Origin of the sequence: Streptomyces sp. NPDC051041 (assembly GCF_044456065.1) — a bacterium.
Lineage (GTDB): Bacteria > Actinomycetota > Actinomycetes > Streptomycetales > Streptomycetaceae > Streptomyces > Streptomyces glaucus.
Window position 1 is genome coordinate 312451 of record NZ_JBITFM010000002.1, and the last position, 56636, is coordinate 369086.

The 56636-nt window shown below is 74.5% G+C and carries 55 protein-coding genes (1 of these 55 running past the window's edge); 36 read left to right on the forward strand and 19 right to left on the reverse strand.

The window, feature by feature from the left end:
* The first annotated feature begins 458 nt into the window (after window positions 1-458).
* Complete coding sequence (sucC, locus tag ACIBAI_RS04700; RefSeq protein WP_344602680.1) at window positions 459-1640, forward strand: ADP-forming succinate--CoA ligase subunit beta; 1182 nt, start codon at window positions 459-461, stop codon at window positions 1638-1640.
* A 21-nt stretch (window positions 1641-1661) separates the two neighbouring features.
* Entirely contained in the window at window positions 1662-2546 is an 885-nt protein-coding gene (sucD, locus tag ACIBAI_RS04705; RefSeq protein WP_344602678.1) for a succinate--CoA ligase subunit alpha, read from the forward strand.
* Between the two features lie 64 nt (window positions 2547-2610).
* On the opposite strand, the gene ACIBAI_RS04710 is transcribed toward sucD, so the two are convergent.
* Window positions 2611-3747 (reverse strand): helix-turn-helix domain-containing protein, encoded by a 1137-nt coding sequence (locus tag ACIBAI_RS04710; RefSeq protein ID WP_399030949.1) that lies wholly within the window; start codon window positions 3745-3747, stop codon window positions 2611-2613.
* A gap of 104 nt (window positions 3748-3851) precedes the next feature.
* On the opposite strand from ACIBAI_RS04710, the gene ACIBAI_RS04715 reads away from it, so the two are divergent.
* Entirely contained in the window at window positions 3852-5474 is a 1623-nt protein-coding gene (locus ACIBAI_RS04715; protein WP_399030950.1) for a DUF6350 family protein, read from the forward strand.
* A gap of 99 nt (window positions 5475-5573) precedes the next feature.
* Here the strand turns inward: ACIBAI_RS04715 and ACIBAI_RS04720 are convergent, their stop codons facing one another.
* Window positions 5574-6362, reverse strand: coding sequence for a hypothetical protein (locus tag ACIBAI_RS04720; protein WP_399030952.1), 789 nt, complete (start codon window positions 6360-6362; stop codon window positions 5574-5576).
* 350 nt (window positions 6363-6712) lie between these two features.
* On the opposite strand from ACIBAI_RS04720, the gene purN reads away from it, so the two are divergent.
* Together purN and purH are read left to right on the forward strand one after the other, a co-directional pair.
* Complete coding sequence (purN, locus tag ACIBAI_RS04725; protein WP_399030953.1) at window positions 6713-7342, forward strand: phosphoribosylglycinamide formyltransferase; 630 nt, start codon at window positions 6713-6715, stop codon at window positions 7340-7342.
* A complete protein-coding gene (gene purH, locus ACIBAI_RS04730; protein ID WP_399030954.1) occupies window positions 7339-8907 on the forward strand; it encodes a bifunctional phosphoribosylaminoimidazolecarboxamide formyltransferase/IMP cyclohydrolase in 1569 nt (522 codons plus the stop codon). Before purN ends, purH begins: the two co-directional genes overlap by 4 nt.
* Before the next feature lie 119 nt (window positions 8908-9026).
* Here the strand turns inward: purH and ACIBAI_RS04735 are convergent, their stop codons facing one another.
* The 3 genes from ACIBAI_RS04735 to ACIBAI_RS04745 all read right to left on the reverse strand — a co-directional run bounded on the left by ACIBAI_RS04735 (window position 9027) and on the right by ACIBAI_RS04745 (window position 12040).
* A complete protein-coding gene (locus ACIBAI_RS04735; RefSeq protein WP_399031369.1) occupies window positions 9027-10574 on the reverse strand; it encodes a protein kinase in 1548 nt (515 codons plus the stop codon).
* The gene (locus ACIBAI_RS04740) at window positions 10571-11317 is read right to left on the reverse strand and encodes an FHA domain-containing protein (protein ID WP_399030956.1); all 747 of its coding nucleotides are present in this window, start codon (window positions 11315-11317) and stop codon (window positions 10571-10573) included. Before ACIBAI_RS04740 ends, ACIBAI_RS04735 begins: the two co-directional genes overlap by 4 nt.
* Window positions 11318-11467: 150 nt before the next feature.
* The gene (locus ACIBAI_RS04745; RefSeq protein ID WP_399030958.1) at window positions 11468-12040 is read right to left on the reverse strand and encodes a hypothetical protein; all 573 of its coding nucleotides are present in this window, start codon (window positions 12038-12040) and stop codon (window positions 11468-11470) included.
* Between the two features lie 272 nt (window positions 12041-12312).
* Here ACIBAI_RS04745 and ACIBAI_RS04750 point away from each other — a divergent pair, with 272 nt between their 5' ends.
* The 9 genes from ACIBAI_RS04750 to ACIBAI_RS04790 all read left to right on the forward strand — a co-directional run bounded on the left by ACIBAI_RS04750 (window position 12313) and on the right by ACIBAI_RS04790 (window position 24242).
* Window positions 12313-13167: a bifunctional methylenetetrahydrofolate dehydrogenase/methenyltetrahydrofolate cyclohydrolase gene (locus ACIBAI_RS04750; protein WP_399030960.1), complete on the forward strand. Its 855-nt coding sequence runs from the start codon at window positions 12313-12315 to the stop codon at window positions 13165-13167.
* Window positions 13157-13633: a DUF3017 domain-containing protein gene (locus ACIBAI_RS04755; protein ID WP_344602662.1), complete on the forward strand. Its 477-nt coding sequence runs from the start codon at window positions 13157-13159 to the stop codon at window positions 13631-13633. The genes ACIBAI_RS04750 and ACIBAI_RS04755 overlap by 11 nt, the downstream gene beginning before the upstream one ends.
* A gap of 560 nt (window positions 13634-14193) precedes the next feature.
* Window positions 14194-15300 (forward strand): DUF2690 domain-containing protein, encoded by a 1107-nt coding sequence (locus ACIBAI_RS04760; RefSeq protein WP_399030962.1) that lies wholly within the window; start codon window positions 14194-14196, stop codon window positions 15298-15300.
* Between the two features lie 404 nt (window positions 15301-15704).
* A complete protein-coding gene (locus ACIBAI_RS04765; RefSeq protein WP_344602659.1) occupies window positions 15705-16694 on the forward strand; it encodes a malate dehydrogenase in 990 nt (329 codons plus the stop codon).
* A gap of 413 nt (window positions 16695-17107) precedes the next feature.
* Window positions 17108-18628, forward strand: a complete 1521-nt coding sequence (locus ACIBAI_RS04770) for an aldehyde dehydrogenase family protein (protein ID WP_399030964.1) — start codon at window positions 17108-17110, stop codon at window positions 18626-18628.
* Between the two features lie 98 nt (window positions 18629-18726).
* Window positions 18727-20259, forward strand: coding sequence for a GMC family oxidoreductase (locus tag ACIBAI_RS04775; RefSeq protein WP_399030966.1), 1533 nt, complete (start codon window positions 18727-18729; stop codon window positions 20257-20259).
* The gene (locus ACIBAI_RS04780) at window positions 20256-21347 is read left to right on the forward strand and encodes a glycine betaine/L-proline ABC transporter ATP-binding protein (protein WP_399030968.1); all 1092 of its coding nucleotides are present in this window, start codon (window positions 20256-20258) and stop codon (window positions 21345-21347) included. Before ACIBAI_RS04775 ends, ACIBAI_RS04780 begins: the two co-directional genes overlap by 4 nt.
* Entirely contained in the window at window positions 21347-23290 is a 1944-nt protein-coding gene (locus ACIBAI_RS04785; RefSeq protein ID WP_399030970.1) for an ABC transporter permease, read from the forward strand. The genes ACIBAI_RS04780 and ACIBAI_RS04785 overlap by 1 nt, the downstream gene beginning before the upstream one ends.
* 1 nt (window position 23291) lies before the next feature.
* A complete protein-coding gene (locus ACIBAI_RS04790) occupies window positions 23292-24242 on the forward strand; it encodes an ABC transporter substrate-binding protein (protein WP_399030971.1) in 951 nt (316 codons plus the stop codon).
* A 6-nt stretch (window positions 24243-24248) separates the two neighbouring features.
* Here the strand turns inward: ACIBAI_RS04790 and ACIBAI_RS04795 are convergent, their stop codons facing one another.
* From ACIBAI_RS04795 to ACIBAI_RS04805, 3 genes are read right to left on the reverse strand one after another with little or no spacing between them, the layout of a single operon-like run.
* Window positions 24249-24968, reverse strand: coding sequence for an isocitrate lyase/phosphoenolpyruvate mutase family protein (locus ACIBAI_RS04795; RefSeq protein WP_399031371.1), 720 nt, complete (start codon window positions 24966-24968; stop codon window positions 24249-24251).
* Window positions 24965-25411: a carboxymuconolactone decarboxylase family protein gene (locus ACIBAI_RS04800; protein WP_399030973.1), complete on the reverse strand. Its 447-nt coding sequence runs from the start codon at window positions 25409-25411 to the stop codon at window positions 24965-24967. Before ACIBAI_RS04800 ends, ACIBAI_RS04795 begins: the two co-directional genes overlap by 4 nt.
* Window positions 25408-25917 (reverse strand): carboxymuconolactone decarboxylase family protein, encoded by a 510-nt coding sequence (locus ACIBAI_RS04805; RefSeq protein WP_399030975.1) that lies wholly within the window; start codon window positions 25915-25917, stop codon window positions 25408-25410. The genes ACIBAI_RS04800 and ACIBAI_RS04805 overlap by 4 nt, the downstream gene beginning before the upstream one ends.
* A 47-nt stretch (window positions 25918-25964) precedes the next feature.
* Between ACIBAI_RS04805 and ACIBAI_RS04810 the strand changes: the two genes are divergently transcribed.
* The 6 genes from ACIBAI_RS04810 to ACIBAI_RS04835 all read left to right on the forward strand — a co-directional run bounded on the left by ACIBAI_RS04810 (window position 25965) and on the right by ACIBAI_RS04835 (window position 32607).
* Window positions 25965-27359: a PLP-dependent aminotransferase family protein gene (locus ACIBAI_RS04810; RefSeq protein ID WP_399030976.1), complete on the forward strand. Its 1395-nt coding sequence runs from the start codon at window positions 25965-25967 to the stop codon at window positions 27357-27359.
* 78 nt (window positions 27360-27437) lie between these two features.
* Window positions 27438-27770: a hypothetical protein gene (locus ACIBAI_RS04815; RefSeq protein ID WP_399030978.1), complete on the forward strand. Its 333-nt coding sequence runs from the start codon at window positions 27438-27440 to the stop codon at window positions 27768-27770.
* 17 nt (window positions 27771-27787) lie between these two features.
* On the forward strand, window positions 27788-28972 hold the full coding sequence (locus ACIBAI_RS04820; protein WP_399030980.1) for a glutathionylspermidine synthase family protein: 1185 nt from the start codon (window positions 27788-27790) through the stop codon (window positions 28970-28972).
* A gap of 257 nt (window positions 28973-29229) precedes the next feature.
* A complete protein-coding gene (locus ACIBAI_RS04825) occupies window positions 29230-30678 on the forward strand; it encodes a glycine hydroxymethyltransferase (RefSeq protein ID WP_399030981.1) in 1449 nt (482 codons plus the stop codon).
* A 166-nt stretch (window positions 30679-30844) separates the two neighbouring features.
* Window positions 30845-31837 (forward strand): tryptophan--tRNA ligase, encoded by a 993-nt coding sequence (gene trpS / locus ACIBAI_RS04830; RefSeq protein WP_399031373.1) that lies wholly within the window; start codon window positions 30845-30847, stop codon window positions 31835-31837.
* 191 nt (window positions 31838-32028) lie between these two features.
* Window positions 32029-32607, forward strand: coding sequence for a 2'-5' RNA ligase family protein (locus ACIBAI_RS04835; RefSeq protein WP_399030983.1), 579 nt, complete (start codon window positions 32029-32031; stop codon window positions 32605-32607).
* Here ACIBAI_RS04835 and ACIBAI_RS04840 read toward each other — a convergent pair whose 3' ends face one another.
* On the reverse strand, window positions 32608-33363 hold the full coding sequence (locus ACIBAI_RS04840) for a decaprenylphospho-beta-D-erythro-pentofuranosid-2-ulose 2-reductase (protein WP_399030984.1): 756 nt from the start codon (window positions 33361-33363) through the stop codon (window positions 32608-32610).
* Between the two features lie 53 nt (window positions 33364-33416).
* Complete coding sequence (locus ACIBAI_RS04845) at window positions 33417-34796, reverse strand: FAD-binding protein (protein ID WP_399030985.1); 1380 nt, start codon at window positions 34794-34796, stop codon at window positions 33417-33419.
* A 133-nt stretch (window positions 34797-34929) separates the two neighbouring features.
* Between ACIBAI_RS04845 and ACIBAI_RS04850 the strand changes: the two genes are divergently transcribed.
* Genes ACIBAI_RS04850 through ACIBAI_RS04865 form a run of 4 tightly spaced genes read left to right on the forward strand, consistent with a single transcriptional unit; the run spans window position 34930 to window position 37742 of the window.
* Window positions 34930-35466, forward strand: a complete 537-nt coding sequence (locus ACIBAI_RS04850; protein ID WP_399030986.1) for a phosphatase PAP2 family protein — start codon at window positions 34930-34932, stop codon at window positions 35464-35466.
* Complete coding sequence (locus ACIBAI_RS04855; protein WP_399030988.1) at window positions 35459-36403, forward strand: decaprenyl-phosphate phosphoribosyltransferase; 945 nt, start codon at window positions 35459-35461, stop codon at window positions 36401-36403. The genes ACIBAI_RS04850 and ACIBAI_RS04855 overlap by 8 nt, the downstream gene beginning before the upstream one ends.
* Window positions 36400-36852 (forward strand): GtrA family protein, encoded by a 453-nt coding sequence (locus tag ACIBAI_RS04860; protein WP_399030989.1) that lies wholly within the window; start codon window positions 36400-36402, stop codon window positions 36850-36852. Before ACIBAI_RS04855 ends, ACIBAI_RS04860 begins: the two co-directional genes overlap by 4 nt.
* Window positions 36840-37742 carry a YihY/virulence factor BrkB family protein gene (locus tag ACIBAI_RS04865; protein ID WP_399030991.1) on the forward strand — a complete coding sequence of 301 codons (903 nt, stop codon included), beginning with the start codon at window positions 36840-36842 and terminating at the stop codon, window positions 37740-37742. Before ACIBAI_RS04860 ends, ACIBAI_RS04865 begins: the two co-directional genes overlap by 13 nt.
* On the opposite strand, the gene ACIBAI_RS04870 is transcribed toward ACIBAI_RS04865, so the two are convergent.
* Window positions 37696-38973, reverse strand: coding sequence for a D-alanyl-D-alanine carboxypeptidase family protein (locus ACIBAI_RS04870; protein ID WP_399030993.1), 1278 nt, complete (start codon window positions 38971-38973; stop codon window positions 37696-37698). The two genes, ACIBAI_RS04865 and ACIBAI_RS04870, sit on opposite strands and share 47 nt — an antisense overlap.
* A gap of 172 nt (window positions 38974-39145) precedes the next feature.
* Between ACIBAI_RS04870 and ACIBAI_RS04875 the strand changes: the two genes are divergently transcribed.
* The 3 genes from ACIBAI_RS04875 to ACIBAI_RS04885 all read left to right on the forward strand — a co-directional run bounded on the left by ACIBAI_RS04875 (window position 39146) and on the right by ACIBAI_RS04885 (window position 41349).
* On the forward strand, window positions 39146-39385 hold the full coding sequence (locus tag ACIBAI_RS04875) for an SCO4848 family membrane protein (RefSeq protein WP_399030995.1): 240 nt from the start codon (window positions 39146-39148) through the stop codon (window positions 39383-39385).
* Window positions 39386-39428: 43 nt separating this feature from the next.
* Window positions 39429-40772, forward strand: a complete 1344-nt coding sequence (locus ACIBAI_RS04880) for a metallophosphoesterase (protein WP_399030997.1) — start codon at window positions 39429-39431, stop codon at window positions 40770-40772.
* A gap of 229 nt (window positions 40773-41001) precedes the next feature.
* Window positions 41002-41349 carry an ATP-binding protein gene (locus ACIBAI_RS04885; RefSeq protein WP_399030998.1) on the forward strand — a complete coding sequence of 116 codons (348 nt, stop codon included), beginning with the start codon at window positions 41002-41004 and terminating at the stop codon, window positions 41347-41349.
* 134 nt (window positions 41350-41483) lie between these two features.
* Here the strand turns inward: ACIBAI_RS04885 and ACIBAI_RS04890 are convergent, their stop codons facing one another.
* The 7 genes from ACIBAI_RS04890 to ACIBAI_RS04920 form a co-directional block, all read right to left on the reverse strand.
* Window positions 41484-42224, reverse strand: a complete 741-nt coding sequence (locus tag ACIBAI_RS04890; protein WP_399031000.1) for a TetR/AcrR family transcriptional regulator — start codon at window positions 42222-42224, stop codon at window positions 41484-41486.
* Window positions 42225-42264: 40 nt separating this feature from the next.
* Window positions 42265-42675, reverse strand: coding sequence for a VOC family protein (locus ACIBAI_RS04895; RefSeq protein ID WP_399031001.1), 411 nt, complete (start codon window positions 42673-42675; stop codon window positions 42265-42267).
* Between the two features lie 319 nt (window positions 42676-42994).
* Complete coding sequence (locus tag ACIBAI_RS04900; RefSeq protein WP_344602608.1) at window positions 42995-43756, reverse strand: succinate dehydrogenase iron-sulfur subunit; 762 nt, start codon at window positions 43754-43756, stop codon at window positions 42995-42997.
* A complete protein-coding gene (gene sdhA / locus ACIBAI_RS04905) occupies window positions 43756-45510 on the reverse strand; it encodes a succinate dehydrogenase flavoprotein subunit (protein WP_399031003.1) in 1755 nt (584 codons plus the stop codon). Before sdhA ends, ACIBAI_RS04900 begins: the two co-directional genes overlap by 1 nt.
* Before the next feature lie 19 nt (window positions 45511-45529).
* Window positions 45530-46012, reverse strand: coding sequence for a succinate dehydrogenase hydrophobic membrane anchor subunit (locus tag ACIBAI_RS04910; protein ID WP_344602604.1), 483 nt, complete (start codon window positions 46010-46012; stop codon window positions 45530-45532).
* A gap of 5 nt (window positions 46013-46017) precedes the next feature.
* Window positions 46018-46398: a succinate dehydrogenase, cytochrome b556 subunit gene (gene sdhC / locus ACIBAI_RS04915; RefSeq protein WP_399031005.1), complete on the reverse strand. Its 381-nt coding sequence runs from the start codon at window positions 46396-46398 to the stop codon at window positions 46018-46020.
* A gap of 192 nt (window positions 46399-46590) precedes the next feature.
* Window positions 46591-47127, reverse strand: coding sequence for a 2-oxo-4-hydroxy-4-carboxy-5-ureidoimidazoline decarboxylase (locus ACIBAI_RS04920; protein ID WP_399031375.1), 537 nt, complete (start codon window positions 47125-47127; stop codon window positions 46591-46593).
* 203 nt (window positions 47128-47330) lie between these two features.
* Between ACIBAI_RS04920 and ACIBAI_RS04925 the strand changes: the two genes are divergently transcribed.
* The 8 genes from ACIBAI_RS04925 to ACIBAI_RS04960 all read left to right on the forward strand — a co-directional run bounded on the left by ACIBAI_RS04925 (window position 47331) and on the right by ACIBAI_RS04960 (window position 54797).
* Window positions 47331-48953, forward strand: a complete 1623-nt coding sequence (locus tag ACIBAI_RS04925) for a glycoside hydrolase family 20 protein (RefSeq protein WP_399031006.1) — start codon at window positions 47331-47333, stop codon at window positions 48951-48953.
* A 105-nt stretch (window positions 48954-49058) separates the two neighbouring features.
* Entirely contained in the window at window positions 49059-49562 is a 504-nt protein-coding gene (locus ACIBAI_RS04930) for a hypothetical protein (protein WP_399031008.1), read from the forward strand.
* 153 nt (window positions 49563-49715) lie between these two features.
* Window positions 49716-50111: a hypothetical protein gene (locus ACIBAI_RS04935; RefSeq protein ID WP_399031009.1), complete on the forward strand. Its 396-nt coding sequence runs from the start codon at window positions 49716-49718 to the stop codon at window positions 50109-50111.
* Between the two features lie 166 nt (window positions 50112-50277).
* On the forward strand, window positions 50278-50727 hold the full coding sequence (locus tag ACIBAI_RS04940) for a hypothetical protein (RefSeq protein WP_399031011.1): 450 nt from the start codon (window positions 50278-50280) through the stop codon (window positions 50725-50727).
* A gap of 163 nt (window positions 50728-50890) precedes the next feature.
* Complete coding sequence (locus tag ACIBAI_RS04945; RefSeq protein ID WP_399031013.1) at window positions 50891-51508, forward strand: RNA polymerase sigma factor; 618 nt, start codon at window positions 50891-50893, stop codon at window positions 51506-51508.
* 87 nt (window positions 51509-51595) lie between these two features.
* Window positions 51596-52489 carry a hypothetical protein gene (locus ACIBAI_RS04950; RefSeq protein WP_399031014.1) on the forward strand — a complete coding sequence of 298 codons (894 nt, stop codon included), beginning with the start codon at window positions 51596-51598 and terminating at the stop codon, window positions 52487-52489.
* A gap of 434 nt (window positions 52490-52923) precedes the next feature.
* Window positions 52924-53586 (forward strand): RNA polymerase sigma factor, encoded by a 663-nt coding sequence (locus ACIBAI_RS04955; RefSeq protein WP_344602589.1) that lies wholly within the window; start codon window positions 52924-52926, stop codon window positions 53584-53586.
* Entirely contained in the window at window positions 53586-54797 is a 1212-nt protein-coding gene (locus ACIBAI_RS04960) for a hypothetical protein (protein ID WP_399031015.1), read from the forward strand. Before ACIBAI_RS04955 ends, ACIBAI_RS04960 begins: the two co-directional genes overlap by 1 nt.
* Window positions 54798-55013: 216 nt before the next feature.
* Here ACIBAI_RS04960 and ACIBAI_RS04965 read toward each other — a convergent pair whose 3' ends face one another.
* Window positions 55014-55838 (reverse strand): L,D-transpeptidase family protein, encoded by an 825-nt coding sequence (locus ACIBAI_RS04965; RefSeq protein ID WP_399031377.1) that lies wholly within the window; start codon window positions 55836-55838, stop codon window positions 55014-55016.
* A 253-nt stretch (window positions 55839-56091) separates the two neighbouring features.
* Between ACIBAI_RS04965 and ACIBAI_RS04970 the strand changes: the two genes are divergently transcribed.
* Window positions 56092-56636, forward strand: partial view of a methylmalonyl-CoA mutase gene (locus ACIBAI_RS04970; protein ID WP_399031016.1) — the 5' end (the start) only. It continues 1036 nt past the right edge of the window; the window shows 545 of its 1581 coding nt (coding positions 1-545); the start codon lies at window positions 56092-56094; its stop codon lies off the right edge, out of view.

Genomic DNA, 56636 nt, shown 5'->3' on the forward strand with positions numbered 1-56636 from the left:
GTGCGGGGGGGGGGGGGGGGGGGGGGGGGGGGGGGGGGGGGGGGGGGGGGGGGGGGGGTGGGGGGGGGGGGGGGGGGGGGGGGGGGGGGGGGGGGCCGGGGGGGGGGGGCCCCCCCCCCCCCCGCGGCCCGGAGAGCGGACGGAGCAGGGCATCACGGCCCTTCCGCCGCCCTCCAGGGCTGTTCCACGGCCTCACCGGGCCAACCCCAACCCGGTGAGGCCCCCCACCCTCGGCACGCCGTGCCGGAGAACCCGGCATCATGTGACAGGTATCACCGCTCACGTGTGAGATGTGATTTAGAGAGCCCCGCCCGGCGGCGATAACCTGCGAGACGGACATGCCGCGCGCTCGGACACCGTGTGCGCCTCCCTTGTGACACATGCGGTCGTCACGTTGCCCTTCGCGGCACGCCCACGCATCCAACGAACCGCTAGATCACTGATAGGGACGGAAGCGCGTGGACCTGTTCGAGTACCAGGCGAGGGACCTCTTCGCCAAGCACGGTGTACCGGTGCTGGCCGGTGAAGTCATCGACACGCCTGAGGCGGCGCGCGAGATCACCGAGCGGCTGGGCGGCAAGTCGGTCGTCAAGGCCCAGGTGAAGGTCGGTGGTCGCGGCAAGGCCGGCGGCGTCAAGCTGGCCGCCACCCCGGACGAGGCCGTCGCCCGCGCGACGGACATCCTCGGCATGGACATCAAGGGCCACACGGTCCACAAGGTCATGATCGCCGAGACGGCTCCGGAGATCGTCGAGGAGTACTACGTCTCCTTCCTCCTCGACCGTGCCAACCGCACCTTCCTCTCCATCGCCTCCGTCGAGGGCGGCATGGAGATCGAGGAGGTCGCGGCCACCCGCCCCGAGGCCGTCGCCAAGATCGCGATCGACGCGATCGACGGTGTGGACGAGGCCAAGGCCCGCGAGATCGTCGAGGCCGCCAAGTTCCCGGCCGAGGTCGCCGACCAGGTCGTGAACGTCCTCGTCAGGTTGTGGGAGGTCTTCGTCGAGGAGGACGCCCTCCTGGTCGAGGTGAACCCGCTGGCCAAGGTCGCCTCCGGTGACGTCATCGCCCTCGACGGCAAGGTGTCCCTGGACGACAACGCCGAGTTCCGCCACCCCGAGTTCGAGGAGCTCCACGACAAGGCCGCGGCCAACCCGCTGGAGGCCGCCGCCAAGGCCAAGGGCCTGAACTACGTGAAGCTGGACGGCGAGGTCGGCATCATCGGCAACGGCGCCGGCCTGGTCATGTCCACCCTGGACGTCGTCGCCTACGCCGGTGAGAAGCACTCCGGCGTCAAGCCCGCCAACTTCCTCGACATCGGCGGCGGCGCTTCCGCCGAGGTCATGGCGAACGGCCTGGAGATCATCCTCGGCGACCCGGACGTCAAGTCCGTCTTCGTCAACGTCTTCGGCGGCATCACCGCCTGCGACGCCGTCGCCAACGGCATCGTGCAGGCCCTGGAGCTCCTGGAGTCCCGGGGCGAAGAGGTCACCAAGCCGCTGGTCGTGCGCCTCGACGGCAACAACGCCGAGCTGGGCCGCAAGATCCTCGACGACCGCAACCACCCGCTCGTGCAGCGCGTGGACACCATGGACGGCGCGGCCGACAAGGCCGCCGAGCTGGCTGCTGCCGCGAAGTAAGGGACGAGGTCACAGAACACCATGGCTATCTTCCTCACCAAGGAATCCAAGGTCATCGTCCAGGGCATGACCGGCTCGGAGGGTCAGAAGCACACCCGCCGCATGCTGGCGTCCGGCACGAACATCGTCGGCGGCGTGAACCCGCGCAAGGCGGGCACCAGCGTCGACTTCGACGGCACCGAGGTACCGGTCTTCGGCACCGTCAAGGAGGCCATCGAGAAGACCGGCGCCGACGTCACGGTCATCTTCGTCCCGGAGAAGTTCACCAAGGACGCGGTCGTCGAGGCCATCGACGCCGAGATCCCGCTCGCGGTCGTCATCACCGAGGGCATCGCGGTGCACGACACGGCGTCCTTCTGGGCGTACGCCGGCAAGAAGGGCAACAAGACCCGCATCATCGGCCCGAACTGCCCCGGCCTGATCACCCCCGGCCAGTCCAACGCCGGCATCATCCCGGCCGACATCACCAAGCCGGGCCGCATCGGCCTGGTGTCGAAGTCCGGCACGCTGACGTACCAGATGATGTACGAGCTGCGCGACATCGGCTTCTCCACCTGCGTCGGCATCGGCGGCGACCCGATCATCGGCACCACCCACATCGACGCGCTGAAGGCGTTCCAGGACGACCCCGACACCGACCTGATCGTCATGATCGGTGAGATCGGCGGCGACGCCGAGGAGCGGGCCGCGGCCTTCATCAAGGAGAACGTGACCAAGCCGGTCGTCGGCTACGTCGCGGGCTTCACCGCGCCCGAGGGCAAGACCATGGGCCACGCCGGCGCCATCGTCTCCGGCTCCTCCGGCACCGCCCAGGCCAAGAAGGAGGCCCTGGAGGCCGCCGGCGTCAAGGTCGGCAAGACGCCGACCGAGACGGCGAAGCTGGCCCGGGAGATCCTGGCCGGCTGAACGGCCTGACGGCACCGGTGGGCCCGCTCCCCGCACGGGGGGCGGGCCCACGGTCCTGTCCGGCCTATCCCGGCCGCGGCGCCAGCCGCTCCGGGCCGTGGGCCGGCTCCTGGCGCAGCTTGGTCCGCAGTTCGAGCTCCTCCTCCGACAGCGGCCCGGGCGCCGTCCGCGGCGGCACCCCCCGTACCGTCGCCCCCGGCGGCACCGGCGGTTCGTAGTGCGTCGGAGCGGTCCGCAGGGTCAGGACCGTGCTGCCGATCAGAGCCGCCGTGAAGGCGATGGCGGCCCGGGTCCAGAAACGCGCCCGGCGTTCGCAGCCCCGGCGCACCGCCCCCGGCTCGGCCGCGCGCAGCCGCTCGGCGACGGCCGGCCCGGCCAGCCGCTCGCGGAGCACGGCCGGGTCGGCCAGCTCGGGCAGCCGCGCGGCCACGGCCTCGCGCGCGTGCAGCAGCCGGTTCGCCGTCGCCGGAGTGCTCGCCTCCGTCTCCGCCGCCGTCTCCGGCAGGCCGAGGCCCACCCCGTCGTACAGCAGCAGCGTGCGGCGGTAGGGCGGTGGCAGGGCCAGCAGGGCGCCCAGCAGCGCGCGGTCCGCCGCGTCACCGGGCGGCGGCTCCGGATGCCGGTACCGCCGGCGGAACCGGTGCCAGGGGGACAGGGCGGCGTCGTACGCCGCCGCCCGCACCCAGCCCGCCGGGTCGCGGTCGCGGGCCACCTCGGGCCAGCGCTCCCAGGCGAGGCGGAAGGCCCGCTCGACCGACTCGCGCGCCAGCTCACGGCGGCCGGTGAGCAGGTAGGCCTGCCGCAGCAGGCCGGGGGCGCAGGAGGCGTACAGCGCGTCGAAGGCCTGAGCGGGCGCCGGGCGGGCGGACGGGCGCGAGCCGGAGGGCTGCTCCTCGGGGCGTACGGCGGTGCCGGCGTCGGCGGCCGCGGCGGGGGCCGGGGCCGTGCGGGCCGCCGCCTTCCGCCGGGGCGAAGTCCTCCCGCGGCGCGGCCGCGTCTCCGCCGCGAAGCCGGCGAGCAGTTCCGCGTACGCCTCCCGCTCCCGGCCGTGCGGAGTCTGCCGGCCGGTCTCCCACGCCCGTACCGTCTCACGGCTGACGCCCATCCGCTCCGCGAGCTGATCCCGTGTCAGCGAGGCCCGCTCGCGCAGGCGCCGGCGCTTCCCGGGGGGCGGGAGAGGGGTGGCAGGGCGCTGCGTCACGAGAAGCCCCTTCGTACGAAAAAGCACATAACCGTATATTGATCGACACAACGGCGCTTCTCCTGTTACGACGGAAAAGCGCGTGTCGTTGGGAGCATGGCGGCGTGACCGAGACACCCGCCCGCCGACCCCCGTCATCGCCTCCGCTCACGCGCCTGCGGGGCCGGTCGCCCGGCCTGGCCACCGGACTGCTGGACGGCGCGGTCGCGGCGGCGCTGGGGCTCGGCGCGTTTGCCGCGCTCGCGGTGACGCTGTGGATCAGTTCGCCGTACCCCGACAGCGGGCCGGACGGCGCGCTGCACGTCGCGGCGGCGCTGTGGCTGCTGGCGCACGGGGCCGAGCTGGTCCGCACGGACACGCTGTCCGGCGTCCCCGCGCCCGTGGGCGTCACCCCGCTGCTGCCGCTCGCGCTGCCGTTGTGGCTGGTGCACCGGGCGGCGCGGGACGCGACGGACGGCGGCGAGGACGGTGCCACGCCGCTCGCCTCCGCCCGCACCGCCTGGACGGGCGTCGTCCTCGGCTACCTCGCGGTGGCCGCCCCCGTCGCGCTGTACGCCGCGGGAGGCGGACTGCGGCCGGCGTGGGGGTGGGCGGGGGCGTGTGTGCCGCTGGTCGCGGCGGTGGGGGCGGGATCGGGGGTGTGGGCGGCGTACGGCCGGCCGGCCGGCCTGGTGGGGCGGGCGCCCGACATGGCGCCGGCCGGGGTGCGGGGGCTGGTCGCCGGTCCCCGCGAGCGGCTGGGGGCCGCGGTGCGGGCCGCGGCCGCGGGGACCGCCGTGCTGACCGGGGGCGGGGCCCTGCTCCTGGCGGTGTCGCTGCTGTGGCACGGCGGAGCGGCGTGGAACTCCCTGCTGGGGCTGACGGAGGGCTGGTCGGGGCGGTTCGCGGTGCTGCTGCTGTGCCTGGCGCTGGTGCCGAACGCGGCGGTGTGGGGGGCCGCGTACGCGCTGGGGCCGGGGTTCGCGCTCGGCGCGGGGCACGCCGTGACGCCGCTCTGGTCGGCGCCGGCGCCGGTGGTGCCGCCGTTTCCGCTGCTGGCGGCCGTGCCGGAGGCCGGGCCCGGGAGCCCGCTGAACTGGGCGGCCCTGGGCGTGCCGATGGCGGCCGGGGCGACGGTGGGGTGGTGGGTCGCGGTGGCCGCGACCGCGGGGGAGCGGGGCGGGGTGTGGTCCGCGGGACGCACCGCCGGCGTCGCCGGGTGGGCGGGTGCGCTGTGCGCGGTGGCGGTCGGCGGGCTGGCCGGGGCGGCGGGGGGACCGCTGGGGACCGGGGTGCTGGAACGGTTCGGGCCGGTGTGGTGGCAGGCGGGGGGCGCGGCGGCGGCATGGGCCGTGGCAGTGGGGGTCCCCGTGGCGCTGGGGGTGCGCGGGTGGAGGTGCCGGGGAGCGCGGGAGGAACCGGAGGCCGGGAGGAGAGCGCCGGGGGAGGGGGGAGGGGACGTCCCGGCAGGGGAGTCCTCGCAGGGCGCGCGGGACGTCCCGGCGGAAATGGTGCCGGAAGGTTCGCGGGACGCCCCGGCAGGGGAGTCCTCGGAAGGCGCCCGCGGCATCCCGGCGTGGAGGATGCCGGAAGGCGCCCGGGACGCCCGGTCGCCGGAGGGGCCGTACGGCCACGGCGGCCCGCGCGGGCCGCGGGGAGGGGGCGGGGACGGGCCGTTCGAGGCCTGCGACCTGCTGCCGGAGCAGCGGGAGGGGCCGGAGGGGTCCGAGGTGACCAGGACGTCCTGAGCCGTGCCCGGCGCCCGGACGGACCCGGGCCGGGCGGACCCGCCCGGCGAGGAGACCCGGGCGCCCGGCGTGCCCGACGGGTGCCGGGGAGCGCCGGCCTCAGCCGTTCGTCCCCAGCACCCCCCGCAGTTCCTTCGGCAGCAGCTGGCCGCAGGACTGCTTCGCCTCGTTCGTGAGGGCGTCGTTCACGCACGTGTAGTAGTCGCGGTAGACCAGCTGGGCCGTGAAGGACACGGCGACCAGGGCGAGCGCCAGGGACGCGGTGACCAGGCCGCTGACCACGGCCGTCGTCTGGGGGCGGGAGCCCGTGTCGGGGGCCGGGGTGCCCGCGGCGGCGTCGGCGCGGGGCTTGGCGCGCAGGGCGCTGACACCCCAGTAGAGGGCCAGCGCGCCGAGCGGCAGGGCCAGGTACGGCCAGCTGAACAGGGCGAAGAAGAAGGCCCACATGCCGCACAGCAGGGAGTAGCGGGCGTGCCGCTGGGCGGGGTCCGTGGGATCCCAGCGCAGGGCCGGGCCGGGGCCGCCCGCTCCCTGGGGCCCGGAGCCGGGGCCGCCGGGGCGCTCGCCGAAGCCGCCGGGGGAACGTCCGGGCTGCCGGTCGCTCCAGCCGCGGCCCCACGGACCGCGCTCACCCTCGTCCGGGGAACCGCCGCCGCTCCGGCCGCCCGAGGGGTGCCGCGGCTGCCAGGGGCGGTCCGGGGCGTCCTCCGGCGGCGGGGCGAACGGGTTGTCCTCCTGGGCCGCGCCGCCCCGCTCGTCGCCGTTCTTCCCGCCCGAGGGCGCGTCGGGCGGCGAGGCGGGGCGCTCCCGCAGCAACACGCCGCTGCGCTCCCCTCCCTGCACCGACTGCTGGGGGAGCGTGAGGAGTCGCAGGCTGCGGTCCGGCATCAAGTGAGCGTCTTCCCCTTGGTGAATACGACGTGCTGAGTACGACGTGCTGAGTGCGGCCGGTCCGGGGCGTCCGGTGGAAGCGCCCGGGGTCCGGCCCCCGTCACCCCGTGAACGTGCGACGCGCGGGAGGCGTTCCCGGACCTTCCCGGTCCGGCTCCTCCCAGACGCTACCTTCCGGCCACGCCCCCGTCCCGAGGGGGCCGTCAGGTGTGCCGGTATCGTTGCTGACGGTCGGCCGCTTCGTAGACTTCCCCGTATCCGGGGGCGCGAAGCATTCGTACGACTGTACAAAGCGGCCGTACGGACCCGGCCGCGCAAGAACGCTTCCCCGAGAAAGGGCCCCCACCGTGGCCGCCAAGCCCGTGGCCAAGCGCCTCGTCGTGCTGGTCTCCGGATCCGGCACCAACCTGCAGGCGCTGCTGGACGCCATCGAGACGACCGGGCCCGAGGCCTACGGCGCCGAGATCGTGGCCGTCGGCGCCGACCGCGAGGGCATCGAAGGGCTCGCGCGGGCCGAGCGGGCCGGACTGCCGACCTTCGTGCGGAAGGTGCGGGACTACGCCGACCGCGAGGAGTGGGACGCCGCGCTCGCCGAGGCCGTCGCCGCCCACGAGCCCGACCTCGTGATCTCGGCCGGGTTCATGAGGATCGTGGGGAAGGCGTTCCTCGCGCGGTTCGGCGGGCGGTTCGTCAACACGCACCCCGCGCTGCTGCCCAGTTTTCCCGGAGCCCACGGCGTGCGGGACGCGCTCGCGTACGGCGCCAAGGTCACCGGCTGCACCGTCCACTTCGTCGACGACGGCGTCGACACCGGGCCGATCATCGCGCAGGGCGTGGTCGAGGTCCGGGACGAGGACGACGAGAGCGCTCTGCACGAGCGCATCAAGGAAGTCGAGCGAAGGCTGCTCGTCGATGTCGTGGGGCGGCTCGCCCGCAACGGCTATCGCATTGAGGGACGAAAGGTAGTTATCCAGTGACCGCCACCGCCGAGAGCAACAAGCGGGCCATCCGCCGCGCGCTCGTCAGCGTCTACGACAAGACCGGGCTCGAGGAGCTCGCGCGCGGGCTGCACGAGGCCGGTGTGGAGCTGGTCTCCACCGGGTCCACGGCCGCGCGGATCGCCGCCGCCGGTGTCCCCGTCACCAAGGTCGAGGAGCTCACCGGCTTCCCCGAGTGCCTGGACGGCCGGGTCAAGACCCTGCACCCGAAGGTGCACGCCGGCATCCTCGCCGACCTGCGCCTGGAGGACCACCGGCGGCAGCTCGCCGAGCTGGGCGTCGAGCCGTTCGACCTCGTCGTCGTCAACCTGTACCCGTTCCGCGAGACCGTCGCCTCGGGCGCGACGCCCGACGAGTGCGTCGAGCAGATCGACATCGGCGGCCCCTCGATGGTGCGCGCCGCCGCCAAGAACCACCCCTCCGTGGCCGTCGTCACCAGCCCGGCCCGCTACGCCGACGTCCTCGCCGCGGTGCGGGACGGCGGCTTCGACCTGGCCGCCCGCAAGCGCCTGGCCGCCGAGGCCTTCCAGCACACGGCCGCGTACGACGTGGCGGTCGCCTCCTGGTTCGCCTCCGAGTACGCCTCCGTCGACGAGTCGGGCCTCCCCGCCTTCCTCGGCGCCACCTGGGAGCGCAAGCACACCCTGCGCTACGGCGAGAACCCGCACCAGCCCGCCGCCCTGTACGTGTCGGGCACGGGCGGCCTCGCCGAGGCCGAGCAGCTGCACGGCAAGGAGATGTCGTACAACAACTACACGGACACGGACGCCGCCCGCCGTGCCGCGTACGACCACGACGAGCCGTGCGTGGCGATCATCAAGCACGCCAACCCGTGCGGCATCGCGATCGGCAAGGACGTCGCCGAGGCGCACCGCAAGGCGCACGCCTGCGACCCGCTGTCCGCGTTCGGCGGCGTGATCGCCGTGAACCGGCCGGTCAGCAAGGAGATGGCCGAGCAGGTCGCGGAGATCTTCACCGAGGTCATCGTGGCGCCCGGCTACGAGGAGGGCGCCCTGGAGGCGCTCACCAAGAAGAAGAACATCCGGGTGCTGCGCTGCCCCGACGCCCCGTCGAACCCCGTCGAGGTCAGGCCGGTCGACGGCGGCGCGCTGCTCCAGGTCACCGACCGCCTCCAGGCCGAGGGCGACGACCCGGCCACCTGGACGCTGGCCAGCGGCGAGGCGCTGTCCGAGGCGGAGCTGGCCGAGCTGGCGTTCGCCTGGAGGGCCTGCCGGGCCGTGAAGTCCAACGCGATCCTGCTCGCCAAGGACGGCGCCTCGGTCGGCGTCGGCATGGGCCAGGTCAACCGCGTCGACTCGTGCAAGCTGGCCGTGGAGCGGGCGGGCGCCGAGCGGGCCCGTGGCTCCTACGCCGCCTCCGACGCGTTCTTCCCGTTCCCGGACGGCCCCGAGATCCTGATCGAGGCCGGGGTCCGCGCCATCGTCCAGCCCGGCGGCTCGATCCGCGACGAGCAGGTCGTCGAGGCCGCGAAGAAGGCCGGCGTCACCATGTACCTCACCGGGACGCGCCACTTCTTCCACTGACGTCCCACCGGTCCGCGGCCCCGGCCCTCCCCCGACGGGGCCGGGGCCGCGGTCGCGCCACGGCGGGCGACTCCGCCCCGACGCCCCGGGAGCGGAGCGGCACCTCGGACCCGCGGGGGTCACGTCCCGCCGGGCGGCGTGTACTCCCGGAGGTAGCGGGCGACGCGGGCGGCGTAGTCACGGCACTCCGAGGGGACCCCGCCCGCGTCGTTCACCTCGTCGTACGACGTCCGGTAGGCGGCGGCGACCAGCACCCGCCGGTCGCCGGGCAGGCCGGTTCCCAGGCGCGGCGCGATCCAGCACAGGTACCGGCCCATCGCCGGGATGGACTCGGCGGGCGGGAAGGGCGGGTCGGGCACGGTCTCCCCGGGCGTGCCGTCCTCGTTCATCCACCAGCGCAGCACGCGCGGCGTCCACCGCGCGATCCCGTACTCGTTCCTCGCGGGGTCGGCGAGGTCCGGGTCGAAGTCGCTCTCCACCTTCAGCATGGCCGCGATCAGCGCGGGGGTGACCTCCGGGCGGGCGCAGTCGTGCGCCGTCTCGACGATCAGCGGGCGGTACGCGGCCGGGACGCCCCGGTCGGTGCGCAGCTCCGCGGCGCCGTAGGAGGCGGCGGAGACGTTCGCGGTCGGGCCGGCGCCCCGTCCGCCGGTGTCCGGACCGCCGTCGGTCCGGACGGCGACGGCGTGGCCCAGCGCGGCCAGGGCGACGGTGGCGGCCACCGCGGCCGGCACGGCCGTCCGGCCGGAGCGGCGGCGCGGCGGCAGCCGCCCGGGCCGGCCGGTGGCGGCGGCCCGTACCCGGCGCAGCAGGTCCTCGGTCCCGATCCGCTCGGCGTGCGTCCGGGTCAGGCAGGCCCGCACGATCTCCCGCCACGCCTCGGGCAGTCCGGGCGACAGCCGCAGCTCGTCGGCGCCGCGGGCGTAGGCGGCGGCCGCGTCCCGGCGGGCCGTCGGGGTGCCGCCGGGCAGCGGGAAGGAGCCGGTGAGGACGAGATGGGCGAGGACGCCGAAGGCCCACACGTCGGCGGAGGGCCGGATGCGGCGGCCCCGCTCGCCGATCTCCGACCACAGCAGCTCGGGCGGGGTGTAGTCCGGGGTGGAGAAGGCCGGCGTGTAGGCGTGGGTGCCCTCCAGCTCCCCGGCCGTGTTGAAGTCGGCGAGCCGGACCGAACCGTCCCCCATCAGCAGCACGTTGGCCGGTTTCAGGTCGCCGTGCACCCAGCCGGCCCGGTGCAGCTGGGCCAGCCCCGCGCAGATCTGCGCGAGCAGGGCCGGGCCGGATCCGGGGCGCGGGGAGGCGGCGAGCAGCGCGGACAGGGAGCCCTCCGCCCGCTCCAGCACGAGGACGGTCGCGCCGTCGAGGCGGGGGTCGGCCGGGTCGTCGACGGTGAGCGTCTCGTACATCCGGATCAGCCGGGGCTGCTTCAGCCGGCGGTGCAACGCGACCTCGCGCTCGACCAGCTCCCGCAGATGGGCGAGTTGGCGGGGGGTGCCGGTGCCGGTGGGCAGGAACTTCAGGGCGGCCGTGCGCGGCAGGTGGCCGCGGTCGTCGGTGCGCCGGGCGGCGTACACGCTGCCGAAGGCGCCCGTCGCGATCGGCTCCCGCACCTCCCACCCGCCCACCCGGTAGCCCCGGGGCACCGGCACGGCGTACGGCTCCCTCACCGGGCCGGCCACCGGGACGGCTCCGCGAGGACCACCAGGTCGTCCTCGCGGACCAGGTCGAAGCGGAGCGCCAGGGAGACCAGGGACTCCTTCTTGCCGTTCAGCCGCGGGCCCGGCTCCGCCGTCTCCGGGCCCGGCTTCAGCCGCAGCTTCACCGCGAGGTAGTCGATGTTCCACTGCACCGAGGCGCGGGAGGCGGCCGGCCAGGTGGGGCGCAGCCGCTCCACGACCTGGTCGACGGTGGGCGGCGGCGCGTGCGGCGCGCCGCGCAGCCGGGGCTCGCACAGGGCGGCCAGCACCGCGAAGTAGCGCTTGGTGCGGTCGACGGAGAAGGCCGGCGCGGTGGTCTCGCCGTCGGGGACGTCCCCGGCGCGGACGTAGTCGTGGCGCGGCGCCCACACCTCGATCGGCAGCAGGTCGCCCGCGGCCGGCAGCACGATCCGCGCGAACTCGAACGGCACGGGCGCGTCCAGCCGGCCCGGGGCCACCTTGACGTGCTCGCCCGCGCCCTCCGGGTTCTCCACCACGTACGTCTGGCGGGCGGAGAGGTTGCTCAGGGTCCAGAAGGCGCCCTGGGCGGTGATCGCACCGGCTCTGCGGGACACCCCGTCGTGCGGGATGCGGAGGTCGTTGCCGTGCGGGGACCGGCCGAAGCCCAGCCGCTCGCCGGGCGCGAGGCGGAGCTGGGCGCGCCGGGGTCCGTCCTCCGTGGTCGGCGGAGGTACCACGATGATGCTGTACAAGGTGCGTCTCCCCGTGCCTGACGGCTGCACAGCCAGAGTAGGGGGACGCGGCAGGGCCGTGTCCCCCTCGAACGGGTGAGACACGGCCCTGCGGCGTGACGGGCGGGAGGCGCCCGGCGGGCGCGGGGCGCCCGGGCGCGCGGGGCGCGGTCAGTAACGCGGCCGGTTGAACCAGGCGGAGCCGTTGGAGTTGCCGACGAACACCGCGACCAGGACGGCGAGCACGGTGTGCACGAGGCCCACCAGGATGAACGGGTAGATGCCGAGGATCGCGGTGATGACCGCGAAGACCAGCGTGGTGATCCGGACGCCGTTGCCGCCGGTGGTGAACTTCAGCGCCAGCACGATCGCGAACACCGCCCAGGCCAGCGCGAACACCACGAGGGCCCACAGCATGCCGGCCGAGTAGTCGGCCAGCTGCTGGAAGGCGTCGTCCTCCTGGAGCGCGGCGTCGTTCTTGGCGGCGTTCACGCCGACGGCGGCGAAGGCGAACAGGGCGACGCCGATGACCTGCAGGCCGACGATGACCCAGAGCATCACGCGCGCGGCGCTCACCGAGCCGGGCATCGTCGTCGGCGCCGGGGCGCCGCCGTACGGGCCGACGGGCGGGGCCTGCGGGTAGCCGTATCCGGGCGCCTGTCCCTGCTGCTGCGGGTAGCCGTAGCCCGGCTGCTGTCCCTGCTGCGGGGCGCCGTAGGGGTTGTTCGGGTCGCCGAAGCTCATGACGGTCTCTTCCTCCGTTGTTCCACGTGCGGGGACGGCGCGCGGCACGCACGGAGGAGAGTTCTTCAGATGCGGTCCGTCCCCCCGTCGAGCTGCCCGCGGCACTGTCCAGCCATCGTTCTTCACCATCGAAAGCTTGTCCAGCGACATGTCCCAGGCGTTGTGCAAGTGCAACATCACCGATCATGGACGGATACGGCGGGACGGGTCCCGCGCCGCCCGGATCGCGGGCGGATTGGAACCGGGGCCGGGTCATCCGCGAGGATGGGGCCATGACCGCCCAGATTCTCGATGGCAAGGCCACCGCAGCCGCGATCAAGTCCGATCTGACCGCCCGCGTGGCGGCGCTGAAGGAGAAGGGCGTCACGCCCGGCCTCGGCACGATCCTGGTCGGGGACGACCCCGGCAGCCAGAAGTACGTCGCCGGCAAGCACCGCGACTGCGCCCAGGTCGGCATCGCCTCCATCCAGCGCGAACTGCCCGCGACGGCGACGCAGGAGGAGATCGAGGCGGTCGTCCGCGAGCTGAACGAGGACCCGGCCTGCACCGGCTACATCGTCCAGCTGCCGCTGCCCCGGGGCATCGACGAGAACCGCATCCTGGAACTGATGGACCCGGCCAAGGACGCCGACGGACTGCACCCGATGAACCTCGGCCGCCTGGTCCTCAACGAGCCCGCCCCGCTGCCCTGCACCCCCAACGGCATCCTCACCCTGCTGCGCCGCTACGGCGTGGAGATCAAGGGCGCGGAGGTCGTGGTCGTCGGCCGCGGCGTGACCATCGGCCGCCCGATGCCGCTGCTGCTGACCCGGCGCAGCGAGAACGCCACCGTGACCCAGTGCCACACCGGCACCCGGGACCTGGCCGCCCACCTGCGGCGGGCCGACATCGTCATCGCCGCGGCCGGCTCCCCGCACCTGGTGCGGCCCGAGGACGTCAAGCCCGGCGCGGCCGTCCTCGACGTCGGCGTCTCCCGCAACGCCGAGGGCAGGATCGTCGGCGATGTCCACCCGGACGTGGCCGAGGTGGCCGGCTTCATCTCCCCCAACCCCGGCGGGGTCGGCCCGATGACCCGCGCGCAGCTGCTCGTCAACGTGGTCGAGGCGGCGGAGCGCAGTGCCGGCTGAGGACGCGACCGGGAGCCCCGAGGAGATCACGGTCCGGGACGCGGTCAGCGCGCCCGACGCCGAGGGCAGGCCGCGGCGCGCCACGCGCCGCTTCCCGCTGTTCACCCGGGACACCGCGCGCCCCGAGGGCGGCGGCCGGGCCGCGCCCGGCGACGCCCCGGCGCCCGCCCGGCAGTGGCCCGTCCTCGCCGTGCTGGCCCTGGTCGGGCTGGGCCTGCTGCTGACCGCGCTGGACGTGTTCCGGTACGGGACGCTGCTGATCGGCGCCGCGCTGCTGACCGGCGCGCTGCTGCGCTGGCTGCTGCCCGACGTCGGCATGCTCGCGGTGCGTTCCCGCTTCACGGACATCGCCACCTACGGCGTGCTGGGCACCGCGATCGTCCTGCTGGCGATGATGGCGCAGCCGCACCCGTGGCTGGAGATCCCGTTCCTGAAGGACACGCTGCACTTCACGGTCAGCGGGTAGCGGATAGCGGTCGGCGCCGGCTTCCGGCGGCGGACTTCCGGGCGGGCGGCGGTCCGTCCCCTCCCCGCCCCGGGACGGGCCGCCGGGCCCGTCCTCCCGCGCCGTGAACGGGCCGTTCGACGCCGTCCGCGCACCGGGGCACGGAAGTGACCGTTCCGCCACAGGGCGCGGGACGGGCGTGACACGCGCGCCGTCCGTGACCGCGCGTGTGCGGTCCGTGTGACGATGTGCCGACAAGTTCTCGGATGTGCGGTCAAGTCGCCCCAGAAGGGGGCTAGCGTGGTCGATCGGGACGGCCCGGGATGTCCCGCGTGCGGCCGGGGCCGGCCCGGCGTGGGGGACGCCGGTGGGACACCGGGCCGCGGCCTCGCGGACGTGCGACGGTGCACGCCCGCGGCCACCAGGGCTCCCGTGCGCCCCCACCCCGGGAACTGAGATCCTGACCGGGCGCGCCCCTGCGGGCGGCCGGGACGGGACTCGGCCAGGGGCGTCACGCGCGGGGGGAACCATCAGCACGAACCGGGGGGAAGAGGGGGGTAGCAATGCCTCGTTGGAGGGCCTTGCCGGATGAACTCGATCCGCAGGTCAAGGAGTTCACCGGGCAGCTGCGGGGGCTCGTGGACCGCAGCGGGCTGAGCATCGCGGCCGTGGCGGACCGCACCGGCTACAGCAAGACGTCCTGGGAGCGTTACCTGAACGGCCGGCTGCTCGCGCCCAAGGGCGCGATCGTGGCCCTGGCCGAGGTCACCGGGACCAATCCCGTCCACCTGACCACCCTGTGGGAGCTGGCCGAGCGGGCCTGGAGCCGCTCGGAGATGCGGCACGACATGACCATGGAGGCCATCCGGATCTCCCAGGCGCGCGCCGCGCTCGGGGAACTCGCGGCGCCGCCCGCGGACACCCGCAGGGCGGCCCGCAAGAGCGGCGGCGCGGCCGCGCCGGGCGCCGCGGGACCGGCCGGAGCGGTGCCGACGGTGCCGGCGCAGCCGACGGCCGCCGAGAGCCCGGACGCGGTCGGCGGCAACTCGTGGCGGATCGCCGGGTACCAGGGGCCCGCGCCGAGCGGCAGACGCCCGGCCGGGGGCGCGCCCGCGGCGCACCCGGACCGGGGCGGTGCCGCCCCGGGCGCGTCCGGTGAGCCGCCGCGCCGGTCCGCGGAATCGCGCCGCGCCCCGGGAGGCGGCCGGCGGGCGGCGATGTTCGTCGCGGGCGCGGTCGGCGCCGTGGGCGTGATCGCCGGGGCGTTCCTCCTGCTCGGCGGCGGCGACCGGGGCGACGAGGGCGCGGACGCCCCGCCCTCGCCGTCCGCCGGCGCGTCCACCGCTCTGCCCGCCGGGGTGAAGTGCGGCGGAGCCGCCTGCACCGGCAAGGACGCGGAGGTCATGGGGTGCAGCGGCGACCTGGTGACCACCGCGCGGAGCGCGACCGTCGGCACGACCGTCGTCGAGGTCCGCTACAGCAGGACCTGCGGCGCCGCCTGGGGCCGGATCACCGGGGCCGCGCAGGGCGACGAGGTGGAGGTGTCCGCGGGCCGGACGAAACAGACCGGCGCGGTCACCGCCGCCGGCGACACGATCGCGTACACCCCGATGGTGGCGGTCGCGGGCGCGGACGACGCGACGGCCTGCGTGACGCTGGCGTCCGGGCAGAGGGGCTGCACGCGGTAGGGACGGCCGGGGCCGGCGACCGTGCCGGGGAGACCGGGAGAACAATCCGCGCCGGCAGGAATGGCGGCCCGGAACGAGGGCACGCGAACAGTACCCCCACGGGAGTCCGGCAACGGTACCCCCCCTCACGGCGGCCGCCTCGGTCCCCCCTCTCCCGGACCGGCGGCCGCCGCTCCACGCCCGCCCGGAGCCGGGCGCCGGGACTTGTGGGCCGGGCCACACCGACCCGGCCGTCCGGGATGCCGGATGCGCGATAGCCTGACCGCTGGATCTCTCTTGACGCCAAGAGATCGATCAAATGTGTCCGTGATCGATCCGCGGCAGGCGCCGGTCACGAACCGGGGCGGGGATCCCGCACCCCGGGGCAGGGACGCCCCACCGCCAGCTGTCATACGGAGAACGCCATGACCCGCACTCCCGTGAACGTCACCGTCACCGGCGCGGCCGGCCAGATCGGTTACGCCCTGCTCTTCCGCATCGCCTCCGGCCAGCTGCTCGGCGCGGACGTGCCGGTCAAGCTGCGCCTGCTGGAGATCACCCCGGCGCTGAAGGCGGCCGAGGGCACGGCCATGGAGCTCGACGACTGCGCGTTCCCGCTGCTCCAGGGCATCGACATCACCGACGACCCGAACGTCGCCTTCGACGGCGCCAACGTCGCCCTCCTCGTCGGCGCCCGCCCCCGCACCAAGGGCATGGAGCGCGGTGACCTCCTGGAGGCCAACGGCGGCATCTTCAAGCCGCAGGGCAAGGCCATCAACGACCACGCCGCGGACGACATCAAGGTCCTCGTCGTCGGCAACCCGGCCAACACCAACGCGCTCATCGCGCAGGCCGCCGCGCCCGACGTACCGGCCGAGCGGTTCACCGCCATGACCCGCCTGGACCACAACCGCGCCCTGACCCAGCTGTCGAAGAAGACCGGCGTCCCGGTCTCCGAGATCAGGAAGCTGACGATCTGGGGCAACCACTCCGCCACCCAGTACCCGGACATCTTCCACGCCACCGTCGCCGGCAAGAACGCCGCCGAGGTCGTCAACGACGAGAAGTGGCTGGCCGAGGACTTCATCCCGACCGTCGCCAAGCGCGGCGCCGCCATCATCGAGGCCCGCGGCGCCTCGTCGGCCGCCTCCGCCGCCAACGCCGCCATCGACCACGTCTACTCCTGGGTCAACGGCACCCCGGAGGGCGACTGGGTCTCCATGGGCATCCCGTCGGACGGCTCCTACGGCGTCCCCGAGGGCCTGATCTCCTCCTTCCCGGTCACCTGCAAGGACGGCAAGTACGAGATCGTCCAGGGCCTGGAGATCAACGAGTTCTCCCGCGCCCGCATCGACGCCTCCGTCAAGGAGCTGGAGGAGGAGCGCGAGGCGGTCCGCGGCCTCGGCCTCATCTGACCCCTGCCGACACCCTTTGCCCGACGGCGATCCCCGGGCGGCCACGGCCGCCCGGGGATCGCCGCGTTTCGCGGCCGCCGCCCGCACGCCGATCGGGGAACCGCCCGCTCCCGGACCAGCGCGCCGCCGACGGCCGCGCCGGCGAACGCGAGCTGCTGGAGGCCGCCTTCCCGTTTCCGCCCGCCCCGTTTCCGCCCGCCCGGCACGCTCCGCGGAGCGGACGCCGGTCCCCGCCGATCCCCGGTTCGCCGGATGTATGCCCCTGTTTGCCGTGATGTTCAGTGACGCAGAGCACTTTCGGCCACCGATTTCGCATGTCCGCGTGAAGACAGGGGCAGGCGCTCACGGTCCCCGGAGGGTGACACCGATGTGACTCACCGGCACCGAACAGGAACGGAAGGCAGCACCGGATCATGGCGGACAGTACGGACCTGCGAGCGCGGCGGACCATCCACGCGGGAGGGGAGTGGCGCGAAGCCGTCTCCGGCGCCACGCGCGAGATCGTCGACCCCGCGGACGCGACCGCGTTCGCCGTGGTCGCGGAGGGCGACGAGAAGGACGCCGACCTGGCGGTCGCCGCCGCCCGGCGCGCCTTCGACGAGGGCGACTGGCCGCGCACCCCCGTCGCCGAGCGCGCCGCGCTGCTGCGCCGCGTCGCCGAACTGCTGGCGCGCGACCGGGAGAAGCTGGGCCTGCTGGAGAGCCGCGACGCGGGCAAGACCGTCGAGGAGGGCCGCGTCGACGTGGACTGCGTCGCCGACGCGTTCCGCTACTTCGCGGACCTGGTCGCCGCCGAGGCGCCCGGCCGGGTGGTCGACGCGGGCTCGCCCGACGTCCACAGCGTCGTCGTGCACGAGCCGGTCGGCGTCTGCGCGCTGATCACCCCCTGGAACTATCCGCTGCTCCAGGCCAGTTGGAAGATCGCGCCCGCGCTCGCGGCCGGCAACACCTTCGTCGTCAAGCCGAGCGAGATCACCCCGCTGACGACCGTCGCGCTCATCGACCTGCTGCTGGAGGCGGGGCTCCCGGCGGGGGTCGCCAACCTCGTCACCGGGCCCGGCCACACCGTCGGCGCCCGGCTCGCCGAGCACCCCGACGTCGACCTGGTCTCCTTCACCGGCGGCCTGGCCAGCGGCACCAAGGTGGCGCAGGCCGCCGCCCCGACCGTGAAGAAGGTCGCCCTCGAACTCGGCGGCAAGAACCCCAACGTCGTCTTCGCCGACGCCTGCGCCACCGACGAGGGTTTCGACACCGCCGTCGACCAGGCCCTCAACGCCGCCTTCCTGCACAGCGGCCAGGTCTGCTCGGCGGGCGCCCGCCTCATCGTCGAGGAGAGCGTCCGGGACCGCTTCGTCGCCGAACTCGCCCGCCGGGCGGGCCGGATCCGCCTCGGCCGCGGCACCGAGGACGGCGTCGAGTGCGGTCCCCTGGTCTCGGAGCAGCAGCGCGCGAAGGTCGAGGCGTACGTGGCCTCAGCGCTGGAGGAGGGCGCGGTGCTGCGCGCCGGCGGCAAGCGCCCGGAGCCGTCGCCGCAGCGTCCGGAGAGCGGCTACTTCTACGAGCCGACCGTCCTCGACCACTGCCACCGCGGGATGCGCGTCGTCCGCGAGGAGGTCTTCGGCCCGGTCCTCACCGTGGAGACCTTCCGCACGGAGGACGAGGCCGTGTTCCTGGCCAACGACACCGAGTACGGGCTCGCGGGCGCCGTGTGGACCGCCGACGCGGGCCGGGCGCGCCGGGTCGCGGGCCGGCTGCGGCACGGCACCGTCTGGATCAACGACTTCCACCCCTACCTCCCGCAGGCGGAATGGGGCGGTTTCGGCAAGAGCGGGACCGGCCGTGAACTCGGCCCGGCCGGGCTCGCCGAGTACCGCGAGACCAAGCACGTCTACCAGAACCTCGCGCCCAGGCCGGTGCGCTGGTTCGCGGGCTGACCCGCGCCGTCGGAGCGCTCCGCCCCCACCCGCCGGACCCGGCGGGGAGCGCGCCGCGAAGGACACCTGTCCCGAATCCCCCCAGGAGTACCACGCCCATGCCCGACCACACCCACGAGTTCGACTACGTCGTCATCGGCGGCGGCACCGCCGGTTCCGTCATCGCCTCCCGGCTGACCGAGGACCCGGACGTCACCGTCGCCGTCATCGAGGGCGGCCCCAGCGACGTGGACCGCGAGGACGTACTGACCCTGCGCCGCTGGATGGGCCTGCTCGGCGGCGAGCTGGACTACGACTACCCGACCACCGAACAGCCCCGCGGCAACTCGCACATCCGGCACAGCCGCGCCCGCGTCCTCGGCGGCTGCTCCTCGCACAACACGCTGATCGCGTTCAAGCCGCTGCCGTCCGACTGGGACGAGTGGGAGGCGGCCGGCGCCAAGGGCTGGGGCGCGGCGCAGATGGAGACGTACTACGCCCGCCTGCTGAACAACATCGTCCCGGTCGACGAGAAGGACCGCAACGCCATCGCCCGCGACTTCGTCGACGCCGCCCGGGCAGCGCTCGGCGTGCCGCGCATCGAGGGCTTCAACGCCGAACCGTTCACCGAGGGCGTCGGCTTCTTCGACCTCGCCTACCACCCGGAGGACAACAAGCGCTCGTCGGCGTCGGTGGCCTACCTGCACCCGGTGATGGACGAGCGGCCCAACCTCCGGCTGTTCCTGGAGACCTGGGCGTACCGGCTGGAGCTGGACGGCACACGGGTCCGGGGCGTCCGCGTCCGCACCAAGGACGGCGCGGACCTGCTGATCCGGGCCCGCACCGAGGTGCTGCTGTGCGCGGGCGCGATCGACTCGCCCCGCCTGCTGCTGCACTCCGGCATCGGCCCCCGGAAGGACCTGGCGGCCCTCGGCATCCCCGTCGTCCACGACCTGCCGGGAGTCGGGGAGAACCTGCTCGACCACCCCGAGTCGGTGATCGTCTGGGAGACCCACGGCCCGATCCCGGACAACTCCGCGATGGACTCCGACGCGGGCCTGTTCGTGCGCCGCGACCCCCACCGCGCGGGACCCGACCTGATGTTCCACTTCTACCAGATCCCGTTCACGGACCACCCGGAGCGCCTCGGCTACGAACGGCCCCCCCACGGCGTGTCGATGACCCCGAACATCCCCAAGCCCAAGAGCCGCGGCCGGCTCTACCTGACCAGCGCCGACCCGTCGGTCAAGCCCGCGCTGGACTTCCGCTACTTCACCGACGAGGACGACTACGACGGCCGCACCCTGGTCGACGGCATCCGCATCGCCCGCGAGATCGCGCGGACCGAACCGCTGGCGCACTGGCTCAAGCGCGAGGTGTGCCCCGGCCCGGACATCACGAGCGACGAGGAGCTCGGCGAGTACGCCCGCCGGGTCGCGCACACCGTCTACCACCCGGCGGGCACCTGCAGGATGGGCTCCGCGGACGACGAACTGGCCGTGGTGGACCCCGAGTTGCGGATCCGCGGGCTGGACGGCATCCGTGTCGCCGACGCCTCCGTGTTCCCGACCATGACCGCGGTGAACCCGATGATCGGGGTGCTCATGGTCGGGGAGAAGGCCGCCGAGCTGATCGGGGGTGGTGCGCGATGAGCACGGCCACCGGGACCGCCGCGGGCACGCCCGTGTTCTCCGTCCAGGGCCTGTGGAAGGTCTTCGGCCCGAAAGCCGGCCGGGTCCCCGGCGACCCCGAGCTGACCGCCCTCGGCCCCGCCGAGCTGCGCGCCCGCACCGGCTGCACGGCCGCCGTCCGGGACGTCTCCTTCGACGTGCGCAAGGGCGAGGTCTTCGTCGTCATGGGCCTGTCCGGCTCCGGCAAGTCCACCCTGGTGCGCTGCCTGACCCGGCTGGTCGAGCCGACCGCCGGCACCATCGCCATCGACGGCGAGGACGTCCGCGCCATGGACAAGACCCGGCTGCGCGAACTGCGCCGCCACCGCGCCGCGATGGTCTTCCAGCACTTCGGCCTGCTGCCGCACCGCACGGTCCTGGACAACGTGGCCTACGGTCTGGAGATCCAGGGCATGGGCCGCGCCGAACGCCGCGCGCGGGCCGCCGAGATGGTCGCCAAGGTCGGCCTGGCGGGCATGGAGCAGCGCAGGCCGGGCCAGCTCTCCGGCGGCCAGCGGCAGCGCGTCGGCCTCGCCCGCGCGCTCGCCGTCGACCCCGAGGTCCTCCTCTTCGACGAGCCGTTCAGCGCGCTCGACCCCCTCATCCGGCGCGACATGCAGGAGGAGGTGGTGCGGCTGCACCGCGAGGAGGGCCGCACCATGGTCTTCATCACCCACGACCTCGGCGAGGCCCTGAAACTGGGCGACCGCATCGCCCTGATGCGCGACGGCCGCGTCGTGCAGCTCGGCACGCCCGAGGAGATCGTCGGCTCGCCCGCCGACGACTACGTCCGCGCGTTCGTCCGCGACGTCCCGCGCGAGCAGGTCATGACCGTCCGTACGGCCATGCGCCGCGCCTTCCCGGACGAGACCGGCAGCGGCCCGGCGGTCCGCCCGGACGCCACGGTGTCCGAGGCCATCGAGGCGGTGGCCCGGGCCGGGGCCCCGGCCCGCGTGGTGGACGGCGAGCGGTGCCTGGGCGTCGTCGACTCCGACGCGCTCCTCGGCGTGGTCGCCGGGACGAAGACGCCTGCCGGCGCCGCGGCGGAGCGGCCCGAGGAGGCGGTCTGATGGCGACGCTCACCGCATCCGCCCCCCGCCCGGCCCTCCCCGGCGCGCTCAAGCGCCCGGCCGTGCGCAAGCTGCTGCTGCTCGCGGTCGCCGCCGCGGTCCTCGTGCCGCCGGCGAGCGCCCGCTGGGCGAGCGGCGGCTGGCCGGCCGCCCTCACCGTCGACGTGTCCGCGCCGCTGGAGCGGGCCGGCGACTGGATCGTCGACCACCGGGACAGCCACCCGCTGTTCCTGTACGGCCTCGGCCACCTCAGCAACGCCGTCGTCCTCGCCGTGCGCGCCGTCTACCTCACCCTGCTCGCCGCGGGCTGGGCCGGCGTCACGGCGCTCGGCGCCCTCGTCGCCTGGCGCGTCGCCGGGGTCCGGCTCGCGCTCGGCACCGCCGCCGCCTTCCTGGCCTGCGGCGCGCTCGGCATGTGGGTGCCGGCCATGCAGACCCTCGCCCTGATGGTCGTGGCGGTCGTCGCGTCCGTGGCCGCGGGCGCCCTGCTGGGTCTCGCGGCCGGCCTGTCGGACCGGATGGACCGCGCGCTGCGCCCGGTCCTGGACACCATGCAGGTGCTGCCGGCCTTCGCCTACCTGCTCCCCGTCGTGCTGGTCTTCGGCATCGGCGTCCCCGCCGCCGTCCTCGCCACCGTCGTCTACGCCGCCCCGCCCATGGCCCGGCTCACCGCCCTCGGGCTGCGCGGCGCCGACCAGGAGGTGCTGGAGGCGGTCGAGTCGCTGGGCGCCACCGCCCGGCAGCGCCTGCTGACCGCCCGCATCCCGCTGGCCCGCACGCAGCTGCTGCTCGGCGTCAACCAGACGATCATGATGGCGCTGTCCATGGCGGTCATCGCGTCGGTGATCGGCGCGGGCGGCCTCGGCGACCGCGTCTACCAGGCGCTCGCCTCGGTCGACGTGGGCGCGGCGCTGGCGGCGGGCATCCCGATCGTGCTGCTGGCCGTCGTCCTGGACCGGGTGACGGGCGCGGCGGGGGAGAGGACCGGCGCCGCCCGGAGGGCCCCGGCGGCCTGGGCGCTCGCGCTGCTCGCCGCCGTCGCCGCGGCGGCGGCCGGACGTCTGGCGGGCCGGCCGGACTGGCCCGACGCCTGGACCGCGGACATCGCCGGGCCGGTCAACCGGGCCGTCGGCTGGATGACCGCCCACCTGTACTCGGGCGTGCCCGTCGTCGGCGGCACCGCCGACTGGGCGGGCCGCTTCACCACCTGGGTGCTCGACCCGCTCCGGGCCGGCCTGCAGGGGCTGCCCTGGTGGTCGGTGCTGCTGGCCGTCGCCGCCACGGCCTGGCTGATCGGCACCTGGCGCACCGCGCTCACCGCCGTCTGCGCCATGGCCGCGACCGGCGTGCTCGGCGTGTGGCGGCCGTCGCTGGACACGCTCTCGCAGGTCCTGGCGGCCGTCGCCGTCACCCTCGTCGCCGGCTTCGCCACCGGCGTCGCCGCCGCGCGCAGCGACCGCTTCGAGCGGCTGCTCCGGCCGGTCCTGGACGTCTTCCAGACGATGCCGCAGTTCGTGTACCTGATCCCGGTCGTCGCCCTCTTCGGCGTCGGCCGCGCCCCCGCCGTGGCCGCCGCGGTCGTCTACGCCCTGCCGGCCGTCGTCCGCATCACCGCCCAGGGCCTGCGCCAGGTCGACCCGGCCGCCCTGGAGTCCGCCCGCTCGCTCGGCGCGAGCGGCTTCCAGCAGCTGCGGCAGGTCCAGCTGCCGCTCGCCCGGCCGGCGCTGCTGCTCGCCGTCAACCAGGGCGTCGTCCTGGTCCTCGCCGTCGTCGTCATCGGCGGCCTGGTCGGCGGCGGCGCGCTCGGCTACGACGTCGTCTTCGGCCTCGCCCAGGGCGACCTGGCGACCGGCCTGGTGGCCGGCGCGGCGATCGTCTGCCTCGGCCTGATGCTCGACCGGGTGACGCAGCCGACGCGGCGCCGCCCGCGGAAGGGGGCCTGAGATGTTCCGCGGACGCATCACGGCGGTGCTGGCGGTGCTGGCGCTGACCACCGGCTGCGGCGCCGCCGACATGACCCGGCAGGCGTCGCCGTTCGCGAACGCCCAGGGCGCGCGGACGGTCACCCTGTCCGTGCCGTCCTGGGTCGGCGCCCAGGCCAACGTGGCCGTCGCCCGGTACCTGCTGGAGCACGAACTCGGCTACCACGTCGACACCGTGCAGATGGACGAGGTCCCCGCCTGGGACGCGCTCAGCCAGGGCCGCATCGACGCGCTCCTGGAGGACTGGGGCCACCCCGAGCAGGAACAGCGGTACGTCGAGGAGAAGCGGACCGTCGTCCGCGGCGGCGACCTCGGCGTCACCGGGCACATCGGCTGGTTCGTCCCGGCCTACTTCGCCGAGCGGCACCCGGACGTGACGCACTGGAAGAACCTGAACAAGTACGCCGACCGGCTCCGCACCGCGGAGAGCGGCGGCAAGGGACAGCTCCTGGACGGCTCACCGGCGTACGTCACCAACGACAAGGCGCTGGTGAAGAACCTGAAGCTGGACTACCAGGTGGTCTTCGCCGGCTCCGAGGCCGCGCAGATCACCCAGATCAAGCAGTTCGCCAAGGAGAAGAAGCCCTTCCTCACCTACTGGTACACCCCGCAGTGGCTGTTCGAGAAGGTGCCGATGACCGAGGTGAGGCTGCCGCCCCGCACGGAGGGCTGCGACGCCGACCCGGAGAAGGTCGCCTGCGCCTACCCGCACACCCCGCTGCAGAAGTACCTCAACGCGGACTTCGCGAAGCGGGGCGGCGAGGCGGCGGCCTTCCTGAAGAGGTTCAGGTGGACGACCGAGGACCAGAACGAGGTCTCCCTGCTGATCGCCGACCGGAAGCTGACGCCGGAGCAGGCGGCGGAGAAGTGGGTGGACGGCCACCGGTCCACGTGGAAGCGGTGGCTGCCCTGACGCCCCCTACCGCACCCGGGCCGCGATCTCCCGCAGCGCCGCGGCCGCCCGGCGCTGCAGGCCCGGCCCGAAGGTGACCCGGGTGGCCCCTCGCGCGCCCAGCTCGGCGGGCGAGGGGCCCTCGCCGTCCAGCCGGGCGAACACGTTGACGGGCCCTCGGATCCCGGCCCGCAGCAGCGGCAGCACCTCCGGCGGGGCGCCGATCGGGTACACGCAGTCGGCGCCCGCGGCCACGTACAGCGCGGCCCGCTCGACGGCCCGTTCCGGATCGGCGACCCCCCGGACGAAGGTGTCGACGCGCGCGTTGACGAAGAGCCCGCCGGCGGCCTCGGCCCGCACCTCGGCGAGCCGGTCCGCGTGCTCGTGCGGGTCCTTGAGCACCCCGCCGGCGGAGTCCTCCAGGTTGCAGCCGACGGCCCCCGCCTCCAGCAGCCGCTCCACCAGCTCCTTCGGCGCCAGCCCGTACCCGTCCTCCACGTCCGCCGACACCGGCACGTCCACCGCCCGCACGATCCGGGCCACCGCCGCGAACATCTCGCCGGCCGGCGTCCGCCCGTCCTCGTACCCGAGGGAGGCGGCGACCCCGGCACTGGGCGTCGCCAGCGCCGGGAACCCGGCCTCCTCGAACACCCGGGCGCTGGCCGCGTCCCACGGGCCGGGCAGCACGAGGGGGTCGTCCGGGGCCGGCCGCCGGTGCAGCGCGCGGAAGACCTCGGCCTTGTTCACCACCGGCTGCTCCCCGGGGGGATCCGCCGGCTGACCATCAGCCGGTTCCAGCTGTTGATGACGGTGATCAGCGCGATGAGACGGGCGAGCCGGTCCTCCTCGAAGTGCTTCGCGGCCTTCTCGTACACCTCGTCCGGCACGAAGCCGTCCGTGAGCACGGTCACCGCCTCGGTCAGCGCCAGCGCGGCCCGCTCCCGCTCGTCGAAGACGTCCCCGGCCTCCTCCCAGACGGCCACCAGGGCGAGCCGGCGGTCGCTCACCCCCTGCTTCCGGGCGATCTCCAGATGCATGTCCAGGCAGAACGCGCACCGGTTGAGCTGCGAGGCGCGGATCTGGACCAGCTCGGCGAGCGCCGGGTCGCCCAGGTCCCGCTTGGCGGCGGCGCTCAGCGCCAGCATGGCGGAGCGGACCTCGGCGTCCAGGTGCGCCGTACGGGCCGTCACGGGCGCTGTCCCGGCCGGGGGGCGTCCGGCACCCGGCGGCAGGTCACACCGAACCGGTTCCAGGCGTTGATCACCGTGATCGCGGCGATCAGCTGCGCCAGCTCCGCCTCCTCGAAGTGCTTCGCGGCCTTCTCGTACACCTCGTCCGGCACGAAGCCGTCCGTGAGCACGGTCACCGCCTCGGTCAGCTCCAGCGCCGCGAGCTCCTTCTCGGTGTAGAAGTGCCGCGACTCCTCCCAGGCGCTCAGCTGCACGATCCGCTCCACGCTCTCGCCCGCCGCGAGCGCGTCCCTGGTGTGCATGTCCAGGCAGAACGCGCACCGGTTGAGCTGCGAGGCGCGGATCTTCACCAGTTCGCGCAGGGCCGGGTCCAGCCCGCGCGCGGCCGCCGCGTCGAGCCGGACCATCGCCTTGAAGACGTCCGGGGCGAGCCGGGCCCAGTCCAGCCGGGGGACGGGCGCGGCGGCGTACTCCACGGTCTTGTCCTCGGGTGCGTTCGTCGTCATGTCCCCGACCCTAGGAGCGAAGCAGCCCAGGGGTATGGTCCATTTCCGTGCTGGAACAGTGGGCCACTTTGGGCATCGACCTGCATCTGGAGCCGACCGGTCCGGGCCTGCGCCGGGGCCTGACCGACGCGCTGCGCGAGGCCGTCCGCTCCGGCCGTCTCGCGCCCGGCACCCGGCTGCCCTCCTCCCGGGCGCTCGCCGCCGACCTCGGCATCGCCCGCAACACCGTCGCCGACGCCTACGCCGACCTCGTCGCCGAGGGCTGGCTGACCGCCCGGCAGGGCTCGGGCACCCGGGTGGCGGACCGCACCGTCGTGCCCCCGGCCGGCCCGGCCGGCCCGGCCGCCCGCCCCCGGCACCGCGCCCGCCCCGCCCACGACCTGCGCCCCGGCACCCCCGACCTGGCCTCCTTCCCGCGCGCCGAATGGCTCAGGGCCGCCCGCCGCGCCCTCGCCGCCGCCTCCCACGACGTCCTCGGCTACGGCGACCCCCGCGGCCGTCCGGAGCTGCGCACCGCGCTCGCCGGCTACCTGGGCCGCGTGCGGGGCGTGCGCGCCGATCCCGAACGGATCGTCGTCTGCTCCGGGTTCGCGCACGGCCTGGGACTGCTCGGCGGGGTCCTGCGGGAGCGCGGCGTGCGCACGGTCGCCGTCGAGTCCTACGGCCTCCCCGCGCACCGCGACCTGCTGGCGGCGGCCGGCCTGCGCACCGTCCCGCTGCCCTTCGACGAACGGGGCACCGACCCGTCGGCCCCGCCCGACGCGGGCGCCGTCCTGCTCACGCCCGCCCACCAGTTCCCGATGGGCGTGCCCCTGCACCCCGACCGGCGGGCGGCCGTGGTGGACTGGGCGCGCCGCACCGGCGGCCTGGTCCTCGAGGACGACTACGACGGCGAGTTCCGCTACGACCGCCAGCCCGTCGGCGCCCTGCAGGGCCTCGACCCCGACCGCGTCGTCTACCTGGGCACCGCCAGCAAGTCCCTCGCCCCCGGCCTGCGGCTGGCCTGGGCGGTGCTGCCGCCCGCCCTCGCCGGGCAGGCCGCCGCGGCCAAGGGCGACGCCGACACCTGCGGCGTGCTGGACCAGCTGACCCTGGCCGAGTTCCTCGCCTCCGGCACCCACGACCGGCACGTGCGCTCCGCCCGCCTGCGCTACCGCCGCCGCAGGGACGCCCTGGTCGCCGCTCTCGCCGCCCACGCCCCCGAGGTGCGCGCCACCGGCATCGCGGCCGGTCTGCACGCCGTCCTGCGCCTGCCGCCGGGCACCGAGCAAGCGGTGCTCCAGGCCGCCGCCTGGCACGGCCTGGCCCTGCACGGCCTGTCCTTCTTCCGCCACCCGGACGCGGTGACCGAGCCCCTGGACGCCCTCGTCGTCGGCTACGGAACACCGCCCGACCACGCCTGGGCGGGGGCGCTGGACACCCTGTGCAGGGTGCTGCCGTAAAGTCCACCCCCGGCGACGGCCGCACACCCGATCCCGCGAACGGCCGTTCAACGACGCGAACGAGGGGGAGACGAGGACATGGCTGAGACACGGCGACGGCTGCGGTCGAGCACGGTGGTGCTCGGCGGTATGGGAGTTCTGGCGGCGGCCCTGACGTCGTGCGGTTCCGAGCCCGACCGCCGCTGCGTGGACCGCGACAGCTACACCTACGGCGACGGCTACCGGATCATCGCCGACCGGAACTGCAACTCGCCGGGTTCCTCGGTCGCCTCCGTCGGCGGTGTCGACGCCGCCTGGTACTACGACGCCGAGGTCAGCGGCGGCTACGCCGAGGACGGCACCTTCAGCCGCAGCGAGGCCGTGGACCGCAACGGCTTCGGCTGCTCGGGCAGCGGCAGCGGCGGCGGCTGAACCGGAGGCAGCGCACGATGGAACGCCGCACGATCGAGCCCCGCCCCGGCTGGCAGCAGACCGTCGAGGACCAGGGGCTCGTCTACCCCCTCACCCGTCACCCCGACGGCTCCCTGCGCCCCTACTGGGACGAGAGCGCCTACTACGTCTTCTCGCTGCCCGAGGTGGAGGCGCTGGAGGAGGTCGTCGAGGAGCTGCACCGCATGTGCCTGGCGGCGGCGGACCACATCGTCACCGCCGGCCGCTTCGCCGACCTCGGCATCACCGACCCGCGCGTGGCCCGGGCGGTCGCCGAGTCCTGGCGCCGCCGCGCCGAACTCCCCTCCGTCTACGGCCGGTTCGACCTGCGCTACGACGGCACGGGCCCGGCCAAGCTGCTGGAGTACAACGCCGACACCCCCACCTCCCTGGTGGAGGCCGCCTCGCCCCAGTGGTTCTGGATGGAGGAGCGCTTCCCCGGCGCCGACCAGTGGAACTCCCTGCACGAACGCCTCGTCGACGCCTGGCGCAAGCAGGCCGCCCTCCTCCCGCCGGGCAGCCCCCTGTACTTCGCGCACTCCACCGCCGACGAACTCGGCGAGGACCTCATGACGGTCGCCTACCTCAAGGAGACCGCCGAGCAGGCCGGCCTGGACACCGACTGGATCTCCATGGAGGAGATCGGCTGGGACCGCCTCTCCGGCCGCTTCGTCGACACCAGACTGCGTTTCATCCGCAGCATCTTCAAGCTCTACCCCTGGGAGTGGCTCACCACCGACCGCTTCGCCGGGCACGTCCTGGACACCCTCGACAACGGCGGGGGCACCGGCACCACCCTGTGGATCGAGCCGGCCTGGAAGATGCTGCTGAGCAACAAGGCCCTGCTGGCGATCCTGTGGGAGCTGTACCCCGGCCACCCCAACCTCCTCCCCGCCTACCTGGACGGGCCCCGGGAGCTGGCCGCGGCCCACGGCTACGTCGCCAAGCCCCTCCTCGGCCGCGAGGGCGCCGGGGTGACGGTCCACCGGCCCGGCGCCGCCCCCGTGGTGCGCGACGAGCCCTGCTGCTACCAGCAGCTGGCCCCCCTGCCCGCCTTCGACGGCAACCACGTCGTCCTGGGCGCCTGGGTGGTGGAGGACGAGTCGGCGGGCCTCGGCATCCGCGAGTCCTCCGGCCTGGTGACGGACGAGTACGCCCGCTTCCTGCCGCACGTGATCCTCTGACTCCCCGCCCCGGGCGCGGACGGTCCCCGGCCGCGCCCCCGGCGGTCCTGCCGCCCCCGGCGCCCCCGTCGCCCCGGCCACATCGTGGACGCGGCCCTCCCGCGGTCCGGCGCGCCCGGTAGGCTGACCGCGGGCCGTGACTGGCGCGCTGGGATGGGACCGACCATCGGGGAGCGGCCCCTGGGCACCGCCCAGCACGAGTGCCGTGCGCCTGGGCCGTACCGTGAACGCTGAACGCAACGTCCCGGAGGTCCCCCATGTCAGCCGAGCCCCTCTCCACCGCTTCCACCGCCTACCGCGCCGCCCTCGACGTGATCCGCGCCGTCGAGCCCCGTGTCGCCGACGCCATCGGCCAGGAGGTCGCCGACCAGCGCGAGATGCTCAAGCTGATCGCCTCCGAGAACTACGCCTCCCCGGCCACCCTCCTGGCCATGGGCAACTGGTTCAGCGACAAGTACGCCGAGGGCACCGTCGGCCGCCGCTTCTACGCCGGCTGCCGCAACGTCGACACGGTGGAGGCGCTGGCGGCGGAGCACGCGCGCGAACTCTTCGGCGCCCGCCACGCCTACGTCCAGCCGCACTCCGGCATCGACGCCAACCTCGTCGCCTTCTGGGCCGTCCTCGCCGACCGCGTCGAGGTCCCGTTCCTGGAGAAGGCCGGCGTCCGCCAGATCAACGACCTCACCGAGGCCGACTGGGCCGAGCTGCGCCAGGCCTTCGGCAACCAGCGCATGCTCGGCATGTCCCTGGACGCCGGCGGCCACCTCACCCACGGCTTCCGCCCGAACATCTCCGGCAAGATGTTCGACCAGCGCTCCTACGGCACCGACCCGGCGACCGGCCTGATCGACTACGACGCCCTGCGCGCCCAGGCCCGCGAGTTCAAGCCGCTGATCATCGTCGCCGGCTACTCCGCCTACCCCCGCCTGGTCAACTTCCGGATCATGCGGGAGATCGCCGACGAGGTCGGCGCCACGCTCATGGTCGACATGGCCCACTTCGCCGGCCTGGTCGCCGGCAAGGTCCTCACCGGCGACTTCGACCCGGTCCCGCACGCCCAGATCGTCACCACCACCACCCACAAGTCGCTGCGCGGCCCGCGCGGCGGCATGGTCCTGTGCGACGACTCCCTCAAGGACCAGGTCGACCGCGGCTGCCCGATGGTCCTCGGCGGCCCGCTCCCGCACGTGATGGCCGCCAAGGCCGTCGCCTTCGCCGAGGCCCGGCAGCCCGCCTTCCAGGACTACGCCCGGCGCGTCGTCGACAACTCCCGGGCGCTGGCCGAGGGCCTGCTGCGCCGGGGCGCCACCCTGGTCACCGGCGGCACCGACAACCACCTCAACCTGATCGACGTCGCCACCTCCTACGGCCTCACCGGCCGCCAGGCCGAGGCCGCGCTGCTGGAGTCCGGCATCGTCACCAACCGCAACTCCATCCCGGCCGACCCCAACGGCGCCTGGTACACCTCCGGCATCCGCGTCGGCACCCCCGCGCTGACCACCCGGGGCCTGGGCGCCGCCGAGATGGACGAGGTCGCGGGCCTGATCGACCGCGTGCTGACCAGCACCGAGCCCGGCACCACCAAGTCGGGGGCCCCGTCCAAGGCCGCCCACGTCCTGGACCCGAAGATCGCGCAGGAGATCTCCCAGCGGGCGACGGACCTGGTGGCGGCGTTCCCGCTGTACCCGGAGATCGACCTCGGCTGACCGGTCCGCGCGACGCTCGGGCGTGGGGCCGCATTCCCGTGCGGCCCCACCTCGGGGGCCGATCCCGCCCCCGCCCTCTGAGACAATGGTGAGCATGGCCACCGATCGCCCATCCGTCGACCACCACCGTCCCCAGGGGAACGGCTCCGCCGGACAGCGTCCGCGCGTGCTCTCCGGAATCCAGCCCACCGCGGGCTCGTTCCACCTCGGCAACTATCTCGGCGCCGTCCGCCAGTGGGTGGCCCTGCAGGAGACCCACGACGCGTTCTACATGGTCGTCGACCTGCACGCGATCACGGTCCCGCAGGATCCGGAGGAGCTGCGCGCCAACACCCGGCTCGCCGCCGCGCAGCTGCTGGCCGCCGGGCTCGACCCCGAGCGCTGCACGCTCTTCGTGCAGAGCCACGTCCCCGAGCACGCCCAGCTCGCCTGGGTCATGAACTGCCTCACCGGCTTCGGCGAGGCCTCCCGCATGACCCAGTTCAAGGACAAGTCCGCCAAGCAGGGCGCCGACCGCGCGTCCGTCGGCCTGTTCACCTACCCGATCCTCCAGGTCGCCGACATCCTGCTGTACCAGGCCCACGAGGTGCCGGTCGGCGAGGACCAGCGCCAGCACATCGAGCTCACCCGCGACCTCGCCGAGCGCTTCAACGGCCGCTTCGGCCGGACCTTCACCGTCCCGAAGCCGTACATCCTCAAGGAGACGGCGAAGATCTACGACCTGCAGGAACCGTCGATCAAGATGAGCAAGTCGGCGTCCACGCCGAAGGGCCTGATCAACCTGCTGGACGAGCCGAAGGCGACCGCGAAGAAGGTCAGGAGCGCGGTCACCGACACCGAGACGGTCATCCGCTACGACACCGAGAACAAGCCCGGCGTCAGCAACCTGCTCACCATCTACTCGACCCTCACCGGAACGGGGATCGCGGAACTGGAGCAGAGGTACGAGGGCAAGGGCTACGGCGCGCTCAAGACGGACCTCGCCGAGATCATGGTCGAGTTCGTGACGCCCTTCCGGGAGCGGACCCAGCAGTACCTGGACGACCCGGAGAGCCTGGACTCCATCCTGGCCGAGGGCGCGGAGAAGGCCCGCGCCGTCGCCGCGGAGACCCTCGCGCAGGCGTACGACCGGGTCGGCTTCCTGCCCGCCAAGCACTGACCCACGCCGCGCGGTGGTACGCCGTACCACCGCGCGGCGCCGCACATCACCACGGTTGCGCCTGCCCCCGGCGCCGCCGTGGCCGTACAGTCGATAGCCGAGCGGCCGTATCCGCGGCCGCTCCCGCCCGCCACCGGCGCGGCCGCCCACCGACCGGGCGAGCCGCACCGCACACAACGACAGGAGACGACGTGGGGACCGTAACGATCGGCGTGTCGATCGCGGTCCCGGAGCCTCACGGCAGCCGGCTGCAACAGCTGCGCGCGGGCTTCGGCGACGCCGCGGCTCACGGCATCCCCACGCACGTCACCCTGCTGCCGCCGACGGAGGTCGACGAGGCCGCGCTGCCGGCCGTGGAGTCCCATCTGGCCGAGGTCGCCGCGGTCGGCCGGCCGTTCCCCATGCGGCTGTCCGGCACCGGCACGTTCCGCCCGCTGTCGCCCGTGGTCTACGTCCGGATCGTGGAGGGCGCCGAGGCGTGCACCTGGCTGCAGAAGCAGGTCCGGGACGCCTCCGGGCCCGTGGCACGCGAACTGCAGTTCCCGTACCACCCGCACGTCACGGTGGCGCACGGCATCGACGAGGCGGCGATGGACCGCGCCTTCGAGGAACTCGCCGACTACGAGGCCGAATGGCCCTGCACCGGCTTCGCGCTGTACGAGCAGGGCCCCGACGGGGTGTGGCGCAAGCTGCGCGAGTTCCCGTTCGGCGGCCCGGTCGTCCCCTCGCAGACGGGGAGCGTGGAGCAGGACTCGCTGCCGACGCGCTGACTACCACGGCAGCCGGCGGAACACCCCCCGCGGCAGGTGCCGCAGCGCCGACATCACCAGCCGCAGCGTCCCCGGCACCCACACCGTCTCCGAGCGCCGCCGCAGGCCCAGCTCGATGGCCGCCGCCACGGCCCCGGGCGTCGTCGCGAGCGGCGCCTCCGCCCGCCCGGCGGTCATCCGCGACCGGACGAAGCCGGGCCGTACGACCATCACGTGCACGCCGGTGCCGTACAGCGCGTCGCCCAGGCCCTGCGCGAAGACGTCCAGGCCCGCCTTGCTGGAGCCGTAGATGAAGTTGGCGCGGCGGGCCCGCTCGCCGGCGACGGAGGAGAGCACCACCAGGGAGCCGTGTCCCTGGGACTGCAACGCGCGGGCGCTGACCAGGCCGGCCGACACCGCGCCCGTGTAGTTGGTCTGCGCGACGCGCACCGCGCCGGCCGGATCCTGCTCGTCGTGCGCCTGGTCGCCGAGGACGCCGAAGGCGAGCAGCACCAGGTCGACGTCGCCCTCGGCGAAGACCTTGCCGAGCACCGTCTCGTGGGAGTCGGTCGCGAGCGCGTCGAAGGCCACGGTGCGCACCTCGGCCCCCAGGCCGCGCAGCTCGTCGGCGGCCCGGTCCAGGGCGGGGCAGGGGCGTCCCGCCAGCCACACCGTGCGGGTGCGGCGGGCGATCAGACGGCGCGCGGTGGCCAGCGCGATCTCGGACGTACCGCCGAGGACGAGCAGGGACTGGGGGAGGCCGAAGGCGTCCTTCACAGCAGCTCCTCAAGGTTGCCTGGAGACGAGGGCGCCCGCCGGGGCGCCGGGGCCTAGAGCCGGAGGCGGCGGGCCAGGTCGGACATGAACACCCCGCGCGGGTCCAGCTCCGCGCGCAGCGCGCGGAAGTCGCCGAGGCGCGGGTACATCGCGGCGAGCAGGTCGGGCCGCAGCCGGGAGTCCTTGGCGAGGTACACGCGCCCGCCGGCGGCGGCGACCTCCTCGTCCAGTTCGTCGAGGAGGGCGCCGAGCCCGGGCAGGCCCGCCGGGACGTCCAGGGCCAGCGTCCAGCCGGGCACGGGGAAGGACAGCCAGCCCGGGTCGGCGTCCCCGAACCGCTTGAGGACGGCGAGGAAGGACGGGCAGCGGTGCTGCGAGACGCGCCGCACGATCCGGCGCAGGGCCTCCTCCCGCCCGTACCCGACGGCGAACTGGTACTGCACGAGGCCGCCGCGGCCGTAGACCCGGTTCCAGTGCGGCACGCCGTCCAGGGGGTGGAAGAAGGCGGAGAGCCGCTGCAGCCGGCCGGTCCGGGCGCGGGGGGCCTTGCGGTACCAGAACTCGTTGAACAGGCCCACGGTCGTCCGGCCGAGCAGGCCCTCCGGGACGAGGGCGGGGGCGGCCGGGAGGCGGGAGGTGCGGAAGGCCAGGGGGTCCCTTCGCGCGCGGGCGCCCTTCGGCAGCGCGTCCAGGGGGGCGTGGTCGCCGCGGGTGAGGACCGCGCGGCCGGTCGCGGCGCCGCGGGCCAGCAGGTCGATCCAGGCGACCGAGTAGCGGTAGCGGTGGTCGGTGGCGGTGAGGCGGGCCAGCAGGTCGTCCAGGTCCCGCGCGCGCTCGGTGTCGACCGACATCAGGGACGTCTCGACCGGCTGGAGCCGGATCGTCGCCGTCAGGATCACGCCGGTCAGGCCCATGCCGCCCGCCGTGGCGTCGAACAGGGGCGTGCCGGGGCGCACCGTGCGGATCGCGCCGTCCGCGGTGAGCAGCTCCAGCGCCAGGACGTGCCGGGAGAAGGAGCCCGAGACGTGGTGGTTCTTGCCGTGGATGTCCGCGCCGATCGCCCCGCCGACGGTCACCTGGCGGGTGCCGGGCGTCACCGGCACGAACCAGCCGAGCGGCAGCAGCACCTGCATCAGCCGGTGCAGGGAGACGCCCGCGTCGCACAGCACGGTCCCGCCGTCGGCGTCGATCGCGTGGACGCGGTCCAGGCCGGTCATGTCCAGCACGGCCCCGCCGGCGTTCTGCGCCGCGTCCCCGTAGGCCCGCCCCAGGCCGCGCGGGATGCTGCCGCGGGCCCCGCAGTCCCGGACGGCGGCCACGGCCTCCTCGTACGTCCGCGGGCGGACCAGGCGGGCCGCGGTGGGCGCGGTGCGGCCCCACCCCGTGACGGTGGCGCGGTCCCGGTCCGTGGCGGAAGCGGCGTCGGCAGACATGTCGGCGACCGTACCGCCGTTGTGTGACCGATTGTTTGCGAAACTTCCGATCTCTCCCCGAAATGGGTGATTAATGGTATGTCGCTCGATATTGCCGGGCCGGCGGCGGTCTCCCGGTGAACAGTGGGTCCACATGGACCACATCCCCGACCTCGACGTCCCCGGCGACCCGCGCGGCCTGGACCACCGGATCGTCTCGGCGCTCAGGGAGCGCGGCGCCGACCCGCGCGTGGCCGGCGCCGCGCGCGCCCTGTCCCGGGCGGGGGAGCACGCGGCACTGTGGCTCGCGGCGGGGCTCGCGGGGGCCGCCGTGGACGGTGCGCGGCGCGGCGCCTGGCTGCGCGGCGCGGCGCTCACCGCGGGCGCGCACCTGGCCAGCACGGGCGTGAAACAGGTCGTGCGCCGGCCGCGCCCCGCACATGTCGAGCCCCTGGTGCGCACCGCCGGCCGGCACTCCTTCCCCAGCTCCCACGCCGCCTCCGCCGCGGCCGCCGCCGTCGCCTACGGCACGCTCGGCGCGTACGCCGTTGTGCCGCTCGCCGCCGCGATGTGCCTGTCGCGGCTGGTCGCCGGCGTCCACTACCCCTCGGACGTGGCGGCGGGCGCGGCCCTGGGCGCGCTCACGGCCCGGCTCGGCGCCCGCTGGATCCGGGGAGGCGCCCGTGGCTGACACGGCCGTCCTGCGGCAGCACGCGCGTCCCCCGCGGTCCGCGCCGCCCCGCGCAAGGCGCGTCCTGAGCGGCCTCGTCAGGGCCGCACGCCCCCGGCAGTGGGTGAAGAACGTCCTGGTCGTCGCCGCCCCGGCCGCCGCCGGCGAACTGTTCTCGCGCCACGCCCTGGGCCGGCTCGCCCTGCTCTTCGCCCTGTTCACCGCCTGCGCCGCCGCCGTCTACCTGGTCAACGACGCCCGCGACGCCGACGCCGACCGCGCCCACCCCGTCAAACGGCACCGCCCGGTCGCCGCCGGGCAGGTCCCCGTACCCGTCGCGTACGCCGCCGGCGGCGTCCTCGGCGTCCTCGCGCCCGCCGCCGCGGCCTGGCTGTGCCCGCCGGCCGTGTGCGTCCTGCTGATCGCCTACCTCGGCATGCAACTGGCGTACTGCCTCAGCCTCAAGCACGTCCTCGTCGTCGACCTCGCCGTCGTCACGACCGGGTTCCTGATGCGGGCGACGGCCGGCGGACTCGCCCTCGGCATCCCGCTGTCGCGCTGGTTCCTGATCACCACCGGGTTCGGCGCGCTGTTCATGGTCGCGGCCAAGCGCTACTCCGAGGCCGTGCAGATGGCCGGGGAGAACGGTGCCACGCGCGCGCTGCTCACCGAGTACACCACCGGCTACCTCCGCTTCGTCTGGCAGCTCGCGGCCGGCGTCGCCGTCCTCGGCTACTGCCTGTGGGCGCTGGAGGAGGGCGGGGTGCCGCACACCGGCGTGCTGCCCTGGCGGCAGCTGTCCGTGGTCGCCTTCGTCCTCGCGATCCTGCGCTACGCCGTCTTCGCCGACCGCGGCACGGCCGGCGAACCCGAGGACGTCGTCCTGCGCGACCGCGCCCTCGCCCTCATCGGCGCGGTGTGGCTGGCGATGTACGGCCTGGCGGTGGCCGACTGGTGAGCCCGCCCGCCCGTCCCGGCCGGGGCGTCCCCCCGGGCCGGGAACTGCTCGGCTTCGCCGTGACCGGGCTGTTCGCCTACGCCGCCGACCTGGCCCTGTTCACCTGCCTGCGCGGCCCGGCCGGGCTGGACCCGCTCACCGCCAAGGCGCTGTCCTTCGTCGCGGGCTGCTCGGTGGCGTACGCGGGCAACGCGCTGGGCACCTACCGGCACGCCCGGCCCCGGGGCCCGCGCCCGTACGCCGTGTTCTTCGCGGTGAACCTCGCCGGCGCCGCCGTGCAGCTGCTGTGCCTGGCCGTCAGCCACTACGGCCTCGGCCTCACCTCGCAGCGCGCCGACACCGTCTCCGGCGCCGGGGTCGGCATGGCGCTCGCCACCGCCCTGCGTTTCTGGGGCACCCGGACATGGGTGTTCCGGGACGAGGGCAGGAACGGATCATGGACTGGCTGAAAAAGCTCCCGGTCGTGGGGCCGCCGGCCGAGCGGCTGATGGCCACGCACGCGTGGCGGTCGTACGAGCGGCTGGACCGGGTGAAGTGGACGCGGCTGGCCGCCGCGATGACGTTCACCAGCTTCGTGGCGCTCTTCCCGCTGCTGACGGTGGCCGCCGCGATCGGCGCCGCGACGCTCGGCGCCGAGCAGCAGAACACGCTGGAGGACAAGGTCGCCGAGCAGGTGCCCGGCATCGCCGACCAGCTGGACATCGACGGCCTGGTGCAGAACGCCGGCACCGTCGGCGTCATCGCGGGCGCCGCCCTGCTGTTCACCGGCGTCGGCTGGGTCGCCTCGACGCGCGACTGCCTGCGCGCGGTGTGGGAGCTGCCGGACGAGGAGAACCCCGTCCTGGCCCGGGTCAAGGACGCCGGCATCCTGGTCGGCCTCGGCGGCGCCGTCCTCGTCACGCTCGCCGCCTCCGCCGTCGCCTCCGCGCTGGCCGGCCGGATCATCCGGCAGACCGGCCTGGCCGAGGGCGGCGCCGGCTCGGTCCTGCTGCACGCCGCCGCGTTCGCCGTCGCCGTCCTCGCCGACTTCCTCGTCCTGCTGTACGTGCTGACGCTGCTGCCCGGCGTGGAGCCGGCGCGGCACCGGCTGCTGGTGGCCGCGCTGACCGGCGCCGTCGGTTTCGAGCTGCTGAAGCTGCTGCTCAGCGGCTATCTGCAGGGCGTGGCCACGAAGAGCGTGTACGGCGCGTTCGGCGTGCCCGTCGCCCTGCTGCTGTGGATCAACTTCACCTCGAGGCTGGTGCTGTTCTGCGCCGCCTGGACGGCGACGCCGGGCAAGGACGCCGGTGCGGTCAGGACCGGCGGCGCGCCAGATCCGGCAGCGGCCAGCGGCGGTTGACCAGCCACGCGCCGCCCGCCAGCAGCGCCAGCAGCCCGCCGGTGACCGCCAGCGCCACCCCCATGCCGTCGGAGCCGTCCGCGGCCGGGGCGCTCGCCACCGGCTCGGTCCCGGCCGCGCCGCCCGGCCCGGTGCCGCCGGCCTCGCCGGAGGCGCCGGCGCCCGGCCGGGGGCTCGCCCCGGTGGCGCTCCTCGGCGGCACCAGCTCGCCCACCGGCCGCACCTTGCCGGCCGCCTCGAAGCCCCAGTCGAACAGGCGGGCGGTCTCCTTGTAGACCTCGTTGTGCCCGGCCTTCTCCGGGTGCATGACGGTGACCAGCAGCACCCTGCCGTCCCGTTCGGCGACGCCGGTGAAGGTGGCGCCCGCCTCGGTGGTGTTGCCGTTCTTCACCCCGGCTATGCCCTGGTACTGGGAGATGTCGTAGTCGCCGGTCAGCAGCCGGTTGGTGTTCTGGATCTCGAAGGACTCGCGGACCGTCTCGCCCTTCTTGTTCTTCTTCGTCTCGCCCGGGAACTTCGCGGTGACGGTCGAGCAGTACTCGCGGAAGTCCTTCTTCTGCAGCCCGGAGCGGGCGATCAGCGTCAGGTCGTACGCGGAGGAGACCTGTCCCGCGGCGTCGTAGCCGTCGGGGCTGACGGCGTGCGTGTCGAGGGCCTGGAGCTCCTCGGCGTGCTCGTTCATCTCGGCGACGGTCTTCTCGACGCCGCCGTTCATCGCGGACAGCACGTGCACGGCGTCGTTGCCGGAGCGCAGGAAGACCCCGAGCCACAGGTCGTGGACGGTGTAGGTCTCGTTCTCCTTGATCCCGACCATGCTGGAGCCGGCGCCGACGCCCGCCAGGTCGGAGGGGGCGACCTTGTGCTTCGCGGTCCCGGGGAACTTCGGCAGCACGGTGTCGGCGAACAGCATCTTCAGCGTGCTCGCCGGGGCGAGGCGCCAGTGCGCGTTGTGCGCGGCGAGCACCTCGCCGGACTCGGCGTCGGCGACGATCCAGGACCGCGCGGTGACGTCCTTGGGCAGCACCGGCACACCGCTCGCGAGCTCCACCTGCGTCCCCGGCAGTCCGAGCCGGGCGCCGCCCACGGTCGACATCTTCGCCGGGGGAGTGGCCGACGGACTGGCCGAGGGGCTCGGCGCCGCGTGGGCGGCGGGCGCGGTCAGCGCGAGCGACGACAGGACGGCTGAGGTGACCAGCAGGGCTCGCCTGGTGGTCTGCGTGGGTGCGGGCACGACGGAGAACGTACCTGCCCCGCCCCGGGAAGTCCCGCCCCGGTCCCCACCCCGCGGACGGAACCGGACACGGGCCGGTGATACTGGACTCATGCTGTGTCCGTCCGGGGGGCAACTCCCGGACTCCCGGCCGACTGCGGGCGCACAGCGCTGCGATGAAAGGTCTGTTTCCGTGAAGCTCAGCCGCCCCGTCTCCTGGTTCCTGCTCGCTTTCGGGGTGTGGAGCTGGGTCATCTGGATCACTTTCGTCAAAAACCTGATCAAGGACAGCAGCGGGCTCGCGTTCGACGACGGGCACCCGACGGCGTACTTCTGGGTGCACCTGCTGCTCGCCGTCGTCTCCTTCGTACTGGGGACGGTCATCGGGGTCATCGGGTTGCGCGGACTGCGCGCACTGCGCCGCACGTCATAGGAATCCGGACACACCCGGGTCACAACGAAGGGGATACGACGGCATGGTGGTCGTCTTCGCGCTCGCCGTGGTGGGCGTGCTGGTGGCGGGCAACTGGTACGTGTGGCGGCGCCTGTTCCGCGACACGACCCGGGGCCCGGGCGCGGTCCGCCGCACGGGCGCCGTGGTGATCGCGGCCGGCTGGGCGCTGTTCGTCGGCGCCATGGTCGCCGAGCGCGGCGGCGCCCCCTTCTGGCTCCAGCGCGTCCTGGGCTGGCCGGGCTTCCTGTGGCTGGCGCTGTCGCTGTACCTGCTGCTGGCCGTGGCGGCCGGTGAGCTGCTGCGTCCGGTGCTGCGGTGGGCGCTGGAGCGGCGGGCCGCCGCGCGGGCGGCCGCGGCGGAGGCCGAGCCGGTGGCGGTGGGGGCGCCGGCGCGGCCCCGGGACGCGGAAGCGGTCCCGGCGGGGACCCCGCCGGAGCCCGCCCCCCTCGGCGCCGGGGCCGCGCAGCCGCAGGCTCCGAAGCCGGCGGGCCCGGAGTCCGCGGGCCCGGAGTCCGGAGCCGGGCCGCGCCCGCCCGCCGCTCCCTCGCGCCGCCTGTTCGTCTCCCGGGTCGTCGCCGGCGCCGCCGCGGCGGCCGCCGTCGGCACGGTCGGCCACGGCACGTACGGCGTGCTGCGCGGCCCGCGGGTGAAGCGGGTCACCGTGCCGCTGGCCAAGCTCCCGCGGGCGGCGCACGGTTACCGCATCGCGGTGGTCAGCGACATCCACCTGGGCCCGGTCCTGGGCCGGGGCTTCGCGCAGAAGGTCGTCGACACGGTCAACGCGACCCGGCCCGACCTCATCGCGGTCGTCGGCGACCTGGTGGACGGCAGCGTCGAGGACCTCGGTCCGGCCGCCGCTCCGCTCGCCCAGCTCACCGCCCGGCACGGCGCCTACTTCGTCACCGGCAACCACGAGTACTTCTCCGGCGCCGAGCAGTGGGTCGAGGAGGTGCGCGGCCTCGGCCTGCGCCCCCTGGAGAACGCCCGCACCGAGCTGGCGCACTTCGACCTGGCCGGGGTGAACGACGTGGCGGGCGAGGAGGAGGGCCAGGGCCCCGACTACGTCCGGGCCCTCGGCGACCGGGACCGGACCCGCGCGTGCGTGCTCCTGGCCCACCAGCCGGTGCAGATCCACCAGGCCGTCGAACACGGCGTCGACCTCCAGCTCTCCGGCCACACCCACGGCGGCCAGCTCTGGCCCGGCAGCCTCGTCGCCGCCGCCGCGAACCCGACCGTCGCGGGCCTGGAGCGCTACGGCGACACCCAGCTGTACGTCAGCCGCGGCGCCGGCGCCTGGGGCCCGCCCACCCGCGTGGGCGCCCCCTCGGACATCACGGTGATCGAACTGGCGTCCCGCCAGGCCTGAGCGGGCGCGCGGGCAAGGAGCCGTGCCGTCCGCGCGCACCCGCGCACACGCGGCTCACCGGACGCGTCCGCGCGCGCGGCCCGCCGGCGCCCTCCGGCAACCGGGTCCCGGCCGGGCCCGGGTGCGCACCCGGTTCGCTCCACTGCCCCCGACATGCGCCCCCGGTGCCGCGGGGCAGGCGTTCTGCGCGGACCCCCGGACGGAGGCGGGTGCGGGACGAGGAGCAGACGTGGTGCGACGCAACTCCTTCCGGCTGCCCGGACATCCGGTCTCCGTCGGCCTCGCCCGGCGCCGGGTGCGGGACCACCTGGCGGCCTGGGGGCACGACCCGCGGGACCGGACACTGGAGCACGCGGTGCTGCTCGTCTCCGAGCTGGCCACCAACGCCGTCCGGCACGGCTCCTCGGCCCGGGCGGGATTCGAGGTGGCGGTGACCGCGCTCGCCGACGGGTCCTGCCTCGTCGAGGTGTCGGACGGGAGCCGGTCCGAGCCCCGGCCGGGGAGAGCGGCCGAGGACGAGGAGACCGGCCGCGGCCTGCACCTGGTGGAGCACCTGGCCACGGCCTGGGGCGTGTAGGGCGGGGACCGCCACGGCAAGACGGTCTGGGCCCTGATCCCGGCCGGCCCCTGACGGCGCACCGCCCCGGCCGGGGGCGGACGCGGGCCACGGCCCGGTGCCGGTGCGGCCGGCCCGCCGGGGCGTGGACGCCCTCAGGGGGCCGGCGTGCGGGCCGACGGATCGGGCAGCGCCTTCGCCATCCCGGGCAGGAAGTCCGTGAACAGCTCGTGCACCTCCCGCACGAGCGGCCGCAGCGCCCGGAAGCGGGCCAGCGCCACGCCCCGCGCGGTGAGCCGGGCGCCGCGCTCGGCCAGCCGGTAGCTGCGCTCCCGCCCCTCGGTCCGGTCGAAGATCCAGTACAGCACGAGCCCCATCTGCGCGAGCCACATCAGCTCGGGCAGGACGTCCTTCAGGTCCTCCGGCACCTTCGTCCGCGTCCCCGCCAGCACCTGACGGTGGATGCCGACGGCCTCCTCGCGCGCGGGGGCCGACTCGGGGGAGAAGGGGCTGAGGGGGCTGTCCGGGTCGGCGGCGTTCTTGAAGAACTGCACCGCGAACTCGTGGTACGGCGTGGCGATGTCCAGCCACGCCTTCAGCACGCCCGCGAGCCGCGCCTCCAGGTCGGTCTCCCGCGCCAGGACCTCCCGGACCGCCGCTTGGTGCTCGGCGGCGATCCGGTCGTAGAAGCCCTGGATCAGGTGTTCCTTGCCCTCGAAGTAGTAGTACGCGTTGCCGACGGAGACCCCGGCCTCCCGGGCGATGGCCCGCATCGTCGTCCGGTCGTACCCGTGCTCCTGGAACAGCCGCATGGCCGTCTCCAGGATCAGGGCGCGGGTCTGCTCGGATTTGCTGGGGGTGGCTCCGTCGCCGGGGCCGTCGTTCTTGGCGGACACGGGCTGAGCCTAACGGGACGGGGCGCGGGCGCAGCGGCGGTCAGCGGCTCCGTCCGAGTTCCGGCCGCCTGGAGTAGTCGGTGAGCCCGAGGACGTTCCCCCACGGGTCGGCGAACTCGACGGTCCAGCCGGTGGCGACGGGGCAGGGCTCGTCGAGCAGGGCGATGCCCGCGGCGCGCAGGGCGTCGGCGGCCCGGCGGGCGTCCGGCACCTCCAGCCACACCCGCGGCGACGGCCACGGCGGCGTCCGGTGCCGCAGTTCCTCCTCCACGCGGAGCACGATGCCCGGCGTCTCCCCGCCGACCTTCAGCAGCGCGATGCCGGCCGCGTCCAGCCGGAGGCCCGGGGTGAACCCGGCCCGCTCGTAGAACCCCACGGCCTGGCCGAGGTCGCCGACGGGCAGCAGCACGTTGTCGAACCCGAGCAGTTCGTACGACTCGTCACCTGACATGACGTCAGGTTAGAACGCCCGTCCCGGCGCGGCGGCGCCGTGACACGGCGCGGGCGGACCGCGGCGCTCGCCCGGACCGGGCCCGGCCGCTCCCGCGGGGCCGTCCCGCTTCGCCTCCGCGACCGGCGGACGCTCGTCGTGGGGCCGCTCGACGGATGCCGCGGGCATCACGTTGCCTCCCGCGGGCTGGTGCCGAGAGCGCCGGCGTAGGCCGAGGACGGCTCCGGGGCCCTTCCCGATCGCTTCACCCGAGGGCGCGGCATGTGCCGAAGGGCCCCGTCTCCGGCGGAGACGGGGCCCTTAGGGCAGGCGGGCGACCTCAGTAGCGGCGCGTGATCAGCGCCCGCTTCACCTCGGCGATCGCCTTCGTGACCTCGATGCCGCGCGGGCAGGCGTCCGTGCAGTTGAAGGTCGTGCGGCAGCGCCAGACGCCCTCGCGGTCGTTGAGGATCTCCAGGCGCTGCTCGCCGGCGTCGTCACGGCTGTCGAAGATGAAGCGGTGCGCGTTGACGATGGCGGCCGGGCCGAAGTACTGGCCGTCGTTCCAGAAGACCGGGCACGACGTGGTGCAGGCGGCGCACAGGATGCACTTCGTGGTGTCGTCGAAGCGCTCCCGGTCCTCCGCCGACTGCAGACGCTCGCGCGTCGGCTCGTTCGTGTCCTTAGTGATCAGGAACGGCATCACGTCCCGGTACGCCTGGAAGAACGGCTCCATGTCCACGACCAGGTCCTTCAGGACCGTCAGGCCCTTGATGGGTTCGATCGTGATCGGCTTCTCGGGGTTGATGTCCTTGATCAGCGTCTTGCACGCCAGGCGGTTCTTGCCGTTGATCCGCATGGCGTCCGAGCCGCAGATGCCGTGGGCGCAGGAGCGGCGGAAGGTCAGCGTGCCGTCCAGGTCCCACTTGATCTTGTGGAGGCCGTCGAGGACGCGCTCCTTGGGGTCGATCTCCAGCTGGAAGTCTTCCCAGGTGGCCTCGGCGGAGACCTCCGGGTTGAAGCGGCGGACCCGGAAGGTGACGGTGATGTACGGCGAGGCCGTGGACGTCGCTTCCGCCTTGTCCAGAACAGGGGTAGCCATCAGTACTTACGCTCCATCGGCTGGTAGCGGGTCTGGACGACCGGCTTGTAGTCGAGACGGATGGACTCGGTGCCGTCGGCGCCGACCTCGCGGTACGCCATGGTGTGGCGCATGAAGTTGACGTCGTCGCGGTTCGGGTAGTCCTCGCGGTAGTGACCGCCGCGGGACTCCTTGCGGGCCAGTGCCGACACGGCCATGACCTCGGCCAGGTCCAGCAGGTTGCCCAGCTCGATGGCCTCCAGCAGGTCGGTGTTGTACCGCTTGCCCTTGTCCTGGATCGCGACGTTCTTGTAGCGCTCGCGCAGCTCGGCGATCTTCTCGACCGCCGTCTTGATCGTCTGCTCGGTGCGGAACACCATGACGTTCGCGTCCATGGTCTCCTGCAGCTCCCGGCGCAGGGTGGCGACCCGCTCGTTGCCGGTGGAGGAGCGCAGCCGCTCGATCTGCCCGACGACGAACGCCTCCGGGTCCTCGGGCAGCTCGACGAAGTCCGCCTTCTGCGAGTACTCCGCCGCCGCGATGCCGGCCCGCTTGCCGAAGACGTTGATGTCCAGCAGCGAGTTGGTGCCGAGGCGGTTGGCGCCGTGCACGGACACGCAGGCGACCTCGCCGGCCGCGTACAGACCCGGCACCACGGTGGTGTTGTCGGCGAGCACCTCGCCCATCACGTTGGTCGGGATGCCGCCCATCGCGTAGTGCGCGGTCGGCTGGATCGGGATCGGGTCCGTGTACGGCTCGATGCCGAGGTAGGTGCGGGCGAACTCGGTGATGTCCGGCAGCTTGGCGTCCAGCTGCTCCGGCGGGAGGTGGGTGAGGTCCAGGTAGACGTGGTCGCCCTCGGGACCGCAGCCGCGGCCTTCGCGGATCTCCGTGTAGATGGACCGGGACACGACGTCACGGGACGCCAGGTCCTTCATCACCGGCGCGTACTTCTCCATGAAGCGCTCGCCGTCCTTGTTGCGGAGGATGCCGCCCTCACCGCGGGCGCCCTCGGTCAGGAGGATGCCCATGCGCCAGATGCCGGTCGGGTGGAACTGGAAGAACTCCATGTCCTCCAGCGGGATGCCCCGCCGGTACACGGCCGCCTGGCCGTCGCCGGTCAGCGTGTGCGCGTTCGACGTCACCTTGAAGAACTTGCCGCAGCCGCCGGAGGCGTAGATCACGGCCTTCGCCTGGAAGACGTGGATCTCGCCGGTCGCCAGCTCGTACGCCACGACACCGGCCGAGCGCTTGACGCCGTCGACCTCGGTGATCAGCTGGTCGAGGACGTAGAACTCGTTGAAGAACTCCACGCCCTCCTTGACGCAGTTCTGGTACAGCGTCTGGAGGATCATGTGGCCGGTGCGGTCGGCCGCGTAGCAGGACCGGCGGACCGGGGCCTCGCCGTGGTTGCGGCTGTGACCGCCGAAGCGGCGCTGGTCGATGGTGCCGTTCGGGGTGCGGTTGAACGGCAGGCCCATCTTCTCCAGGTCGAGGACGGAGTCGATGGCCTCCTTCGCCAGGATCTCGGCGGCGTCCTGGTCGACCAGGTAGTCACCGCCCTTGACCGTGTCGAAGGTGTGCCACTCCCAGTTGTCCTCCTCCACGTTGGCCAGCGCGGCGGCCATGCCGCCCTGCGCGGCGCCCGTGTGGGAGCGGGTCGGGTAGAGCTTGGTGAGCACGGCGGTGCGGCTGCGCTTGGTCGCCTCGATGGCGGCACGCATACCGGCGCCGCCGGCGCCGACGATGACGGTGTCGTACTTGTGGATCTTCATGTTTCTCGCAGCCCCGTGCCTAGCGGATGTTCGGGTCGAAGGTGAAGATCACCAGCGTGCCCAGCAGGATGGTGAACACCGTGGCGGTGTAGAGCAGGCTCTTCAGCCACAGACGGGTGCTCGCGTGCTCGGAGTAGTCGTTGATGACCGTGCGCAGGCCGTTGGCGCCGTGGAGCATCGCCAGCCACAGCATCAGCAGGTCCCAGACCTGCCAGAACGGCGAGGCCCAGCGGCCCGCCACGAAGGCGAAACCGATCTTGGAGACACCGCCGTCCAGCACGAGCTGGATCAGCAGGTGGCCGATGACCAGGACCACCAGCACCACGCCGGACAGGCGCATGAACAGCCAGGCGGCCATCTCGAAGTTGCCCCGCGTGGACCTCGGGGTCTTCTTGGTGCGCTTGCGCGGGGCCTCGATGAGGGGCGCGGGGTTGTCGACGTTGTACACGGCGCCGCCCTCGACGGGGCCGACACCGGCAGCGGTCTTCTCAGTCGTGGACATGGACGTCAGCTCCCGAACAGTTCACGAGCGGCGTGGCCGAGGACGGGGTAGATCGCCCCGATCATCAGCACGAGCCACAGGCCGACGACGGTCCAGAGCATCTGCTTCTGGTAGCGCGCGCCCTTGATCCAGAAGTCGACGGCGATGACGCGCAGGCCGTTGAGCGCGTGGAAGAGGATGGCGGCGACGAGGCCGTACTCCAGCAGCGCGACGATCGGCGTCTTGTAGGTGGCCACGACCTCGTCGTAGGCCTCGGGGGACACCCGCACGAGTGCGGTGTCCAGCACGTGAACGAACAGGAAGAAGAAAATGAGGACGCCGGTGACTCGGTGAGCCACCCAGGACCACATTCCTTCCCGGCCGCGGTACAGCGTTCCAGCCGGCACGGAAGAACCCTCCGGGAGCGGGACGATAAGGGCCGCGCCGGCTTCGGTGTCGGTCGGGCCCGGCCGGGTACGGTCCACCGGCCCCCAGCATCGTAGCCACGTGGGTCTGCGGTACTCAGCCGGGGGCTGCCGGTGTGATCAACCTGGCACGCGGAGGAGGCGGGCCGGGCGGCTTTCGGGCGCTATGCCCGGCTATCGCCCGCCCGCCGACGTGTTGTGGCTGGTCACGCCCCTGGGGCGGAGCCGTGCGCCGGGCCGCGGTCCCGCGCTCGCGAGGGCTCTGGCCAGCCTGCCCCGGGCGAGGCGGCGGAGCTCCTCCGCGGTCACCGCCCGCTCCTCCTCCGGATCGTTGGCCAAACGTGACCGGATGGCCGCCAGAAGGTGATTCAGGACCTCGTCCCCGGCCAGGCCGTCCAGGCAGATGACGAAGACGTGTCCGAATCTCGCCTCGTAGGCAGCGTTCGCCGCGCTCAGCGCCGTGTGGGCCGCGGAGTAGGCGCCGGCCGGCAGCCTCGGCAGGGGCTCGGCGGCCAGGGCCTGCGCCAGGTCCGCGGCGGCCAGGTCGTACGCCGCCTCGTCGGCCGCGGCCAGGAGGGTGTCCAGGTCGGGGTAGGGGCGGTGGGCGGTGACGCGGTCGGCCCAGGCCCGGCTGTGCAGGCAGGTGAGGAGGACGCGTCGGGCCTCCTCGGCGGGGGCGGCGTTGAAGTGCTCCAGCGGAGTGGACAGCAGAGTGGGTCCTCGGCGGTGGGAGTCGGTGGCGCCCCTGTGGGCGTCGCGTGTGTGTCGGCAGTGGATGATGTGAGAGCTGTGATGGTCACGTTATCGAGTGACACCAGGACGCGTCCGACCGATGTCCGAATTTCACTCGGAAGGGAGAGTTTCAGAACGTGTGGTGGACGGTGGCCGACGGTGACGGGTCGTAGGTTGGCGCAGTGAGTCAGCACAGACGCCGGCCCCCGGCGCGCAAGGTGAAGCAGCGGCGGCTGGTGGTCGCAGCGGTGGCCGCCCTGGCGGTCGCGGCCGGAGCGGGCATCGCCCTCCGGGCGGCCGACGGCGACGGCCCGGCGGGCTCGGTGGCGCAGCCCTCCGGCGGAACGTCCGAGGCCTCGCCCGGCCCCACGCGCAGCTACCCCCTGTCCCGTGCCCCCCGCACGATCCCCGCCGTGCGCTCGCACACCCCGGCGCGCGGGCCGGGCTGGAAGCCGGCGCCCGGGCACCGGGTGGTGGTGGACGACGCCCGTCTGGCCGACGAGGGGCGGCTGATCGCCGGCGAGCTGGGGCTGACCTACGCGGGCGAGCGGGACGACGTGCGGGCCGGGGACGTACGGCTGGCGCTGAACAGGGGCGGGGGCGCGGGCCCGGAGTCGTACACCATGACCGTGCGCGGCGGGCGGGTGGACATCAGCGGGCCCGCCGACGCGGGCGTCTTCTACGGCACGCGCACCCTGAAGCAGGCGGTGCGCGGGGGCGGCGCGGCGCCGGAGGGCGTCGTGCGGGACGAGCCGGCCAAGCCGCGGCGCGGGCTGATGCTGGACATCGCCCGCAAGCACTTCACGGCCGGCTGGATCGAGGACCGGATCCGCGAGCTGGGCGACCTGAAGTTCAACGAGCTGGGGCTGCACTTCTCCGACGACCAGGGGTTCCGCATCGAGTCCGACTCCCACCCGGAGGTCGTGTCCGCGCAGCACCTGACGAAGGCGGAGGTCAGGAAGATCGTCGAGCTGGCCGAGAGCCGGCACATCACGGTCGTGCCCGAGATCGACTCGCCCGGCCACCTCGGCGCGGTGATCGCCGCCCACCCCGACCTGCAGCTGCGCAACGCCGGCGGCGTGGCCACCCGCGGCGCGATCGACATCTCGAAGGACGCCTCCGCCGAGATCGTCGACGACCTGCTGGACGAGTACGCCGGCCTCTTCCCCGGCAGCCAGTGGCACTTGGGCGGCGACGAGTACCAGGCGCTGACCGCGGCGGACCCGGAGGCGTCCTACCCGCAGCTGGCCGCCGCCGCCCGGAAGGCGTACGGCGCCGGCGGGACCGTCGCCGACCTGGCCACCGGCTGGCTCAACGACCGGGCCGACACCGTCCGGGCCCACGGCAGGACGCCGCGGGCCTGGAACGACGGCTTCTTCCGGGACACCTCCGTACGGCCCGCCGGGGACCTCCAGGTCGCCTACTGGACCGGCAAGGAGATCGGCGCCCGGCAGCCGGCGGAGTACCTGAGCGCCGGGCGGAAGGTGCTGAACTACAACGACGAGTACCTGTACTACGTCCTCGGCGAGCCGCAGACCTTCGTCTACCCCACCGGGCGGCGGATCTACGAGGAGTGGACCCCGCGCGTGTTGCGCGGCAGCACGGCCGTGCCCGCGTCCTACGACGACCAGATCCTCGGCGGGTCCTTCGCCGTCTGGTGCGACCTGTCGGGCTCCCAGACCCAGGACCAGGTCGCGGCCGGGATCCGGCTGCCGCTGCGGGCGACGGTCCAGAAGCTGTGGGACCCGCGCGAGCCGGAGCTGTCCTGGACGGAGTTCACGGCCCTGGCGGACCGGCTCGGCTGACGCCCGGCCGCCCGCCCCGGCGCGGATCGCCCGGTTCGGCTGCGGACCGCCGCACCGCTGTGGTGTATTCGGCCCGAGCCGAACCGACGCGCCGGGGGGACGGACATGGGCTACTGGGGGTACTTCGTCGTGGGCCGCTGCGCACGGCCGCTCACGGAGGCGGCGGGACTGCCGGACGCCGAGGGCGTGCGGCTGTACCGGTCGGCGCCGGACGGGTGGCAGGTGTGGGAGTACCCGGGCGGCGACGGCGACGTCGGCAACATGAACGACCTGGCCCGCGCGACCGGGGCGCCCGCGCTCTTCGGGTACGTCATGGGCAGCGACTGCGTGGTGGTGGAGGCGGCGGCGCCCGGGAGCGGGGCGTGGACGACCTGCCTGGCGCGGGCGGCGACGGCCGGGTACCTGGACGCCGGCCGGGAGGGGCTGACGCTGGAGGACTACTTCCTGGAGCCGCGCGACGCCGCCGGGCGGGCCGTCGCCTGGGCCGCCGAGGCCGGGCGCACCGCGGACGCCGGTGAACTGCTCGACGTGCTCACCGCCGACCCCGACCCCCTGGCCGAGGACCTGCTGTTCCGGTTCCTCGACCGGCTGGGCGTCGTCCCCCTGTGACCCGCCCGGGCGCCGGGCCGCCGCTCCGGAGGAACCCCGCCGCTGGAAAAGTCCTGTGACCGTCCTGCGACGGAGGTGGGGCGGTCCTGCGCCGGTTGCGGGCACCGGCCGGATCCGGGTGACGAAACGCGCCACGACCGCGCTCTTCCGGATGTGACGACGACACGGCAGGAGACCAGGCCCCAGGCGGCGGCGAAGCCGGTGCGCTGGGCGGCGGACGCGGTGGCCACGATGCGCGAGGGAGCACGGCTGCGCCTCGACTACTCGGTGCAGAGCCTGTGGCGCGTCGACCGGATGATCGAGAGCATCCGGCGGGAGGGGGCGCCGTACGCCGCCGTCGAGGCGGTGCTGCGCGGACTCGGCGCGTACGCCGGCGAGGTGATCATCCGCCGGACGGGCGCCGAGTGGTGGGCGGCGGGCGGCGACCACTGGGTGCGCACCCCCGACGGTCGTCTGTGGGACCCGATCGACGAGGCCCGCCGCTGCTTCGCCGGCGACGGCTCGCTGCGGCTGCTGTGCCGGGACGCGACGGACGGGGACCGGCCCTGAGGAGCGGGCGGCGGGGCGGCGCGGCCGGTGTGCCCGCGCGGCGCGCCCGCTGGCCCGTCCCCGGCCCGTTCCCGGCGCGTGACGTTCACCGCGCCGCATCCGCTGGTTCAGCGAAGGAGCCGTGCGGGAGGCGTTCCGCGGGCCGGGAGAAGGGGCGGGGCCGGGGATGGGCGAGACGGACGGGCGGGCGCCGGGCGCGCGCGGGATGCGGACGTACGCGACGGGGTTCGTCACCGGGGTCACCGCCCGCCACCGGCTGCCGCTGGACTACTCCGTGGCCAGCCTGCGCGTCGTCGACTTCCTGATCGACGGGCTGCGCAAGGGCGGCGCCGACGGGGAGCGGGCGCAGGCCGTCCTCCTCGGCCTCGGGGCGTACGTCGGCGAGGTGCTGGTGCGCCGCGCGGGGGCGGTCTGGGTGGACCTCGACGCCGACCAGCGGGCCTGCTTCGGCCAGCCGGTCGGCGTGCGGATGCCGGACGGGCGGGTCTGGAACCCGATCGGCAAGGTCCACAACCGCTTCCGGACCGGCGGCCCGGAGGAGTCGTTGCGGACCTTCTACCTGACGCTGCACGGGCGGGCGCGGCGGACCGCGGTGCGGGGGGCGCGCACCGGGTGACGCCGGGCCGCGGCGCGCTCCCGGGCCCGCGGGGCGGCGGGCGACTGTGACATTTCCGTGCGAGCCGACGCTGATGACCTTGGAGGCGTGGCGCGGCCTGCCGTGCCACACGGTGCGGGCTCACCGGGGCTCGCCGGTGACTCGGTACGGACGAGGACGTTTCTTGGGCCACGGAGGGGAACCCCGCCGCGCGCAGGCGTACGACGGGGAATTGGGCGCGGCCGTCGCGCGGGCCCAGGACGGTGACGAGGCCGCGTTCGCGGTCGCCTACCGGATCGTGCAGCCCGGCCTGCTGGGCTATCTGCGCGGGCTGGTGGGCGACGACGCCGAGGACGTGGCGTCCGACGCCTGGCTGGAGATCGCCCGGGACCTCGGGCGGTTCAGGGGCGACGGCGCCGGCTTCCGCGGCTGGACGGCGACCATCGCCCGGCACCGGGCGCTGGACCATCTGCGCCGCCGGAAGGTGCGGCCCCGCCCGGCGGCGCTGGAACAGGACGTCCTGGACATGCCGGGCCCGCACAGCACCCACGACCAGGCGCTGGAGGCCATGTCCACCGAGCGCGCCCTCGAACTGGTCCGCGGGCTGCCGCGCGACCAGGCCGAGGCCGTGCTGCTGCGGGTCGTGGTCGGCCTCGACGGCCCGGCCGCCGCGCGCGTCCTCGGCAAGCGGCCCGGAGCGGTCCGCACGGCCGCGTACCGGGGGCTGAAGCGCCTGGCCAGGCAACTGGGCGCCGAAGGTGTGACGGATGAGGCGCCGAGGACGCTGGGTGAGTCGAAGTGAACGGTGTCGGCCACGGGCCGCGGGGCCGGGCGGACGGACCCACCGGAGCGAGCGGGCCCGGCGGGCCGGACAGGGACGGAAGCGAACATGGGTGAACGGCGAAGCGACGGCGGCTCCGGCGGCCGTCGGCGTGCGCACCCCGGCCACGTCGCCTCCGGCCCCCGCAGCACCGCCGACACCGCCGGACTGGAGGCGCTGCTCGCCGCCGTGATGCGCGCGGACGAGATCGACGCCGAGGCCGAGCAGCGCGCCGTGGCCGCGTTCCGCGCCGCCCGGGCCGCGGGGGCGCACCCGACGCGCACCCGCCGCCGGGACGACTGGCGGCCCCGGGAGCGGTGGCGGGCGGGCCGCCCGCCGCGGGTCACGTTCTCCGTGCTCCTCGCGGGCCTCGCCCTGGGCGGCGTCGCGTTCGCCGCGGTCGGCACGGCGGGTTCCGCCCCGGACGCCGGTGACGACGCGCCCCGCCCCCGCCCCGCGACGAGCGCCCCGCCCCACCGGATCCCGGACCCCGCCGCCACGGCCTCCGACGCCCCCGCCGCCACGGCCTCCGGCACCCCCGCCGCCCCGGCCGCCACGGCCTCCGGCACCTCCTCCGGCGGGCCGGGCCGTCCGGGGACGGCCCGGGAGACCGAGGCGCACTGCCGCGCCTACGAGCGGGTCGGGGGCCGGGGCAGGGCGCTGGACGCGCGTGCCTGGCAGCGGCTCGTCGAGACGGCGGGCGGTGCGGACGAGGTCGCCGCGTACTGCGCCGGGCGGCCGGCGCGGGGGACGGGCGGAACCGGGCCGGGCACCGGTGACGGCACCCCCGGTCCGGACGGCGGTGCGGGCGGGGCCAGCAGCGGTGCGGGCGGGGCCAGCAGCGGTGCGGGCAGCGGCAACGGCAGCGCGAGTACGGGTGCGGGCGGCAGCCGCGGCAACGCGGGTGCGGGCGCGGGCGGCGCGGGCGCCGGTGCGGGCGAGGCCGCCTCCAAGAACCCGTGACCCGGCGGAGCCCGTGCGCGTCCGCCGTCGTCCGGCTCCCCGGCGACGGTGACGCACCGACGGACCCCGCGGTCCTCGCCGCCGAGGCAACGGCCGGGGCCGCCACCCCCCACAGGAGAGGCCCCGGCCGTCGCGCGGTACGGGCCGCGCGGCGGCCCGTACTCCCTACAGCGCCGTGCCCGCCGTTTGTGTCACACCCCCTTGCGTCACGGGTTAGTTGCATCTTCTACAAACATGGACGAGGAACGGTTTGACGACGTAACGTGCCTTTCGCGCCGAACTGCGGAGGGCATCCGTCCCCCGCTGCCACCTGCGGTGACCACCGCAACCACCCGCGGCCGTACGAACGGCCGCGACCATCGGACGAGCAACCACGACGGCGAGAACCCGGTGCGCGAGAGCGGCGCCGGTCAAGGTGCAGAAGGGCGCGCGCGGTGCTGGGGGACGACGCGGAGCTGACGGCCGCGGTGCGTGCGGCACAGGACGGGGACGAGACCGCGTTCCGGACGGTGTACCGCGCGGTGCATCCGCGGCTGCTGGGATACGTGCGGACGCTGGTCGGCGACCCGGACGCGGAGGACGTGACCTCCGAGGCGTGGCTGCAGATCGCCCGTGACCTGGGGCGGTTCAGCGGTGACGCGGACCGGTTCCGCGGCTGGGCCGCCCGGATCGCCCGCAACCGCGCCCTGGACCACATCCGGATGCGGGGACGCCGGCCCGCGATCGGCGGCGACGAGACCGAGCTGACCGGCAAGCCCGCCGAGTCCGACACCGCGGGCGAGGCCATCGAGGCCCTGGCCACCGACAGTACGCTCTCCCTGATCGCCCGGCTGCCGCAGGACCAGGCCGAAGCCGTCGTCCTGCGGGTGGTCGTGGGTCTCGACGCCAAGACCGCCGCCGAGACCCTGGGCAAGCGTCCGGGTGCCGTACGGACGGCGGCGCACCGCGGTCTCAGGCGCCTGGCCGAGCTGCTCGGCGACGATCCGGAATCGGCCGGCGTGCTCGGCGCGCTGCCCGCTCAGCGAGAACCGCGCGGCCGTGCGGTGACGTCCGCCGGTGTGACGCACGCGCGGACGCGGACGCAGAAGGACATGTGATGGCCGACGAGCAGTACAAGTGGCTGGACCGCGAAACGGCGGAGCTCTTACTGCGCGGAGAGTCCCTCGAAGCCGTCGACGCCGCCCATCGCGACGAGGCCGAGCGGCTCGCCGAAGCCCTCGGCGCCCTGTCCGTGACACCCTCGCCGACCAGCGAGGAACTCCCCGGCGAGGCCGCCGCCCTGGCTGCCTTCCGCAAGGCCCGCGCGGAGCGGGACGCCGAGCGCGCCGACCTCGGCCGGCCCGCCGGAGCCCAGCCTTCCGGCGCCGGGCCGGTGCGGGCCGGCGGCCGGGACGGCGTCGGCCGGCGCCCCCGCTGGGGCCGTCCGGTACGCCTGGCGCTGGCCGCCGCCCTGGCCGTCGGCGCGGTCGGCGGGATCGCGGTCGCGGCCGGAACCGGAGTCCTCCCGATGCCGTTCGACGGCGAACCGGAGCCCGCCGCGTCCACCGCGGCCCCCGACCGCCCGTCGGCGTCGCCCTCGCCCTGGGGCACCACCCGGGACGAGACCGGACCCGAGGGCTCGGCGCGCGGGGAAGCCGGGGCGGACGGTGACACGGCCGCGGAGCGCGGCCCGGCCGCCGGGAACGGACGGGAGGTCGTCGCCGCGTGCCGCGACGTCCGCGCCGGCGAGGAACTGACCGCCGCCCGCAAGCGCGCGCTGGAGGGCGCGGCGGGCAGTTCCTCCCGCGTGTGGGCGTACTGCGAGGGCGTCCTGACCGGCAGCGGCGACGGTGCCGGGACCGCCGAGGACACCGGAGCCACCGGCCGGAACGGCCAGGGCGACCGGAACGGCAGGTCCGGCGAATCCGCCGGGACCGACGAGCCGAGCGGGAACGGCGGCAACAGCGGCGGCAACGGGAACGGCAGCGGCAACAGCGGCGGCAACGGGAACGGCAGCGGCAACAGCGACAGGAGCGGCAACGGGAACGCGAACGGCGGGAACGGCAACGGCGGCAACGGGAACGCCGACAACGGGAACGGCGGCAACGGGAACGGCGGCAACGGGAACGCCAACGCCGGCCACGGGAACGGCGCCAACGGGAACGCGAACGGCAACAACGGCGACAACGGCAGCAACGGCGACAACGGCAAGGCCGGCGGAGCGGCCGAAGAGGGCGAGGGCGACGAGAAGGGCAAGGCCGAGGGCAAGGCCAAGGACGGCGGGAGCGGCGGCCGCGCCACCTCCAAGGCGGCGCGCTCGGCCTCCTAGACCTCTCTGACCTGCGGTTTCATCACCCGTTTCGGGAGCGGTGAAAATTTCTTCGCCAAGGGTGTGACACTTTCGCCCGCCGCGGCGCAGTCATGAGTGAGCCGACTGGTCATCGGCCGTCGCACGGAGCCGGGGTTCCCCCCGTACCCGCGGCTCGTGCACCTGGCGCGGGCGGGACACGTTCCCCCGGTCCCGTCCGCGCCCCTCTTTCCTCCCTCACCAGTGGACGACGACCTTGTCGCCCTTCCTCACCTGCGCGTACAGGTCCGCGATCGCCGCCTCGTCCCGTACGTTGACGCAGCCGTGCGAGGCGCCGGCGTAGCCGCGGGCCGCGAAGTCGGAGGAGAAGTGCACGGCCTGGCCGCCGCTGAAGAACATCGCGTACGGCATGGACGCGTCGTACAGCGTCGACCAGTGGTGCCGGGACTTCCAGTACACCTGGAACACGCCCTCCCGGGTCGGTGTGTACCGCGAGCCGAACCGGACCGCCATCGTCGACACGGTCCGCCCGTCGATCATCCAGCGCAGCGTCCGGGTCGACTTGCTGATGCACAGCACCCGGCCGGTCAGGCAGCGGGCGTCCGGCGCGTCGGCGGGCTGTCCGCCCATCAGGTACAGCTCCCAGTGGCCCGGTTCGCGGGTCATGTCCAGCAGCCGCCGCCAGGTGACGGTGTCGGTCCGCCCGGTCGGCGGCAGCCCGCGCTTGCCCTGGAAGCCGCGGACCGCGCGCTCCGTCAGGTCGTCGTACGTCCCGGTCGGCCCGTCGAGGAGCCACTCGACCTGGCGCAGCCGGGCCTGGAGCTCGCGCACGTCCCGGCCGGTGTCACCGCGGGACCACAGCACGGCCGGCGCCGCCCCCGCCGGCGGCGGTGCTTCCGGCCCGCCGCCGGCGGAGGAGGCGGCCGGGGGCGCGGTGGGGACGTCGACGCGCACCGGTGAACGGTGCCCGCCGTCCGCGCCCGTCCCCTGGACGGTGCAGCCGCCCACCGCCGCCAGCGCCAGCAGCGCACCGATCGCCCCGTTCCTGCCCGTCCTGCGCACCACGGCCCCCCGCCGTCTCGTCGCGTCCGCCCGGCCCGTTCCGGCGTCCCCTGGGATGTTCCCCGCGGATGACTTGCCGCGAACGGCACGGCATGGTTGTGACCGGGGCCGCGGCGCGGCTGTGAGCAAGGTCCCAGTCCGCCCCGGTCCACCAGGTGCTCGCCCGCCGCTACAGTCCGTCGAAGGGTCGGCCTGTACTGGCGGGTAACGGGCGAGTATCCGCCGCACAACTGCTCAGCGGGAGGCACACACCATGGCGCGTGAGTCGGAGTCCGGACTGCCCATCGAGCCGGTCTACGGGCCGGAGGACCTGGAGGGCTGGGATCCGGCCGAGAAGCTGGGCGAGCCGGGGGCGTACCCCTTCACCCGCGGCGTGTACCCGACGATGTACACCGGCCGCCCCTGGACGATGCGCCAGTACGCCGGTTTCGGCACGGCCGTGGAGTCCAACGCCCGCTACAAGCAGCTGATCGCCAACGGCACCACGGGCCTGTCGGTCGCCTTCGACCTGCCCACCCAGATGGGCCACGACTCCGACGCCCCGATCGCGCACGGCGAGGTCGGCAAGGTGGGCGTCGCCATCGACTCGATCGACGACATGCGGGTGCTGTTCGACGGCATCCCGCTGGACAAGGTGTCCACGTCGATGACGATCAACGCCCCGGCCGCGCTGCTGCTGCTCCTCTACCAGCTGGTCGCCGAGGAGCAGGGCGTCAGCGCCGACAAGCTCACCGGCACGATCCAGAACGACGTGCTCAAGGAGTACATCGCGCGCGGGACGTACATCTTCCCGCCCAA

Excerpts from the sequence above, each read along its gene's own strand:
- sucD (WP_344602678.1), top strand. The coding sequence starts at position 1,662 with ATGGCTATCTTCCTCACCAAGGAATCCAAGGTCATCGTCCAGGGCATG.
- ACIBAI_RS04720 (WP_399030952.1), bottom strand. The coding sequence starts at position 6,362 with ATGCCGGACCGCAGCCTGCGACTCCTCACGCTCCCCCAGCAGTCGGTG.
- ACIBAI_RS04745 (WP_399030958.1), bottom strand. The coding sequence starts at position 12,040 with ATGAGCTTCGGCGACCCGAACAACCCCTACGGCGCCCCGCAGCAGGGA.
- ACIBAI_RS04750 (WP_399030960.1), top strand. The coding sequence starts at position 12,313 with ATGACCGCCCAGATTCTCGATGGCAAGGCCACCGCAGCCGCGATCAAG.
- ACIBAI_RS04765 (WP_344602659.1), top strand. The coding sequence starts at position 15,705 with ATGACCCGCACTCCCGTGAACGTCACCGTCACCGGCGCGGCCGGCCAG.
- ACIBAI_RS04770 (WP_399030964.1), top strand. The coding sequence starts at position 17,108 with ATGGCGGACAGTACGGACCTGCGAGCGCGGCGGACCATCCACGCGGGA.
- ACIBAI_RS04775 (WP_399030966.1), top strand. The coding sequence starts at position 18,727 with ATGCCCGACCACACCCACGAGTTCGACTACGTCGTCATCGGCGGCGGC.
- ACIBAI_RS04780 (WP_399030968.1), top strand. The coding sequence starts at position 20,256 with ATGAGCACGGCCACCGGGACCGCCGCGGGCACGCCCGTGTTCTCCGTC.
- ACIBAI_RS04785 (WP_399030970.1), top strand. The coding sequence starts at position 21,347 with ATGGCGACGCTCACCGCATCCGCCCCCCGCCCGGCCCTCCCCGGCGCG.
- ACIBAI_RS04790 (WP_399030971.1), top strand. The coding sequence starts at position 23,292 with ATGTTCCGCGGACGCATCACGGCGGTGCTGGCGGTGCTGGCGCTGACC.
- ACIBAI_RS04805 (WP_399030975.1), bottom strand. The coding sequence starts at position 25,917 with ATGACGACGAACGCACCCGAGGACAAGACCGTGGAGTACGCCGCCGCG.
- ACIBAI_RS04815 (WP_399030978.1), top strand. The coding sequence starts at position 27,438 with ATGGCTGAGACACGGCGACGGCTGCGGTCGAGCACGGTGGTGCTCGGC.
- ACIBAI_RS04820 (WP_399030980.1), top strand. The coding sequence starts at position 27,788 with ATGGAACGCCGCACGATCGAGCCCCGCCCCGGCTGGCAGCAGACCGTC.
- ACIBAI_RS04825 (WP_399030981.1), top strand. The coding sequence starts at position 29,230 with ATGTCAGCCGAGCCCCTCTCCACCGCTTCCACCGCCTACCGCGCCGCC.
- ACIBAI_RS04845 (WP_399030985.1), bottom strand. The coding sequence starts at position 34,796 with ATGTCTGCCGACGCCGCTTCCGCCACGGACCGGGACCGCGCCACCGTC.
- ACIBAI_RS04850 (WP_399030986.1), top strand. The coding sequence starts at position 34,930 with ATGGACCACATCCCCGACCTCGACGTCCCCGGCGACCCGCGCGGCCTG.
- ACIBAI_RS04865 (WP_399030991.1), top strand. The coding sequence starts at position 36,840 with ATGGACTGGCTGAAAAAGCTCCCGGTCGTGGGGCCGCCGGCCGAGCGG.
- ACIBAI_RS04880 (WP_399030997.1), top strand. The coding sequence starts at position 39,429 with ATGGTGGTCGTCTTCGCGCTCGCCGTGGTGGGCGTGCTGGTGGCGGGC.
- ACIBAI_RS04895 (WP_399031001.1), bottom strand. The coding sequence starts at position 42,675 with ATGTCAGGTGACGAGTCGTACGAACTGCTCGGGTTCGACAACGTGCTG.
- ACIBAI_RS04900 (WP_344602608.1), bottom strand. The coding sequence starts at position 43,756 with ATGGCTACCCCTGTTCTGGACAAGGCGGAAGCGACGTCCACGGCCTCG.
- sdhA (WP_399031003.1), bottom strand. The coding sequence starts at position 45,510 with ATGAAGATCCACAAGTACGACACCGTCATCGTCGGCGCCGGCGGCGCC.
- ACIBAI_RS04910 (WP_344602604.1), bottom strand. The coding sequence starts at position 46,012 with ATGTCCACGACTGAGAAGACCGCTGCCGGTGTCGGCCCCGTCGAGGGC.
- ACIBAI_RS04930 (WP_399031008.1), top strand. The coding sequence starts at position 49,059 with ATGGGCTACTGGGGGTACTTCGTCGTGGGCCGCTGCGCACGGCCGCTC.
- ACIBAI_RS04940 (WP_399031011.1), top strand. The coding sequence starts at position 50,278 with ATGGGCGAGACGGACGGGCGGGCGCCGGGCGCGCGCGGGATGCGGACG.
- ACIBAI_RS04950 (WP_399031014.1), top strand. The coding sequence starts at position 51,596 with ATGGGTGAACGGCGAAGCGACGGCGGCTCCGGCGGCCGTCGGCGTGCG.
- ACIBAI_RS04960 (WP_399031015.1), top strand. The coding sequence starts at position 53,586 with ATGGCCGACGAGCAGTACAAGTGGCTGGACCGCGAAACGGCGGAGCTC.